The 57,671-nt window shown below is 70.4% G+C and carries 23 protein-coding genes (1 of these 23 running past the window's edge); 9 read left to right on the forward strand and 14 right to left on the reverse strand.

Features of this window, described 5'->3' with window-relative positions; all coding sequences use genetic code 11:
• Positions 1 to 125: 125 nt before the first annotated feature.
• From WA670_RS29715 to WA670_RS29730, 4 genes are all read right to left on the reverse strand, one after another.
• Positions 126 to 341 carry a response regulator transcription factor gene (locus WA670_RS29715; RefSeq protein ID WP_009077456.1) on the reverse strand — a complete coding sequence of 72 codons (216 nt, stop codon included), beginning with the start codon at positions 339 to 341 and terminating at the stop codon, positions 126 to 128.
• A gap of 22 nt (positions 342 to 363) precedes the next feature.
• Entirely contained in the window at positions 364 to 3,258 is a 2,895-nt protein-coding gene (locus WA670_RS29720; protein WP_336159513.1) for an amino acid adenylation domain-containing protein, read from the reverse strand.
• 94 nt (positions 3,259 to 3,352) lie between these two features.
• Entirely contained in the window at positions 3,353 to 9,601 is a 6,249-nt protein-coding gene (locus WA670_RS29725; RefSeq protein ID WP_336159514.1) for an amino acid adenylation domain-containing protein, read from the reverse strand.
• A gap of 49 nt (positions 9,602 to 9,650) precedes the next feature.
• Positions 9,651 to 9,860, reverse strand: a complete 210-nt coding sequence (locus tag WA670_RS29730) for an MbtH family protein (RefSeq protein WP_134730994.1) — start codon at positions 9,858 to 9,860, stop codon at positions 9,651 to 9,653.
• A 152-nt stretch (positions 9,861 to 10,012) separates the two neighbouring features.
• On the opposite strand from WA670_RS29730, the gene WA670_RS29735 reads away from it, so the two are divergent.
• Together WA670_RS29735 and WA670_RS29740 are read left to right on the forward strand one after the other, a co-directional pair.
• Positions 10,013 to 13,117, forward strand: a complete 3,105-nt coding sequence (locus tag WA670_RS29735) for a non-ribosomal peptide synthetase (RefSeq protein WP_238606929.1) — start codon at positions 10,013 to 10,015, stop codon at positions 13,115 to 13,117.
• Positions 13,118 to 13,185: 68 nt separating this feature from the next.
• Positions 13,186 to 13,629, forward strand: coding sequence for a hypothetical protein (locus WA670_RS29740; RefSeq protein ID WP_336159515.1), 444 nt, complete (start codon positions 13,186 to 13,188; stop codon positions 13,627 to 13,629).
• Between the two features lie 114 nt (positions 13,630 to 13,743).
• On the opposite strand, the gene WA670_RS29745 is transcribed toward WA670_RS29740, so the two are convergent.
• The 4 genes from WA670_RS29745 to WA670_RS29760 all read right to left on the reverse strand — a co-directional run bounded on the left by WA670_RS29745 (position 13,744) and on the right by WA670_RS29760 (position 17,433).
• Positions 13,744 to 15,558 carry a non-ribosomal peptide synthetase gene (locus WA670_RS29745; protein WP_336159516.1) on the reverse strand — a complete coding sequence of 605 codons (1,815 nt, stop codon included), beginning with the start codon at positions 15,556 to 15,558 and terminating at the stop codon, positions 13,744 to 13,746.
• Between the two features lie 93 nt (positions 15,559 to 15,651).
• Positions 15,652 to 16,290, reverse strand: coding sequence for a hypothetical protein (locus tag WA670_RS29750; RefSeq protein ID WP_336159517.1), 639 nt, complete (start codon positions 16,288 to 16,290; stop codon positions 15,652 to 15,654).
• Between the two features lie 47 nt (positions 16,291 to 16,337).
• Positions 16,338 to 16,721, reverse strand: coding sequence for a hypothetical protein (locus WA670_RS29755; RefSeq protein WP_336159518.1), 384 nt, complete (start codon positions 16,719 to 16,721; stop codon positions 16,338 to 16,340).
• Positions 16,722 to 16,815: 94 nt separating this feature from the next.
• Complete coding sequence (locus tag WA670_RS29760) at positions 16,816 to 17,433, reverse strand: TetR/AcrR family transcriptional regulator (RefSeq protein ID WP_336159649.1); 618 nt, start codon at positions 17,431 to 17,433, stop codon at positions 16,816 to 16,818.
• 41 nt (positions 17,434 to 17,474) lie between these two features.
• Here WA670_RS29760 and WA670_RS29765 point away from each other — a divergent pair, with 41 nt between their 5' ends.
• The 6 genes from WA670_RS29765 (at position 17,475) to WA670_RS29790 (ending at position 23,850) form a co-directional block, all read left to right on the forward strand.
• Complete coding sequence (locus tag WA670_RS29765) at positions 17,475 to 18,308, forward strand: aldo/keto reductase (protein ID WP_336159519.1); 834 nt, start codon at positions 17,475 to 17,477, stop codon at positions 18,306 to 18,308.
• Positions 18,305 to 18,634, forward strand: coding sequence for a DMT family transporter (locus WA670_RS29770; protein ID WP_336159520.1), 330 nt, complete (start codon positions 18,305 to 18,307; stop codon positions 18,632 to 18,634). Before WA670_RS29765 ends, WA670_RS29770 begins: the two co-directional genes overlap by 4 nt.
• Before the next feature lie 391 nt (positions 18,635 to 19,025).
• The gene (locus tag WA670_RS29775; RefSeq protein ID WP_037813061.1) at positions 19,026 to 19,877 is read left to right on the forward strand and encodes a geranyl diphosphate 2-C-methyltransferase; all 852 of its coding nucleotides are present in this window, start codon (positions 19,026 to 19,028) and stop codon (positions 19,875 to 19,877) included.
• A 19-nt stretch (positions 19,878 to 19,896) separates the two neighbouring features.
• Positions 19,897 to 20,985: a family 2 encapsulin nanocompartment cargo protein terpene cyclase gene (locus WA670_RS29780; RefSeq protein WP_442893140.1), complete on the forward strand. Its 1,089-nt coding sequence runs from the start codon at positions 19,897 to 19,899 to the stop codon at positions 20,983 to 20,985.
• 49 nt (positions 20,986 to 21,034) lie between these two features.
• Positions 21,035 to 22,450 (forward strand): family 2B encapsulin nanocompartment shell protein, encoded by a 1,416-nt coding sequence (locus WA670_RS29785; protein ID WP_336159522.1) that lies wholly within the window; start codon positions 21,035 to 21,037, stop codon positions 22,448 to 22,450.
• 5 nt (positions 22,451 to 22,455) lie between these two features.
• Positions 22,456 to 23,850, forward strand: coding sequence for a family 2B encapsulin nanocompartment shell protein (locus WA670_RS29790; RefSeq protein ID WP_238606939.1), 1,395 nt, complete (start codon positions 22,456 to 22,458; stop codon positions 23,848 to 23,850).
• A 140-nt stretch (positions 23,851 to 23,990) separates the two neighbouring features.
• On the opposite strand, the gene WA670_RS29795 is transcribed toward WA670_RS29790, so the two are convergent.
• Complete coding sequence (locus tag WA670_RS29795; RefSeq protein ID WP_336159523.1) at positions 23,991 to 24,527, reverse strand: snapalysin family zinc-dependent metalloprotease; 537 nt, start codon at positions 24,525 to 24,527, stop codon at positions 23,991 to 23,993.
• A 38-nt stretch (positions 24,528 to 24,565) separates the two neighbouring features.
• Positions 24,566 to 25,261 carry a S1 family peptidase gene (locus WA670_RS29800; RefSeq protein WP_336159524.1) on the reverse strand — a complete coding sequence of 232 codons (696 nt, stop codon included), beginning with the start codon at positions 25,259 to 25,261 and terminating at the stop codon, positions 24,566 to 24,568.
• A gap of 443 nt (positions 25,262 to 25,704) precedes the next feature.
• Between WA670_RS29800 and WA670_RS29805 the strand changes: the two genes are divergently transcribed.
• Positions 25,705 to 26,775: a S1 family peptidase gene (locus tag WA670_RS29805; protein ID WP_336159525.1), complete on the forward strand. Its 1,071-nt coding sequence runs from the start codon at positions 25,705 to 25,707 to the stop codon at positions 26,773 to 26,775.
• A gap of 274 nt (positions 26,776 to 27,049) precedes the next feature.
• Here the strand turns inward: WA670_RS29805 and WA670_RS29810 are convergent, their stop codons facing one another.
• The 4 genes from WA670_RS29810 to WA670_RS29825 all read right to left on the reverse strand — a co-directional run.
• On the reverse strand, positions 27,050 to 27,247 hold the full coding sequence (locus WA670_RS29810; RefSeq protein ID WP_336159526.1) for an MbtH family protein: 198 nt from the start codon (positions 27,245 to 27,247) through the stop codon (positions 27,050 to 27,052).
• A gap of 21 nt (positions 27,248 to 27,268) precedes the next feature.
• On the reverse strand, positions 27,269 to 28,510 hold the full coding sequence (locus WA670_RS29815; RefSeq protein WP_336159527.1) for an MFS transporter: 1,242 nt from the start codon (positions 28,508 to 28,510) through the stop codon (positions 27,269 to 27,271).
• A 780-nt stretch (positions 28,511 to 29,290) separates the two neighbouring features.
• Positions 29,291 to 44,089: a non-ribosomal peptide synthetase gene (locus WA670_RS29820; protein ID WP_336159528.1), complete on the reverse strand. Its 14,799-nt coding sequence runs from the start codon at positions 44,087 to 44,089 to the stop codon at positions 29,291 to 29,293.
• A gap of 9 nt (positions 44,090 to 44,098) precedes the next feature.
• Positions 44,099 to 57,671, reverse strand: partial view of a non-ribosomal peptide synthase/polyketide synthase gene (locus WA670_RS29825; protein ID WP_336159529.1) — the 3' portion only. Its footprint extends 4,796 nt past the window's final position; 13,573 of the gene's 18,369 nt are visible here — the last part of the coding sequence; the start codon falls outside the window, past its right edge; its stop codon occupies positions 44,099 to 44,101.

Consider the following 57,671-nt stretch of genomic DNA (forward strand, 5'->3'; position numbering starts at 1 on the left):
GCGGCTCAGCGGCTCAGCGGCTCAGCGGCTCAGCGGCTCAGCGGCTCAGCGGCTCAGACGAGCCAAGCCCCTCGTCCCCCGCCAAGCAACTCCACCCGCCCGCGCCGAGTCGTCCCAACGCGGTCCTAAATCAGCCCGTTCCGCACCGCGTAAGCCGCCGCGTGGGCGCGGTTTCGTACTCCCAGCCGGGCCATCAGGTCGTACAGCGCGTTCTTCACTGTGTGTTCCGACCAGCCGAGCTCGGCCGCGATCTCGCTGTTGCTGTACCCCTCGGCGACGAGCCGCAGCACCCGCAGCTCGCGTTCGCCGAGCTGCGGCCGGTACGCCGCCTCGCCGTCCACCCGTCCAGTGTAGGAGATCCGCTCATCCCGGCAGCTCCGAACCGCGCGTGCCCGGGGCCGCCGCGACTGTGTGCACGACCTGGACGAACCGGTCGGCCATCGTCTTCGCCGCGTCGTCGGTGAACAGCGCCCGGTCGTAATGCAGCGTCCCGGCCAAGCCGTCGGGATGCTCGCGGACCGTCACCAGCACGTCGAACGGATTCCCGCCCTGTCCGGCCCGCCACGGCTCGGCGCGGATGCCGTCGAGCCGGAGCCGGTCCGCGAGCGAGCCGAGCGACTGGAACGCCACCTGCGCCACCGGATTCCGGCTCAGGTCGCGCGGCGGACGCAGCGCTGCCACGACCTGGTCGAACGGCACGTCCTGATGCCGGAACCCGCCGACCACCGCCTCCCGCACCGCGGCGAGCACCTCCGGATACGCCGGATCGCCGGGAACCCGTACCCGCAAGGCAAGCGTGTTCACGAACAGCCCGATCACGTCTTCCGCCTCGACCGACGGCCGGTTGCCCGCGAAGGTGCCGACGACGAGGTCGTCCCGCCCCGTCACCCGGCGCAAGTCGAGGACGAACGCGGCGAGCAACGCCATGAACCCCGTCGCACCTGCCTCCGTGGCCACGGTTTCGAGCGCGCTGATGATGTGCTGTGGCACGGAAAACTCGACGGTGCCTTCCAGCTGCGCTTGCCGAGCCGGTCGCGGGAGGCTGTCCGGAAGTTCGATCGCCGGCGGCGCACCTGCCAACGCCGACTTCCAGTATTCGAGACCCGTCTGGTCCAGCGCGGCATGAACCGGGGCCAGCTCCGGCAGCGCGGACGCCCGCCCTGCGTAGCATTCGGCGAGGTCGCGCCAGAAGATCTCCATCGAAGTGTCGTCGGCGATGATGTGGTGGATCACCGCGAGCAGCGTGAACCGTCCTTCCTCGCCGCGGACCACCGTGCACCGCAGCAACGGCCCGCGCGCCAGGTCGAACGGCTGGCGAAGCTCCGCGTCGACGACCTCCTCCGCCGAACCGTCCACCACCGTCAACGGAATCTCGCCCTCAGCGGACACCACCAACTCCGGTTCGCCGCGACGGCTCCGGAACGTCGTCCGCAAGGTCTCGTGTCGCTGGACCACTTGCGCCAACGCGCGCCGCAATGCCTCGACGTCCAGCTCTCCAGTGCACCGGTAAGCCTCGTACATAGTGTACATCACGGACGGCCCGGACAGTTGATCCAAAAACCACATCCGTTGCTGCGCCGCCGAAATCTCACTCGGTCCACTATGGACTTCCGCAATGGACGGTGCCCCCGCGACCAATTCCGCCAGCTCCGCGACCGTCGGCGCAGTGAACAGATCCGCGACAGACAACCGCCGCCCCGTGCTGCGCGAGACCCGCGCACAGATCCGGGTAGCAGCCAGCGAACGACCGCCAAGCTCGAGAAACGGATCATGGATACCGACCGGACTCACCCCGAGCACGTCCGCCCAAATCTCGGCAATCGCCGCCTCCGTCTCATTCCGGGGCTCGACATAGACGACCGCCAACGCCGGACGAGTGCCGTCCGGCGCAGGCAGCGCGTTGCGGTCGATCTTGCCGCTCGGCGTGAGCGGGAGCGCGGCCAGCGACGTCCACACCGCCGGAAGCATCGACTCCGGCAGAGTACGAGCCAGATGCGCCCGCAACTCAGACGTCGACGGTGCCGTTCCAGCACGGTAAACGCAATAAGCGACAAGCCGATCCTCGTGCACCGCAGCCACTGCAGCAGCAATCATCGGATGCGCATGCAGCGCAGCCTCGACCTCGCCAAGCTCGATCCGGTTGCCGTGAATCTTGACCTGATGGTCGAACCGGCCCAGATACTCGAACGCCCCGTCCGCCCGCCGCCGCGCGCGGTCGCCGGTGCGGTACAGCCGCTCCCCCGGGGTCTCCGCGAACGGATTGGGCACGAACTTCTCCGCCGTCAACGCCGGACGGTTCAGGTAGCCGCGCGCCAGTTGCACCCCCGCGATGGTCAACTCGCCGTCGAGCAGGTGGACGCGAGTGTTCGCGATCGGGTGACCAATGGTGACCGTCTCGCCCGGCAGGCACCGCGTCGCCGTCACATCGACCGAAGCCTCCGTCGGCCCGTAGAGATTATGCAGCTCAGCGTCGACCAGCCGGTGGAACCGTTCCGCCAGTTCGTCCGGGAGCGCCTCGCCGCTGCACAACACCCGCCGCACCGGCAGCCTCGGCACCGACCCGGCCAGGAACGCGCGCAGCATCGACGGCACGAAGTGCGCCGTGGTGATCCGTTCCGACACAAGAACATCCGCAAGATACTCCGGATCGCGGTGCCCTCCCGGACGAGCCATGACGAGGGTGGCACCGACGGACAGCGTCCAGAAGAACTCCCACACGGACACGTCGAAACCGAATGGCGTCTTCTGCAGCACCCGGTCTCGGGGTGTCAGGCCGTATTCGTCCTGCATCCACCGCAGGCGGTTGACGATCCCGCGATGCTCGATCACCACGCCCTTGGGCTTGCCGGTCGACCCCGATGTATAGATGACGTACGCCGCATTCTCCGGCCGGAGCACGACCTCCACCGGTTCCCGGGACTCGCCGAGCCCGGTGAGATCACCCGGCCCGAAGACGACCTCGGCACCCGAATCCTCGACCATGAACCGCAGCCGGTCCTCGGGGTAGTCCGGGTCCAGGGGCAGATAGGCTGCTCCTGCCTTGAGAATGCCGATTAGCGCGACCACCATCTCGACGCCGCGCTCCAGCCGAACCCCGACCACCGACTCCGGCCCTACGCCACGCGCCCGCAGCAAGCGGGCAGCCTGGTTCGACAGCTCGTCCAGCTCCACATAGGACATTTCCAGGCCGTCGGCGACCACTGCGATCCCACCGGCAGCGACACCCTCGGCCACCATGTCCAGCAATGTCTCGCTCATACGTCCTCACTCACCGCCGCGCGCGGACGGATCGTCACCCGAGCAGCCGGTTGCTGAGCGAAGCGCCGACAACCAGCCATCCACCAGAGCCCGCTCATACGTCCTCATTCACCACCGCACGCGGCCGAATCGTCGCGCGAACAGCCGGTTGCTGTGCAAGCCGTGGATAACCTGCCACCGCAGCGGCCAGGGATTCCACGGTCGGGTGGTCGAAGAGGGCCCGCACCGGGACGTCGGCGTCCAGGGCCGCGCGCAGCCGGACCGAGATCCGGGTTGCGGCGACGGAATGTCCGCCCAGGTCGAAGAAATCGTCCTGGACGCCGATCCCGTCCGTGCCTAGCACCTCCGACCACACCCCGGCGACCAGTTCTTCCACCGGTCCGCGCGGAGCGACGTGCGGGCGTTCGCGCACCGCCGGTTCCGGCGCGGGCAATGCGGCTCGGTCCAGTTTTCCGGCCGGAGTACGCGGCAGTTCCGGCAGCAGTACGAAGCCGCTGGGCACCAGGTAATCCGGCAGCACGCCGGAGAGTCCTTTTCGCACGTCCGCAATGGACAGTGCGGCCTCAGCTACGACGTAGGCGGTCAGTTCCCAGCCATCGGCGGACGGGGTCGGTTGCACGGCGGCATCGCGGATCCGCGGATCCGCCAGCAGCACGGCCTCGACCTCGCCCGGTTCGACTCGGTGGCCGCGGACCTTTACCTGGTCGTCGGCGCGGCCGAGGATCTCCACCGATCCGTCCGGCCGCCGGCGCGCCAGGTCGCCGGTGCGGTAGAGCCGTCCGCCCGGGTGGAGTCCGTGCGGATCCGGTGCGAACCGTTCCGCGGTCAGGCCGGGGCGACCGGCGTAGCCGCGGGCCAGGCCGTCGCCGCCGATCCACACTTCGCCGACCACTCCGAGCGGAACCGGTTCGAGGTCGTCGCCGAGCAGGTAGACGTCCGTGTTCGCGACGGGTTCCCACGAGACGACGCTGTCCCCGTCCAGTTCGGCGACGGTGGACCAGATCGTCGTTTCGGTCGGGCCGTAGAGATTCCACAGCCGCGCCCCGCCCGCGGTGAGCCGTCGTGCCAGGTCGTCCGGCAGCTTCTCGCCGCCGGCGAACACGGTCAGCTCCGCAGGCGGAGTCCAGCCCGCATCGACCAGCAGCCGCAAGCCCGACGGCGTCGCCTGGACAACCGACGGCGCGGTCCGCTCGATCAACGCGGCCTGTCGCTGCGGATCGATGCACTCCTCGGCGGTCGCAACGATCACCTGCCCGCCGACCAGCAGCGGCAAGTACAACTCCAGCGCCGAGATGTCGAACGAAACCGTGGTCAACGCGAGCACCGACGCACCCGGCGCGAGACCAGGCCGTTCCCGCATCGACAGCAGGAAGTTCGCCAGCGCGCCGTGCCCGATCTGGACGCCCTTGGGCTGCCCGGTGGAGCCGGACGTGTAGATGACGTAGGCGAGTTCGCCGCCCTCGGGCCGTGGCGCGGGAACATCCGCCGGGCACGCCGGGCACGCCGCGATCGCCGCCGCGTCGCGGTCGAGCAGCACCGCCGAACAGCCGGTCCCTTCCAGCAACCCCATCAGCGACTCTTCGCTGAGCACCACCTCCACTCCTGAATCGGCCAGTACGTAACCAACCCGCTTCGCCGGATAGCGCGGATCGACCGGCAGGTACGCGCCTCCCGCCCGGTGCACGGCGAGCAACGCGACGAGCAGGTCCGGACCCCGGTCGAGCAGCACCCCGACCAGCGCTCCGCGCCGAACTCCTTGTTCCTTCAGATACCGCGCAAGCTTAGCGACCCGCACCGACAATTCTTGATAAGTGAGCGTCACGTCGCCGCACCGCAGCGCCAAAGCATCCGGGTGCGCCACCGCGGTGGCCTCGAACAGCTCCGGCAGCATCCGACCAGCGGGCTCGGTCCGCGATGGATTCCGCAGCAGCGCAGCCCGATCCGCCGCAGGCAGCCCAGACCGGCGTGGCTCGGAGGTCGGCGCAGCAACGATCCGTTCCAGCACATGCCGATAAAGCCGAGCGAGAAACTCCAGATGCGCAACGGCGACCCGGAAAGTGAATGCCTCCAGCACAAACGCACCGGGCACGGTCGAGACGGACAGGCCGAACTCGTTGGGCGTGCTGTCGGCGACCTCGGCCAGATCGACCTGCGCTTCCGTGAGGACGTGCATGTCCGTGTGGTTGAAGAAAACGTCGACCAGCGGCACCTGCCCGCCCCACGCGGCCTGCATCGCGGGCAGCGGGAAGTGCCGGTGCGACCACATCGCGGTCTCTTCCGCGAAGACCGCGCGAGCCAGCTCCGGCCAGTCGCGCGCGTCCGCCGGCACCGCGAACGGCACGGTGTTCAGGAACATCCCGCGAACCTGATCGCCGCCCGCGCGCTCGAGCCTGCTGTTGGTCACCACGCCGGTATGAAACGGCCGGTCGTGCCCGGAAATCGTTCGCAGCACAGTGAGATGCGCGGCCAGCAGCAAGCTCTTCAGCGGCACCCCGGCCGACGAAGCCACCGCACGCAACCGAGGCGTCAGGTCGTCGAACGGCACCCGCACCGTGCGGTAAATCCCGTCGTCCTCGCCCGCCCATCCCGACGGCACAGCGAACCGCTCAGCCGCGCGCACCCGGCCCGCCCAGAATTCGCGGTCCACAGTGGACTCCAGCGACGCCCGCTCTCGGGCGACTGTGTCCGCGAACCGGACCGGCGGCGGTGCGACCGGCTCCGCCGCGCCGGTCCGGTAGTCCTCGAGCAGCTCGGCGACCAGCGAATTCTGGCTCCAGCCGTCGAGAATCGCGTGTACGTAGCTGAATGACAGCCGCCATTCGCGCTCGGCGAGCCAGTGGACGTGCAGACGCAGCAGCGAAGGGCTGAGCAGGTCGAACCCGCGCGCCCGGTACTCCCGTATCCGCGTGGCCTGCTCCTCGGCGGGCAACGCGCGCAAATCGTCGCAGGTCACGTCCAGGACAGCAGTCTCATGCACCCGCTGCAGCGGAGGAACCGCGGCGAAGTCGATCGAGGTACGCAGGATCTCGTGCCGCGCGACGAGCCGGTCCGCTGCCTGTTGCAAGGCGTCTAGGCGGAACTCCTCGTGCACCGGGTACCCGAGCTGGTTCAGGTAGAGCCCGCGGTCGGCCCCGGCGAGCATCTCGTGCACCATGCCCGCCTGTGCGAGCGACAGCGGATAGGCGTCGGTCACGTCGGCGGGCAACGCCTCGCGCTGACCGGCGGCAAGCTGCGCGAACGGCTCGACCACCTCGATCGCGGCCGCTGGACCGCCGAGCCCGGCAGCGAAGTCGGCCACTCGCTGTCGCCGGAAGAGGTCCGCGACGCTCGCGTCGATTCCCTCCGCGTTCAGCAGCCCCACGGCGCGGATCGCCCGCAGAGAATCGCCGCCCAGCGCGAAGAAGCTGTCCTCCGCACCGACCCGGTCGACGCCAGTCGCCGCCGCGAACGCGCGGGCTACCGCTGCCTCCGCCGGAGTACGCGGCGCGATGTAACCGTGGCTCGTGCGCGCTCCGTCCGGGGCGGGCAAGGCGTTGCGATCGATTTTGCCGCTGGCGGTCAGCGGCAACGCGTCTAGCGCCAGCCACACCGACGGCAGCATCGGTTCCGGCAGCGTGCGCGCCAGATAGGCACGCAATTCGGCCGGGTCGGGAGTGCGTCCGGGCTCGGCGACGAAGTAGCCGACCAGCCGGTCGTCGTGCACCGCGGCCGCCGCCGCGCGCAGGTCGGGATGGGTCAGCAGGGTTGCCTCGACCTCGCCGAGTTCGATCCGGTTTCCGTGGATCTTGACCTGGTGGTCGAGCCGCCCCCGGTACTCGATCCGGCCGTCGGGCAGCCGCCGGGCGAGGTCGCCGGTGCGGTACAGCCGTTCGCCGGGCTGCCGCGCGAACGGGTCCGGGACGAACTTCTCGGCGGTCAGCGACGGCCGGTTCAGATACCCGCGCGCCAGCTGCACCCCGGCGATGACCAGCTCGCCGGGCACGCCGACCGGCACCTCGCGCAACTCGGCGTCCACCACGTACACCCGGGTGTTCGCGATCGCGCGGCCGATCGTGACGGGCTCCCCCGGGAGGCATCGCGTCGCCGTCACATCGACCGAAGCTTCGGTCGGCCCGTAGAGATTATGCAGCTCGGCGTCGATCAGCTGGTGGAATCGTTCCGCCAGTTCGTCCGGGAGCGCCTCGCCGCTGCACAGCACCCGGCGCAGCGACGGCACCGGTCCGGACAGGAACGCCCGCAGCATCGACGGCACGAAGTGGGCGGTCGTGATCCCTTCGGCCATGACCTCGGCGAGATAAGCCGGATCACGGTGACCACCCGGCTGAGCCATCACGAGGGTCGCGCCGACGGAGAGCGTCCAGAAGAACTCCCAGACCGACACGTCGAAACCGAACGGAGTCTTCTGCAGCACCCGATCTTGGGGTGTCAGGCCGTATTCGTCCTGCATCCACCGCAGTCGGTTGACGATCCCGCGATGCTCGATCGCCACACCCTTAGGCTTCCCGGTGGACCCCGAGGTATAGATCACGTACGCCGCATTCTCCGGCTGCACAATGACATTCACCGAGTGCCGGGGTTTGTCGAGAGCAGTGAGATCGCCCGGCTCAATCACCACCTCCGCACCGGAATCCTCGATCATGAACCGCAACCGGTCCTCGGGATAATCCGGATCCAGCGGCAGATACGCCGCCCCAGCCTTGAGAATCCCGACCAGCGCGACCACCATCTCCACGCCGCGCTCCAGCCGAACCCCCACCACCGACTCCGGCCCCACCCCACGCGCCCGCAGCCAATGCGCCGCCTGATTCGACAGTTCATCCAGCTCCGCATAGGACACTTCGCGACCGTCAGCGACCACCGCAACGTCACCGGCAGCGACACCCTCGTCGATGAGCGAAAGCAACGTCCCAGGCGCAACGGGAACGTCCGTTTCGTTCCACCCACCCAATTCGGCCTTCTCGGCAGCGCTCAGCCAAGGCAGCTCCGCCAGCGGCGCACCAGGATTCGCGACGATACCGCGCAGCAACTCGGTGAAATGCCCGCCGATCCGCTCCACAGTGGACCGATCGAACAGCGCGACCGGATACTCCAGCACGGCGTCCAAGGCACCGTCCGGCCGCTCAGTCACCTCCAGGGTCAGATCGAATTTCGCGCTGTGCCAGGGAGAATGAACTTGCTCGCCGCGCAGTCCGACTGCCTCGAATCCGGCGTCGGCGGTGTTCTGCAACACGAGCATGGCTTGGAAGAGCGGATTTCGGGACAGATCGCGGTCCGGCACCAGCTCGTCGGCGAGCCGTTCAAACGGCGCGTCCTGATGGGAATACGCATCGAGCGTGTCCTGACGAACGCCGTCGAGGAAATCCGCGAACGTCACCGAACCGTCCACAGTGGCCCGCAGCACCAGGGTATTCAGGAACAACCCGACCAAATCCTGCGCCTCGGCCCGCGTACGCCCGGCGACCGGCGTGCCGACAGTGACATCTGCCTGTCCCGAATACCGGCTCAGCAGAATCTGATACGCGGCCAGCAGCACCATAAACGTGGTCGCCCGATGCGCCCGGCCGAGCGCGGCGACGGCGGACCCGAGTTCGGCGTCCACGGTGAATCGCAGAATGTCACCGCGCGGATCGTGCACCGGCGGGCGCGGGCGATCCGTCGGGAGGGTGAGCGGCACAACCCCGTCGAGCCGTCGACGCCAGAACTCGACTTGCTCCGTCACTCGCTCACTAGCCGCCTGCTCCCGTTGCCAGGAAGCGAAATCGGCATACTGGACCGGAAGCTGCGGCAAAGTCTCCCCGCGGTACAGCGACTCGAGTTCCCGCGCGACGACGGACGTCGACCACCCGTCGTACGCGATGTGGTGCACGACGAGCAGCAGAACATGCTCGGTCGCGGACTGCCGAAGCACCCGAACCCGCAACGGCCGGTCCCGAGCCAGATCGAACGGCACCGAGGCCGCTTCCCGGGTGACCGTCTCGACGTCCTCCGCCGGGACGTCCTGGACAGTCAGATCGACCCCGGGCTCCCCCACGACTTGTTCTGGCACGCCATCGCGTTCGACGTAGGTGGTGCGCAGGATTTCGTGGCGCTCCACGATCGTCTGCCAGCACGCCCGCAGCCGCTCGACGTCGAGGGGGCCGCGCAGCCGCCACGCCGCGGTCACCACGTACTCGGTGCCGGGGCGGAGCCGGTCCAGCACCCAGACCCGTTGCTGTGCCGGGGAAAGCGGCAGCGGACGGCTGCGATCAGCTCGGACCGCCGGGGCCGAGCCCGGGTCCGGCAATGGGGCCGCGGCCAGGTAGCGCTCCAGCAGCTCGTCGCGCCGGGACTGTTCGGTGGTCATCGCTCCCCCTGCGGGTCGATCGGCGAGGCTGGTCGGCGAACGGGGGCGGCTAGGCCGGAGCGTCCGCCCGCATCCGCTCCCGCAGGCTTTTCGGCCGCATGTCCGTCCACACCTGGTCGATGTGGTCGAGGCACTCCTGCTTGGGCCCGCGCTTCCCCTCGTACCGCCAGCCCGCCGGCAGGTCGCGGCCGACCAGCCAGATCGAGTACTGCTCCTCGTCGTTCAGCACGACGCCGTAGGTGCGTTCGTCCTCGCTCATCCGGGTCCTCCTCGTCCTCGCGCCGGGCACACCCGTCCCGTCGCGAGCCGAGCCTTCCCGCGCGGGCGGCGGCACGACAGAGAAGAACGCGCAGCAACGAGCGCACCGTCCCGGCTCTGGGCCCGCCGGACGGGAACCGCCACCCTGGCGCCATGACCATGCCCGGCGACCTGCCGCTGTCCTTCTCGCAGGAAAGACTGTGGTTCCTCGACGCGTTGCGGCCCGGCGGGACCGAGTACCTCCTCCCGCTGACGCTGCGAGTCCGCGGCAAGCTGGACGTCGCCGCGCTGAGCTGTTCGCTCGACGCGTTCGTCGCCCGCCACGAGGTGCTGCGGACGCGGTACCGCAGCCGCGAAGGAGTGCCGGTCCAGGTGGTCGGGAAGCCGCAGCCGGTGCCGCTGCCGATCGAGGGCGTCACGGAAAGCGAGCTGGACACCGTGGTCGCGGCTGAGCTGGCGGTGCCCTCCGACCTCGCGACCGACCTGCCGCTGCGGGCCCGGCTGCTTCGCCTCGACGCGCGCGAGCACGTTTTGCTGATCGTCGTGCACCACATCGCCTTCGACGGCGCGTCCTGGGATGTCCTCGCCGCTGAACTTGAGGAGCTTTACCGCGCGTTCCACGCCGGCACCCTGCCCGAGCTGCCCGCGTTGCCCGTCCAGTACGCCGATTTCGCGCTCTGGCAACGGGAAGACGCCGAAACCCGGCTCGCGGGCCAGCTCGCCTACTGGCGCGAACGGCTCGCCGGGCTGACCCCGCTGGAGCTCCCGGCGGACCGTCCGCGCGGACCGGTGTGGGACCCGGCGGGAGCGGCGGTCCGGGTCGAGGTCCCCGCCGCGCTCGCGGAGCGGCTCACCGCGCTCGGCCGGTCCCGCCGGGCGACGCCGTTCATGGTCCTGCTGGCCGCCTACCAGGTCTTTCTCGCCCGGCACACCGGCGGGACGGACATCGCCGTCGGCTGTCCGGTCGCCGGGCGCGCCCCGGCCGAGGTCGAGGGGCTGGCCGGATTCTTCGTCAACACCCTCGTGCTGCGGGCCGATCTCGGCGGCGACCCGGCGTTCACGACGTTCCTCGACCAGGTCGCCGGGACCGCGCTGGATGCCTTCGGCAACCAGGACGTCCCCTTCGACTGGCTCGTCGGCGAGTTCGAACCGGACCGCGACCTGTCCCGCAACCCCCTGGTCCAGGCGTTCTTCGGCCTGCACGAGGTGCCGGAGCACCGGTTCCGGCTGCCCGGGCTGGCCGTCGAGGAGTCCGATGTGGACTGGACGGCCGCGTCGTTCGACCTCGGACTGCAATTCGAGCACCGTCCGGACGGCTCGCTGACCGGCACTCTCACCTACCCGACCGCCCTGTTCGAGCCCGCCACCGCGCACCGGATGGCCGCGCGCTTCCAGTGCCTGTTGGAGAGCATCGCCGACCGTCCGGCACAGCGGCTGAGCGAACTGAACCTGACCCCGGCCGCGGAACTCGCCCTGCTCTCCGACTGGGCCTGGACCCCGGGCTACGCGGTGACACCGGGCTGTTTCCCCGACCTGTTCGCCCAGCGAGCAGCCGAAACCCCGGACCGGCTCGCCGTCCACTGCGCCGGCCAGGAACTCACCTACGCCGAGCTCGACGCCGCGGCCAACCGGCTCGCCCGGCACCTGCGTGCGAACGGGCTCGGCCCGGAATCGACCGTCGGCGTCTGCCTCGAACGGAGCGTCGACGCGGTAGTCGCGCTGGTGGGCGTGCTGAAGTCCGGCGCGGCGTATGTCCCGTTCGATCCGGCCAACCCGCCCGACCGGCTCGCCTATCTCGTCGAGGACGCCCGCACCGCCGCCGTCGTCACCGAGGACCGCTACGCCGGGTTGTTCGCCGACACCGGCTGCCCCGTCGTCTCCCTCGATCAAACCGCGGATTCCTCTTCAGACAGTCCTTATTGGACAGTGGAACCGGACCATCTCGCCTACGTCATCTACACTTCCGGCTCGACCGGACGGCCGAAAGGCGTCCAGATCCAGCACGGCTCCTACGCCGAACACGCCCAGGTCATCGCGCGCGAGTACGGGATCACCGCGGCCGATCGGGTGCTCTCGCTCGCGTCGCTGGCCTTCGACGGTTCGCTGGAGCAGATCGGCGGCCCGCTGCTGGCCGGCGCGTCGGTGGTGCTGAGCGATCCGCTGTTCTGGGAACCGGAGGAACTCGCCGACCAGCTCGGCAGGCACCGGATCACCAGCGTCAACCTCACCCCGGCTTACTACCGCGAACTACTCGGCGTGCTCACGCCGCGCGATCCGCGGGTCGCGTGCCTGAAGATGGTGAACGTCGGCGCGGACGTCGTCACCACCGAAGACGCCCGGCGCTGGCGCGAACTGCAGTTGCCCGGGCGTTTCGTGGCCTGTTACGGCCCGACCGAGGCGACGATCTCGAGCACGCTGCAGTGGGCCGACGACGCCGATCTCGACGCGCCGACCCTGCCGATCGGCCGCCCGGTCGCCGCGACCGGTGCGTACGTGCTCGACCCCGCCGGACGCCCGGCTCCGGTCGGCGTCCCCGGCGAACTGCACCTCGGCGGCCTGCGCGTGGCGCGCGGCTACCTGCGCCGTCCCGCGCTGACCGCGGACAAGTTCGTGCCGGACCCGTACTCGACCGGCGCCCGGCTGTACCGCACCGGCGACCTCGCGCGCTTCCGCTCGGACGGGACCATCGAATTCCTCGGCAGGCTCGACCGGCAGGTGAAGATCCGCGGGTTCCGGATCGAACTCGGCGAGATCGAAGCCGTTCTCGACGCCCATCCCGCGGTGCGCGCGGCGGCTGTCGTGGTGAAAGACCTGCCGGAGCGAACCTTGGTCGCGTACGTCGTCGCGGCTTCCGGCGAGCCGGATTTCGCCGCGCTGCGGGCGAGCCTGCGGTCGCAACTGCCGGACTATCTCGTGCCGACGCAGTGGGTCGCGATGGCCGCGCTGCCGCTGACGCCGAGCAAGAAGGTGGACCGCGCTGCGCTGCCAGACCCGTCGGCCGGCGATGCGGTCCGAGCGGAACCGATCGCCGAGCCGTCCTCCGCGGTCGAACACGCGCTCGCCGACATCTGGCGGGAAGTGCTGCGGGTGGAGGAAATCAGCGTCCACGACGATTTCTTCCGCATCGGCGGGCATTCCCTGCTGGCCACCCGGGTGCTCGCGCGGATCCGGAAGAAGCTCGGCGTCCGCGTCTCCCTGCGAGACCTGTTCGCCGCTCGGACGGTCGCCGAACTGGCTGTGGTCATCGAGCAGGCCTGAAATCCATTGCTCCGCGGCGGGTGCCGGGGGAAGGTGTACCCGTGGAGACGGAATCGAGACAGGCATGCGTGGCTTCGCTGCTCGCGTTGGCGAACAGTCCGGCCTATCAGGACAGGATCGACGCCGGTTGGGGCCTGGCCCGCTTCGCTGAGGTCCCGGAGGCGCAACCGGCACTGGTGAACCTCGTGCGGGACGACAACGACACCGCCGTCACCTACGCGACCACGGAAGCCTTGCTCCGGCGCTTCGACGCTCTCGGCCTCCGGTTGGTGGCCACAGCCCTCGCGACAGCCGATCTGGACCACACAGACTGGATCTACCCGACGATCAGCGAGGTTTTGGGAATCAACTCCCGCGATCGCGACAAAGCCGCCGAAATGTGCGAGCCGCTCACGCACAGCAAGGACGAGGAGGTGCGGCGCGGCGCGACACACCTCCTCGAGGAAATCAAGAGCATCAGCCCGGTCCTCATCTCCAGGAGCCATCACCGAGCTCACCCCAGCGCACGCTGAACGTCCACCTCGGACAGAGCCCCACGACGCCGTCGGTGCCTCGAAACCCGTGCGCACCGGCAACTGCTCCCCCAACAACGCAACCACCCGCATCGCCAGGATCGCCATGGCACCTCACCCCAGCGCGCGCTGGACCTCCACATCGGACAGAGCCGCCACATACTCCGCCACCGCCTGATGCACCTCAGCCGCCAACAGCTCCACCGTCGACGCCTCGAACACCGTGCGCACCGGCAACTCCACCGGGAACCGCTCCCCCAGCAACGCGACCACCCGCGTCGCCAGCAGCGAATGCCCGCCCAGGTCGGCGAAGAAATCGTCGTGCACGCCGACCCGTTCGAGGTCCAGCAACTCCCGCCACACCTCGGCGACGGCTTCCTCGACCGGCGTGCGCGGCGCGACGAACTCCGTTGCCGACGCAGACGGCTCCGGCAGCGCCGCGCGGTCCACCTTGCCGTTGGGCGTGATCGGCAGCTCGTCGAGCCAGGACCACAACGAGGGCACCAAATGCGCGGGCAACCGGGCGAGCAGGAACTCCCGCAGTTCGGCCGCCGCGGGGCGCGAAGCCACCACGTGCGCCGCCAGGACCCGGTCGCCGTCGCGTTCGTGCGGCACCACCACGGCCGACCGCACTAGCGGATGTGCCGTCAGCGCCGCTTCCACCTCGCCTGGTTCCACCCGGAAACCCCGGATCTTGACCTGCTGGTCCAGCCGTCCGAAGAAGGCGAACGTCCCGTCCGGCCGGAGCGCGACCTCGTCGCCCGTGCGGTAGAGCCGTCCACCGCCGCCCGCCGGGTCGGGAACGAACCGTTCCGCCGTCAGCGCGGGGCGACGGAAATAGCCGCGCGCGACCCCGGGTCCGCCGAGCAGCAACTCGCCGCGCGCACCGGGCTCGACCGGCGCGCCGTCGGGATCGGTGACGTACGCGTGCGTGTTCGCGATCGGCTTGCCGATGGGAATCGGCCCGGCGGTGTCGGCGACCGTCATCCCGCGGTGCGCGCAAGCGAAAGTCGTGCACTCGGTCGGCCCATAGCCGTTGCTCATCTCGGCGCCGAGTTCTTCGATCACCCGCCGCGCCTGCACCGGCGGCACGACGTCGCCGCCCGCGATGACGTGCCGCACCCCGGCCAACGCGGTGACCCGGTCGTCCACCACGTGCCCGAACAGCCCGGAGCTGAGCCACACCGTGGTGACCCCGAACCGGCGCACCGCCTCCTCGATCGACGCCGCGGTCGGCACGCCCGGCGGCAGCACCGCCAGCGTCGCGCCGGTGGCGAGCGCGCCCCACAGCTCGAACGTCGAGACGTCGAAGCACAACGACGTGAGCAGCAAGAACACTTCTCCCGCACCGAAATCGGCAAAGCCGGAGCCGTGCACCAGCCGGACGACCCCACGATGGGTCACCTGGACGCCCTTCGGCAGACCGGTGGAGCCGGAGGTGTACATCTGGTAGATCAGGTTGTCCGGCACCACATTCGCGTCCGGCGGGGTGTCCGGCCAGCCGCTGAGGTCCGCTTCGTCGGCAAGAACGACTGTCGGCGCGGCCTGGACCCGGTCCGCGAGCGCCCGTTCGGTCACCGCGACGGTCGCGCCGGAGTCGCCGAGCATGAATGCGAGCCGCTCAGGCGGATAGCCCGGGTCGAGCGGGACATAATAGCCGCCCGCCTTGAGGATGCCGAGCATCGCGACCAGCAGCGTCGTCCCGCGCTCCAGGCACAGCGCGACCGGCGTCTCCGGACGGATTCCCCGCGCTCGCAACAGATGCGCGAACCGGTTGGCGCGCCGGTCCAGCTCGCCGTAGCCGAGCCGCTCGTCGCCGTACACCACGGCCGCGGCCTCCGGCGCCGCAGCGGCGTGCCGGGCGAACAGCTCGTGCACGCACAGGTCGGGCAGCGGCACGTCCTCGCCGCGTTCAGGCTGCAGGGTCATGAAGGCGTCCTCCCGCGTCGAACGGTTCCGACTGGAGCATGACCAGCAGCCGGCGCGCGGGCCAGAGACGAACGCGCAGAAATCCCCGCAGGGTCAGCGTTTCAGCGGCCGCCGGACCCCGAGCCACGCGCTCCAGCCGAACAATCCGGCCAGCAGCGCCGCCGACGCCGCCAGCAGCACCAGGTCGACCGGCAACGCGTCCGGGTCCAGCACGTCCGCCCGATGCGGCGCGACGATGCCCGCCCGGTCCTCGACGACGTCGACCTTCTCGCCGGTCTTCATCCGCGACTTCACCGACAGGTCATCGACCAGCAGCGTGCCGTCCGGCCGGTCGACCCGCGCGGTGCAGGCGGTGCCGCCCTTGACGCGATGGCATTCGGAGGACACCGCGATCGCGCGGTACCGATCGCCGGTCGCCGCGACGTAACCGACCGCCGTCACCCCGACGGACACGAGGTAGAAGCCGGTCAGCAGGAAACCGCCCACGAGGAACCAGCCGCGTCCGGAAAACATGAACACCGCCGACGTCGCGAGCGCGGCGAGCAGAACCCCGAAAAGCAAGCCCGCCGCGGCCGCCACCGAACTCGAGCTGACGAACCCCACCGCAGCCCCCGCGCCGAGCACCACCACCGCGAGCCAGCCCCACCCGGCACGCAGAGCGACGACCCGACCGCTCGCCGCAGCTTTTCCCGGGCCGGAATCCCTTGCCGCAGCGGGCTTTCTCGTGGACACGCGGGAATGATGACACGGCGGACCCGCCGCCGTACGCCGATCGCGGATTACCGGCGCGCGTGCTGCCCCTCGGCCGGAGCCCGGAAGAACGACCGCGCCGGCAGCAGCAAGCCCGCCAGCGACAGCACCACGAAGACCACCTGGTGCACGTGGTCCGTCCCCGGCGGCAGCCGGAACACCAGATGCGCCAGCCAGAACACCGGGTAGAACCACAACGCGAACCACGCCCACCGTTCCCCGGCACGGAACGGGAACACCGCGATCAGCCCGCCGAACAACCCGAGCCCGGCGGTGGCGAGCGCGTCGGTGCGGTAGAGCAGCGCGTCTCCGGCGGGCGGCGCGATGGCGACCACGATCCCGAACGCGAGGATTCCCGCGCTGACCACGGCGAGGGCGATCCAGCTGATCCGCATCGGCGAGCCACCGTTCATCCGGCGAATTTACTCCGCTTCCGCCGGTTTCGGCCCGCTCAGCCATAACTAACAAGACACCTGACGCACACCCCGCCCACCGGCTCCGGCCCGCTCAGCCGTCCCCCTCCGGCAGCGCGCAAGCCAGCCGACGCACCGCCTTCTTCACCGCCGCTACCGACATTCCGCGCTCGTGCCGTTGATTCTGGTACAGATCGGGCGCCAGCGGAGCCAGCAGCACGTCCGGCAACGCCTCGTCCTTCAACCCGGCCTCGCGAACCTGCGCCGCCACGAAAACCCGCCAGAACCCGTACGCCCCGGTCTGATACCGCCGGGCCCCGGTCTCCGCGCCCAGCGCCAGCGGCAAATGCCGCTCCAGCAAATCGATCATCGCGTCGTAAAACGCCACCAGCCGTTCCCGCGGCGCGGCGCCCGGTCCGAGCGGCGGCGGTCCGGACAGCATCGCTTCCTGCAGCCGCCGCTCGTGCTCATCGAGCAACGCGACCGCCACCGCGGCGACGCTGTCGTAGCGCCGGTACAGCGTCCCGCGTCCGACCCCGGCCGCCGCGGCCAGGTCGCCCATCGTGATGTCCGGGCCTCTCGTGGCGAACAGCTCCTCGGCCGCGGCGAGGATCCGCTGCCGGTTCGCCGCGGCGTCCGCCCGTTCGGTCACTGGCTTGCTGTTCACCCCGTCACTGTATCTGGACAGCGTGTCCGGATCGAGTACAGTCAGAAGTGGACACAGTGTCCACATAACTGATTGGGGGCAGCTTCATGCACTCGTTCACGCTCGCCGGCCGTACCGTGCGCCGGATCGGCTACGGGACCATGCAGCTCGCGGGGCCGAAAGCCATGGGCGAACCGGCCGATCCGGAGCGCGCCAAGGCCGCCGTCCGTGCCGCCGTCGACGCGGGGATCCGGCTGATCGACACATCCGGCTACTACGGGCCCGAGGTCGCGAACCGCCTGCTCGCCGAGGCGCTGCGGCCCTATCCGGAGGACCTGCTCATCGCCACCAAGGTCGGCGCGCGACGCAGCCCGGACGGCGGGTTCGTCGCCGACGCCGCGCCGGAAGCGGTCAAAGCGGCCGTCCGGGATAACCTCGCACAACTGGGCGTCGAACGGCTTCCGTTGGTGCACGCCAGGTTCATGCCGGACAGCACTGTCCCGTGGGCGGACACCGTCGGGGCGCTCGCCGAACTGCGCGACGAAGGACTGCTCGAACACGTCGGCGTCTCGAACGTCACCCTCGATTTGCTGGACCAGGCGCGCGCGGTCACGCCGATCGCGTCCGTCGAGAACGAGTACCACGTAGGACACGCCGGCGGCCGGGACGTCCTCGACGCGACCACCGCCGCCGGGATCCCGTATCTGGCGTTCCGTCCGCTCGGCAACGGAGCGTTGGCCGGAGGGGGCTCGCCGGTGGCCGAGCACGCCCGGAAGCTCGGCGTTTCGGCGGCGACGCTCGCCCTCGCCTGGCTCCTGGACCTCGCGCCCAACGTCGCCGTCATCCCCGGCACGAGCGACCCCGCCCACCTCGCCGACCTCGTCGCCGCGCAGGAACTCGCCCTGCCGTCCGGCGTTCGCGCCGCGCTCGACGAGGCATGACGATGGGCTGGATCGCCGTTTTCGCGGCCGGGCTGCTCGAAATCGCCTGGGCGCACAGCATCCGCCTGCCCGAGGGCTTCACCAAACTCGTCCCGACGCTCGTCTGCGGGGTGCTCACCGTCCTCGTGCTGTACGTGCTGAACGTCGGCATGAAGACGGTCCCGGTCGGCACGGCGTACGCGGTGTTCGTCGGGATCGGCGCGGTCGGCACCGCGGTCGTCGGCATCTTCTGGCTCCGCGAGCCGGTCAGCGCGGCGCGGATCCTCGCGCTCGCGCTGATCGTCGGCGGGGTCGTCCTGCTCCAGCTGACCTCCCGGACCGCGTGACAGCCGGGCCGGTCCCGCGAGCGACCGGCCCGGCCCCCGGAGTTCCGCGGCCCGGAACCGCTTAGGCCCATCGGGCGTCACCCGTCTGCCGGCATCGTCCACAGGCTGTCGCCATCCGTCATCCGCCCGTGTCCGCGGCGGCATCGAACGTGGCCCGGCGACCGGCGCGCGAACACCCCGCAGGAGCGGTTTCCTAGGCCAGAAGAGGCACGCCGGACCGCTCCCGCCAGCCCGCGAGTGAATTCCCGCGAACCGTCTTGTCCGGGGAAAAGAATCCTCGCTAGCCTCGGACGCAGAGGGAGAAAAGCCGAGCGCCTCGCGCCGAGACGAAGCGCGCCGGCACAGTTCGCCGCGTGACGGCCGGAAATTGCGGTCCAAAAGGGAGTACATGATGACGTCTGTTGCCCGTCCGGTTGCCCGCACCGCGTATCAGCAGTCGGTCGCCGACTACTGGAACGCCGAAAAGGATCCGGTCAACCTGCGCCTCGGCGACGTCGACGGGCTTTACCACCACCACTACGGCATCGGCGACTACGATCCGTCCGTCCTGGACGGACGCGGGGAAAAACGGGACAAGGCGATCATCGCCGAGATGCACCGGCTGGAGACCGCGCAGTCGCAGTTTCTGTTGCAGCACCTGGGAGACATCGATCCCACCGCCCGGCTGCTCGACGCCGGCTGCGGCCGCGGCGGCACGAGCGTGCAGGCGCACCAGCGGTTCGGCTGCCGGGTGGACGGCATCTCCATTTCCGAGCAGCAGGTCGATTTCGCCAATGAACAGGCCCGGCTGCGCGAAATCGACGATTCGGTGCGATTCCATCTCCGGAACATGCTCGACACCGGATTCGAAAGCGGCGATTTCGCCGGGATCTGGAACAACGAAAGCACGATGTACGTCGATCTGCACGAGCTGTTCGCCGAACACGCGCGGCAGCTCGCCCCCGGCGGGCGATTCGTGACCATCACCGGGTGCTACAACGACCTGACCGGCGGGCGTTCGCGCGCGGTAAGCCAGATCGACCAGCATTACATCTGCAATATCCACGCGCGCGGCGACTATTTCAAAGCGCTCGCCGCCAACGGTTTCGTCCCGATCAACGTCGTGGACCTGACCGAGGCGACCATCCCGTACTGGGAGCTGCGCGAGCAGTCGTCCGTCGCGACCGGCATCGAGGGGCCGTTCCTGACCGCCTACCGCGAGGGCAGCTTCCACTACCTGCTCATCGCCGCCGACCGCGTCTGAGCGGGCCGACATGTCCGGAATGGCAGCGGTCCGGCCCCACCCCGCGCTGGCTGGCCCGGCCGGGCTGGGGACCTCGGCGGCGCGGATCGCGGCCCAGTTCGCGCCGCCGCGCGGGACCGATCCGGCCTACGCGGAGCGGGAATGGGGCGACGGCAGCGCGTCGCCGCTGTACTGCCCGGTCGTGCGCCGCGTCGACGAACCGCTCGCCGAGGAGGTGGACCGGCGGCTCGTCGCGTGGGCGCGGGACTGCGGGTTCGAGGGCGAGGGGCTGGACCAGATCGCGCAGGCCACGTTCGGCAGGCTGGTGATGCTCGCCCACCCGGACACCTCCGACCCCGACCGGCTGCTGATCGCCGCGCAGCTCAACGCGGTGTGGTGGGCGGCGGACGACTACTACGCCGACGACAGCTCCCTCGGCGCCTCGCCGACCGAGCTCCCGCCGCGGCTGGCGCTCGTCATGGCCGCGATGGACCCGGTCGCGCCCGCGGGCGAGTTCTCCGAGCCGCTGGAGGAGGCGCTGCGGGCCGATCCGATCCGGGTCGGGTTCCGCTCCGCGGTCGACCATCTCGGCAGGCACGGTTCGCCGGTGCTGGTCCAGCGGGTCTGCTACTCGACCTTCGCGATGTTCGTCAGCTGGGACGCCTACGCCGCGTGGCGCCACACCGGCCGCTATCCGCCGGCCTGGGAGTACCTGGCGTCCCGCCAGCACGACAGCTTCTACACGTCGATGACGCTCGTCGACGCGGTCGGCGGGTACGAACTGCCCGCGCCGTTCTACTACGACCCGCGCGTGCGGGAGGCGATGATGCGCGCGGGCACCGCGACGGTCCTGGTCAACGACCTCCATTCGGTGGCCAAGGACGCGGCCGACGAGAACCCGGTCTGCAACATGGTGCTGCAGATCGCCGCCGACCGGGGCTGCCCGGTCTCCGAGGCGGTCGAGACCACGGTCGCGCTGCACAACCGGATGGTGCGCGAGTTCGAGGAGGGGCACCGCGCCCTGCTCTCGATCCCGTCGCCGGAACTGCAGCGCTTCCTCGCCGGCGTCCGCGACTGGATGGGCGGCGGCTTCGAATGGCACGCCACGAACCCTCGCTACCGATCCTGACCCGCACCCCTGATCCCAGGCTTCGCAACCCAGACAAGGTGGTTTCGCTGTGACTGTCACCGACCCGGTCGACTCCGCGGACGTGGAGGACCAGGAACCCTTGAGCCTAGGCCGCGCGGCGGCGCGGCAGCTGGCCACGACGACGAAGTCCGTGCCGCAGATGCAGGGCATCAGCACGCGGTGGCTGCTGAAGGTGCTGCCGTGGGTCGAGGTGTCCGCGGGCACGTACCGCGTCAACCGGCGGCTGTCCTACACCGTCGGCGACGGCCGGGTCACGTTCGTGACCAGCGGCTCCGAGGTCCGGGTCATCCCGCCGGAGCTCGGGGAGCTCGCGCCGCTGCGCGGATTCGAGGACGAGGAGGCGCTGGCCGAGCTCGCCGGCCGGTTCGAGCAGCGCGAATACCAGCCGGGCGACGTGCTGGCCGAATTCGGCAGCCGCGCCGACCAGGTGTTCCTCGTCGCGCACGGCAAGATCACGAAGGCGGGCGTCGGCGCCTACGGCGACCAGACCGTGCTCGGCACGCTCGTGGACGGCGACTACTTCGGCGAGAACGTGCTCACCACCTCGGACGGGATCTGGGAGTACACCGCCAAGGCGGTCACCGCCGCGACCGTGCTGACGTTGTCGCGCCAGGAATTCGAAGGCGTGCTGAACCGCTCGGACCCGCTGCGCGCGCACCTCGACGCCTTCGTCGCGGGCGGCGGCACGGCCCGTAACGAACACGGCGAGGCCGAGATCGCCCTCGCCGCGGGCCACGACGGCGAACCGCAGCTGCCGGGGACGTTCGTCGACTACGACACCTCCCCGCGCGAGTACGAGCTGAGCGTGGCGCAGACCGTGCTGCGGGTCCACAGCCGGGTCGCCGACCTCTACAGCGAACCGATGAACCAGACCGAGCAGCAGTTGCGGCTCACCGTCGAGGCGCTGCGGGAACGGCAAGAGCACGAACTCGTCAACAACCCCGATTTCGGCCTGCTGAACAACGCCGACTTCGACCAGCGCGTGCCCACCCGCACCGGCCCGCCGACGCCGGACGATTTCGACGAGCTGCTGTCGCTGGTGTGGAAGGACCCCGGGTTCTTCCTCGCGCACCCGAAGACGATCGCCGCGTTCGGGCGGGAATGCAGCAAGGCGGGCATCTACCCCGGTTCGGTCGACCTCGGCGGTCACCAGGTGCCCGCGTGGCGCGGCGTGCCGATCCTGCCGTGCAACAAGATCCCGGTCACCGAGACCCGCACCAGCTCGGTGCTGCTGATGCGGACCGGCGAACAGGCCCAGGGCGTCGTCGGGCTGCACCAGACCGGGCTGCCCGACGAGTACCAGCCGGGCCTCAACGTGCGGTTCATGGGCATCAACGAGCAGGCCATCCTGTCCTACCTGGTCTCGGCCTACTATTCCGCCGCCGTCCTCGTGCCGGACGCGCTCGCCGTGCTGGAAGCCGCCGAAATCGGCCGGGAGGGCTGAGCGCGGTGCCCGTCACGGAACAAACGGACCGACAGGAGCAGCTCTCCCTCGGCGTCAAGGCGGCCCGCACCCTCGCCACGACCACCAAGTCGCTGCCGCAGATGCGCTCGATCACCACGCGGTGGCTACTGTCGCAGCTGCCGTGGGTCGAGGTGCCCGGCGGCAGCTACCGGGTCAACCGGCGGCTCACCTACACCGTCGGCGACGGCAAGGTGAGTTTCTTCCAGACCGGAGCGCAGGTGCAGGTCGTCCCGCTCGAGCTCACCGAGATCGAGCTGCTGCGCGGCTTCGCCGACGAAACCGCCCTCGGGGCGCTGGCGGACGCGTTCGAACAACGCGAGTACGAGGCGGGCAGCACGCTCGTCACCGCCGGGCAGCCGCTGGACCAGCTCGTCCTCGTCGTGCACGGCAAGGTCACCCGGCACGGCGAGGGGCAGTACGGCGCGGAAACCCACCTCGGCACCGCGACCGACGGCGACCACTTCGGCGGCGAACTCCTCTCCGGGGACGACGCCACCTGGGGATTCACCGCCCGCGCCGCCACGAGGGTGGTCGCGCTGGCGCTGCCCGCCGGCTCGTACGCCCGGCTCAACGGCAGGCTCGACTCCCTGCGCGCGCACGTCGCGCAGGCCGTGTCCCAGCCGCGGAAACCGCAGAACCGCAAGGGCGAGGCGAACATCGACCTGTCCGCGGGTCACGACGGCGAACCGGTTCTGGCCGGGACGTACGTCGACTACGAGCCCTCGCCGCGCGAGTACGACCTCGCGGTGGCGCAGACGGTCCTGCGGGTGCACAACCGCGTCACCGATCTGTACAACGACCCGATGAACCAGTTCGAGCAGCAATTGCGGCTCACCGTCGAGGCGCTGCGCGAACGGCAGGAACACGAACTGGTCAACAACCCGGATTTCGGCCTGTTGCACAATGCCGATCTCAAATCCCGGATCACCACGCGCACCGGTCCGCCGACGCCGGGCGATCTGGACGAACTGCTCTGCCGGCGCCGCAAAACGCGCTTGTTCCTCGCACATCCGCGGGCGATAGCGGCGATCGGGCGCGAATGCACGAGGGCGGGCATTTACCCGGAGCCGGTCGTGGTGGACGGAAAACGCGTCACCGCGTGGCGCGGGGTCCCGATCCTGCCGTGCGACAAAATCCCGGTCACCGAGGCAGGCACCACGTCGGTGCTCGCGATGCGCACCGGGGAAGACGACGCGGGCGTCATCGGATTGCGGCCGAAAAATCTCGCCGACGAATACCGGCCGGGGTTGAATGTGCGGTTCATGGGCATCAACGACCGCGCGGTGTCGTCCTATTTGGTCAGTGCGTATCACTCCGTCGCGGTTCTGGTGCCGGACGCGCTGGGGATTCTCGACGATGTCGAGGTGGCGCGCGGCTGAGGTGCGCCGGTGCTCGCCGGAAGCGGGGTGCTTCCGGCGAGCATCGGTGTGTCAGCGGTAAATGTGCTTGCCTGGCAAGCGGACTCGGGCGTGAAGGGGGTCCGTGCTCGTCGCCTGAGCCGCCGCAAACGCTCGCCGGGTCAGCGGTAAATGTGCTTGTCCGGCAACCGAACCGTCGCGAAGCCGTTCGCGAAGTTCGCGTCCACCTGGGCCGACTCCTGGGCGTCGGGCATCGCGTTCTTGCACGTGATCCCCGGGCCGTGGCCGGACATCAGTTCCGAGCAGGGGCCCTCGTAGTGGTCGGGCAGGCCGAGGTTGTGGCCGATTTCGTGGGCGATGATCCTGGTCGGGTCGTTGCCCTCGGCGACCTGCTGGGTGTCGATGTAGATGTCGCCGTTGCCGTGGCCGTCGGTCTGGGTGTAGGAACCGCCGCCGGTGGTTTCGTGCATGATGATGGTCGCGGCGCCGCCGCCGTTGAGGTGCACATTGTGCACGGAGTTGTTCCAGTTCGCCGCGGCCTGGGTGGCCTCGGCCTGGTAGTCGGGCAGACCGCTGGCGTCGTAGTACAGCTCGACCGCGTCCAGCGGCGCGGCCGACGCCGTGCCGGCTCCGGTCAGCGGCAGCACCAAGGCGGCGGCCGCGCCGGCGGCCAGCCGGCCAAAGCGGTGCAGGGTCATGGTTTTTCCTCTCCGCACAAGGGTTTCCTGGACAGGGGTCAGCTTCCGATCTGCTGCTGGATCCACGACATGTACTGGGCGATGCCGGTGTAGAGGGTGGTGGTGGCGCATTCGCCGCCGTTGTCGCCGGGGCCGTGGGTTTCGCCTACCAGCGTCCAGTTCCCGGTGGTGCCGACGATCGCCGGGCCGCCCGAATCGCCGTGGCAGGCCGAATGCGAGTAGTCGCCGGAGATGCAGACGTCGCCCGAACCGCCGCCGCCCTCCGCGCAGGCACTGCTGTCGAGGACCTGAAGGTCGATCTGCTGCAGGGTTTGCGGCGTCTGGCAGTTGGGCCAGCTCGTGCAGCCCCAGCCGAGCAGCCGCGCGCCCGTGCCCGGCGACGGGTTGCTCTGCGCCATCGCGACCGGTGCGGACTGGGCGGGCTGGCTCAGGTGCATCATCGTGAGATCGGTGCCCGGATTGGTGATCACGTTGTCGATCTGGCCGACTTCGCCGGAGTTGATGTCGGTGGAACCGATCCGCGCCTGCGAGGCCTGGCCGCAGTGGTGCGCGGTGATGATCCACTGGGGCGCGACGAGGCTTCCGCCGCAGCCGTTGTCCAGGGACACCATGAACGAGTAGGTTTCGGTGGCGTCGCTGCCTCCGATGATGGCCGGCTGCGCCGCGACCGCCGGTGCGGCCACTCCGAACAAGAGGGCGGCCGCGCCCATCATCGTCAGCAAAATTTTCCGCATCGCTTTCCCTTCCATAGCAGCCAATCCCGCCGATCGCGGGAGTGGAGTTCGGCCGGGATACGGCCGGGGACGACTTCGCGGGCGCCGGGCCCGCGACGGAAACCACAGAGTCCCAGGGCCGCCGGAGTCCGAACACCGTCGAAAGGAGGGATACGACCGGACCTCGAACCGTGCGCGGCGGCACGAACCTCGATTACCGGCATGAACCGAACGCGGAATAAGCTGTTCCGGTTCGGTGTCCGCGCTGTTCAACGAGCCGCTAATGGTTCGGATGCGGCAAGTTCCGTTGAGCGGACGCCGCGACTCACTGACCAGCAAAGCCGAACGGGATTCGCGACTTTCGTGGGTATAAGAGATTGCCAAGCGTCCCTAAACTGCGAATTGCGCACGCATTCGCTGACCGCAGTGCGCCATCGTCCTATTCGCAAGAAACGGAGATGTGCATGATCCCAGCACTCAGTCAAAGACACGGCGGACGCGGCGGTATCGCCTTCGCCGCGGCGGTTCTGGCCGCTGGATCAGTTTTCGCCGCCTCGGGCGTCGCGACCGCCCAGCCCTCGGCGGCCCCGCTGAACGCGAGAGCCGCGACCGCCATGTCCGCCAGCCTCGTGAAATCGCTCGGCGACCGCACCGTCGGCTCGTTCTACGACCAGGCCAGTTCGCGGCTGACAGTCACCGTCACCGACCAGGCCGCCGCCGACCAGGTCCGCGCGGCGGGCGCGACGCCGAAGTTCGTGAAATACCGTGCGTCCCAACTGAAAGCCGTCACCGCGGAACTGGCCCGCACAGCGAGCGTCCCCGGAACCGCGTGGCGTGTCGACCCGCGGACCGGACAGGTGCTCGTCACCGCAGATTCGACGGTCACCGGAGCCAAGCTCTCCCAGGTGACCAACGCCGTCCACCGCTTCGGCGACAAGGCCCGTTTCGCGCAGACGAAGGGCAAACTGCGCCCGCTGATCAGCGGCGGCGACGCGATCTGGGGCCAGGGCCTGCGCTGCTCGCTCGGCTTCAACGTGCACACCTCGAGCGGCCAGGCCGCCATCCTGACCGCCGGACACTGCGGCGTGGCCACCAACGACTGGTGGGCCGACCAGAGCAACTCGCAGCACATCGCCACGACGTCCGCCGCAAACTTCCCGGGCACCGACTACTCGTACGCCACCTACGACGCCGGCGTGGACGCCCCGAGCGCCGTGAACACCGGCCAGCAAATCACCGCAGCGGGCGACGCGACCGTAGGCGAAACCGTCACCCGAAGCGGCTCGACCACCGGCGTACACGACGGCCAGGTCACCGCGCTCGACGCCACGGTGAACTACCAGGAAGGCAGCGTGAGCGGCCTGATCGACACCACAGTCTGCGCAGAACCCGGCGACAGCGGCGGCTCGCTGTTCGACGGAGCCACCGCACTGGGCCTCACCTCAGGCGGCAGCGGAGACTGCAACTCCGGCGGAGAAACCTTCTTCCAGCCAGTCCCCGCAGCACTGAGCGCCTACGGATTGGTTCTTCCGTAAGGCTAACTCCCCTTTTCAGGTACGTGAGGGGAACCCTGAAGGAATCTGATTCCCTCAGGGTTCCCCTCACGTACCGCAACCGATGCACCCACCGAAGCAAGGCACCCACAGCCCCGCAACCCCGATACACAGCCAAAAACACGGCGCGGGGGTGCTTGTCAAGGCATCTTTCCCGCCTTGACAAGCACCCCCGCGCCGTAGTCACAATCAAGCTGAGGGGTGGTGGGCCCCACAGAGGGCGCAATGTCGCCGCCAGGCGACGAGCCGCCCGAGATTACTCAGCCGCCATCCTCTCCCGAAGAGAACGAGGCCGCATATCCGTCCACACCTCGTCCACATGCCGCATGCACTCCTCCCGGCTCCCCTTCATCCCATCCCCCCGCCACCCAGCCGGAACCTCCTTGTCCGCAGGCCACAACGAATACTGCTCCTCGTCGTTAACCAAAACCTGAAACACATCCTCGTCATCCATCACATCGTCCTTTCCTGACATTCACTGACCAGAAGACTCTTCAAGCTCACGAACCCGAGGCGCAGCAGGCAACCCCCGCAAAGTCCGACTGAATGTCGTCACCAAAGTGACCACCGCAATAGACCCAGTACAAGTCAACACAGCAGCCACCGCAGGCAACGCCTCCACCAACCACCCGCCCAACGCAGGCCCGGCAGCAGCAGCCAACCCACCAGTCACCCCGAGAACTCCCCCGAGCCGCCCGCGCAACCCGTCCGGAGTGGACAGCAACTGATAAGTAGCAATAGCAGTATTAGCCGCAGGAGGCAAAAACGCAACAGCCGCGAACAACGCCCCCATCACATATCCATTATGGACGAACACGGCAAGCGGCGTCAGCACAGTCAACGCCCAAAACACCCCAGTGACCAACCCGTAAGCACTAACCCACCGATGCAGATAAGGCGCGGCCAACGACCCGAGAATCCCCCCAGCCCCCAACATCGCCGCCATCACGCCAATCTCCCCCGACGGCACCCCCCGCTCATTGGCCAGCACAATAATTACCAAATAATAAGCGGAAAAGAACAGATTCAAACTGACCACGCACAACACCGTCGCCCGCAACGGCGGCCGAGTCCACACCCACCGAATCCCCTCGACGATCTCCCGCCCCAGATGCCTGGCCGGAGCGTCGTCGGCCCGCTCGGGTCCCCTTGGCAACCGCACGAACAACAACGACACAAACGCAAAGACATGCGCGACCACGTCGAAGAGGAACGGCACCGCCCGCCCCACCGCGAAGAGAAAGCCACCAAGCGCAGTCCCGGACAACTGCCCCGCACTAGTCCGCGCAGCATTCATCGCCACCGCCGAAGGAACCTGCTCCTCCACCACCAGCCGCGGCAAACTGGCTTCCTCCGCCGGCTCGAACAAGGCCCGGCTCAACCCCATCACGACGGCCACCGCGACAAGCATCCACACCTCGGCAACGCCCGAATACAACGCGAGCACCAACCCGCCCGCCGCGACCGCCTGCGCCGCTTCGCACCCGAGCATGATCCGCTTGCGAGGCCACCGATCCACCAACGCCCCCGCAGGCAACCCGGCGACCAGCTGACTGATCGCGACCGCCCCGAGCACCAGCCCCGACTGCGCCGCCGACCCGGTGAGCGCGAGCACCAGCAGCGGAAATGCGATGGTGGTCGTGCTGAACCCGGCCTCGGAGACGACCTGGCCGGTCCAGAGAAGCCGATAGTCGCGATTGCCCGCTATCCCGCTCATGCTCCGCCTCCCGAAGCTCCCTGTGGACGAACCGCGCTCGCGCCCGCTGCAACGGAGGGCTCCCGCCGCGGCCAGCCGTCGTGCCCGGCTATTCGGCTCATCCCTCGGCCCTCCCGACAATCAGCGACAACAGCGGGCACGGCAGACCGAGCCTCGCAACAGTCCTCGGGGACAAGCCCGCTCGTGCCCCGGCGATCAGCGCGCACCACACCCGCGGAACCGGCCCGGCAAGGGCGCGTGCTTGGAGACCCGCTCACGACCCGCCACCCCGGCAATCCGCCGCAATGGCCCGCAAGACACCCACCGAACCGGACGCTGCGAGCCATCCCGCGGAATCCGCGCGGCAACGTCCCCTGCCCGGACAGCCGCTCACCCCGCACCGCCCCGGCGACCTGCCGCGACAGTCAGCAAAACGCCCGCGGAACCGGCCTGGCAGCGGCCCATCCCCGGAGAGCCGACCATGCCGCAAGACCCGGCAATCCGGCGCAACAGTCCGCACCGCTCCCGCGGAACTGGCGCGGCAACAGCCCTCGTGGGCAAGCCCGCTCATGCCCCGCCGATCAGCACACACCACACCCACGGAACCGGCGCGGCAACAGCCCTCGTGGGCAAGCCCGCTCAGCGCCCGGCAACCAGCGCGCACCACACCCGCGAAACCGGCCCGGCGATAGCCCCTGTCCGGACATCCGCGCGTGCCGCACCACCCCGGCAACCCCGCAGCAACAGCCCGCAACACACCCACGGAATCCGCGCGGCAACAGCCCCTGCCCGGCAACCCGCTCATGCCTCCCCACCCCGGCAATCCCCCGCAATAGCCCGCAACGCCTCCGCGAACCCCGCCGCCACTCCGGTCACCGTCTCCCGCGCATGCTGGTCCGGCTGGTAGTACCAGGAAAACTCCAACTGCCCCTCCCGCACCCCGCCGACGACCTCCAGTGCGTGCGGCGACCGGTTCGCCGGGTCCTGGTCTCGGCCGAGCGGCGGGAGTGAGCGCCGGAACAGTCCGTCGCCCGGGGCGGTGTTCTCGCCTTGGCCCAGATAGTTGAAGGCGACCCGCGGCGTGCTCCGGCCCAGGTCGGGGAAACGGAAGCACCGTAAGACCCCATGCCCGAAGCCATTTCCTGGCACGGCGCGCAGCTGGCGCCGGACGGACTTGACCTGGGTTCGCCAGGTTGCGGCCGGGTCGACTGTCAGGGCGACCGGGAATACGGTCGTGAACCAGCCGACCGTCCGGGTCAGGTCGACGTCGTCCAGGATCTCCTCCCGGCCATGGCCTTCCAGGTCGATCGCTACCGCCGGGTCGCCGGTCCAGCGGGTGAGCGTCCAGGCCAGAGCGGTCAGCAGGACATCGTTGATCCGCGTTCGGTAGGCACCGGGCGCGAGGTGCAACAGGGCATCGGTGTCACGTTCGCCGACGCGGATCGACACCGATTCCTGGGGCTCCGGAGTTGCGCCCACCCGGTCGACGGGGATCTCGCAGCCGGGCAGGTCGCGGGCCCAGTGCGGGCGTTCGGCGTCCAGTGCACCGGATTCCGCGAACTCCCGCAGGCGGTGTGCCCAGGCCCGGAAGGACGTCGTCTTCGCGCCCAGATCGGGCTTTTCCCCGGCTTCGATCTGCCGGTATGCCCGTTCCAGATCCTCCAGCAGGATCCCCCACGAGACCGCGTCGACCACGAGGTGGTGTGCAACCAGGAAGAGGCACGGGTTCTCAGCGGAATCCGACAGGAGAGCACGCAGGTGCGGAGGCTGGGCCAGGTCGAAGCTCGCCTGCGCGTCGTCGGCAGCCCGCTCCAGGTCCACAGTGGACACTCGGCGCAGGACGGAGCCGGAGTTGACTGGGTCGTTGTGCTGGATCCAGCCCTCGGCGGTCCGCTCGAAGCGCAGACGGAGCGCATCATGGTGAGCTACCAGCGCATCGACGGCCTGGCGCAGCACTTCCTCGTCGACCGGACCGTTCAGCTCGATCAGCACGGATTGGTTGAAGTGCGCGGGGTTGACCGGCGAAGCATCCAGGAACCACCGCTGGATCGGGGTCAGCGGAACGGCCCCGACCACGGCCTCGCGATCGTCCTCGGCCGAATCGGCGGGCTGGACCACTCGTGCCAACTCGGCGACCGTTTGATGCGTGAACAGGTCCTTCGAGCGCATCGCCAGCCCAGCCTGCCGGGCGCGGTGCACGACTTGGATGCTGAGCAGGGAGTCCCCGCCGAGTTCGAAGAAGTTGTCCGCGGTGCCGACCTGCGGAATCCCCAGCACCTCGGCCCACACGTTCGCCAGCAGTCCTTCCGAATCAGTGCTCGGGGCGACGTACTCGGCGGTCTGCAGGGCCGACAGGTCCGGCGCGGGCAGGGCAGCGCGGTCGATTTTCCCGTTGGGGCTCACGGGGACCGAGTCGAGCGGCACGAACACCGAGGGGATCAGGTAGTCCGGCAGCGTCTCGCCCAGGAAGGAGCGCAGTTCGGCGGTTTCGCCCACCACATAGGCGACCAAACGCTTGTGCCCGTGAGCTTCCCGAGCCACAACGACGGCCTCGTGCACCGCCGGGTGCCGGCGCAAGGCGGACTCGATTTCGCCGAGTTCCACCCGGAAGCCGCGGATCTTGACCTGGTCGTCCACCCGCCCGGCGAACTCCAGGTCGCCCGACGCGGTCAGCCGGACCACGTCGCCGGTGCGGTACATCCGCGAGCCGGGCGGGCCGTACGGGTCGGCGACGAACCGGTCGGCGGTCAGGCCGGGGCGGGACAGGTAGCCGCGCGCCAGGCCGATGCTGCGGACGTACAGCTCGCCCGCCGACCCGATCGGCACCTCGCGCAAGCCCGCGTCCAGCACGTGCACTTCGGTGTTTCGGATCGGTTTGCCGATCGGCAATGTCCCGCCCGGCGACAGCGGTTCGCTCCACGAGGTCACGACGGTGGTCTCGGTCGGTCCGTAGGCGTTGATCATCCGTCGTCCCCGCGCCCAGCGGGAGACCAGCTCATCCGGGCAGACATCCCCGCCGACGACGATGGTCCGCAGGTCCGGCAGCGCCGCCTCGGGCACGGTCGCCAGCGCGACGGGCGGGAACTGCGCATGCGTGATCCGGTACTCCGCCAGCACTTCGGCCAGTTGCGTGCCGAGCAGCGGGCCCTCCGGCGGCACGACGAGCGCGGCGCCGGCGGGCAGGGTCATGCAGAGTTCCGAGACCGACGCGTCGAAGCTGGGCGAGTTGAACGCCAGCACCCGGTCGCCCGGCCGGATCCGGAAATGCTCGATCTCGGCGGCGGCGAAGGACGCCAGGCCCTTGTTCGGGACAACGACGCCCTTGGGCCGCCCGGTCGAACCCGAGGTGTAGATGACATACGCCGGTTGGTCGGGGTCGACGGGGACATCGAGGTTCGTGTCCGCGTACCGCCCGGCGTCGAGTTCGCCGTCCACGACGAAGACCGGGTCGGCGTCGCGCAGCATGAACTCGATGCGTTCGGCGGGATAGCCCGGGTCGACCGGCAGGAACGCGGCCCCGGTCTTCGCCACCGCCAGTTCCGCGAGGATGAGCGCAGTCGAGCGCGGCAGCCGGACGGCGACGATCCCTTCCGGCGCGGCGCCCCGGTCGACGAGCAGCCTCGCCAGCTGGTTCGCCCGCGCGTTCAGCTCGGCGAAGGTGATTTCTCCGGCAGCCGAAAGCAAAGCCGGTGCGTCGGGCGTCCGCGCGACTTGGGCTTCGAACAGTTGCGCCACCGACGCCGGCGGGACGGCCACGGCGGTGTCGTTCCAGGCCCGCAACTGGTCCAACTCGGCTCGCGGCAGCAGCGGCAAGCCGGACATCGGCTGGTCCGGCAGCGCGGCGAGAACGGTCAGCGCGGTCAGCAACCGGTCGGCGAGCCGCTCGATCGTCGCGGCGTCGAACAGGCCGGTGGCGTAGTTGATCGCGGCGTGCAGCGACCCGCCGTCCTCCTCGAATTGCACGAGCAGGTCGAAGGTCGCGGTCGTCGCGGGCAGGGCGACTTCCTCGGCGATCAGCGCGCCGCCGCCCGGCCGGTCGCCGGTGTTCTGCAGCACGACCATCGCCTGGAACAGCGGGGTCCGGCTCGGGTCGCGGACCGGCTGAGCCGCGTCCACCACGCGTTCGAACGGCACGTCCTGGTGGGCGAACGCGTCGAGCACTGTGTCGCGGACGCTGCCGAGGAACTCCCGGAACGACCCGCGTGAGTCCACTGTGGACCGCAGGACCAGCGTGTTGACGAAGAACCCGATCAGGCGTTCCAGTTCGGCCCGCTCGCGTCCGGCGGTCACCGTGCCGACCGCGACGTCCTCCTGTCCGCACCACCGCGCCAGCACGACCTGGAAGGCCGCGACGAGCGTCATGAACAGGGTGCCGTGCTGTGCGCCGGCGAGTTCGCGCAGGTTCGCGGCGACCTCGGCGGGGATGTCGAAGCCGAACCACTCCCCTTCATTCCTGCGGACCGCGGGGCGCGGCCGGTCGGTGGGCAGTTCGAGCGGGGCGAGCCCGGCGAGGCGGTCCCGCCAGTGGTCCAGCTGCTCGTCCAGGTCGGGGCTGTCGAGGAAGTCCCGTTGCCAGGCAGCGAAATCCGCGTACTGTACCGGCAGCTCGGGCAGCTGCGGCTCCTCGTCACGGAGGTAGGCGGAGTAGCAGGTCTTCAGTTCGGCGGCCAGGATTCCGGCGGACCAGCCGTCGGTGACGATGTGGTGCACCACCAGCAGCAGAACGTGATCGCCGGATTCCTCCCGGAACAACCGGGCGCGCAGCAGCGGGCCGGTACGCAGGTCGAACGGCCGGAGTGCTTCGCGCACCAAGGTTTCCTCGGAGAAGTCCGCCACCGGGAGGTCGATCGGTGCGGGTTCGTGGACGATCTGCACGGCGTGACCGTCGATCGCGTCGAAGGTGGTGCGGAGCGATTCGTGCCGGGCGACAACCGTGTTCAGCGCCTTTCGCAAGGCTGCGATGTCGAGTTCGCCGCGCAAGCGCAAAGCGGTGGGAGAAATGTATTCCAGACCGCCGGGTTCGAATTCGTCCAGGAACCACAAGCGTTGCTGAGCGAACGACAACGGCAGCGCACCGTCCCGCGCCACCACCGGGATCGCCTCCGCGGCAGCCTGCTCAACCGGGAGTTCGGCGGCGAACTGGCTGAGCGTCGGCGCGGAGAACAGCATCCGCGGCGACACCTCGACCCCGAACTCCGCACGCACCCGCGACGTGATCCGCATGCTGAGGATCGAATCGCCGCCCAGTTCGAAGAAACTGTCGTCGGCGCCCACGCGGTCGATTCCCAAGACGTCGGCCCAGATCGCGGCGAGCCGCTGCTCCGCGGCAGTGCGCGGCGCGACGTACTCGGCGGTTCCGGTACGGCCGGGGGCGGGCAGCGCACGCCGGTCGAGCTTCCCGTTCCGGTTGAGCGGGAGCGCGTCCAGCGGCACGAACGCCGACGGGACCAGGTGCTCCGGCAGCCGTTCGCGTGTCCATTCGCGCAAGCCCTGCGCTTCGCCCACCACGTACGCGACGAGGCGGCCTTCGCGGGCGATGACGGTGACGTCGGCGATCGCCGGATGCCGTCGCAGGACGGTCTCGATCTCGCCCGGTTCGACGCGGAACCCGCGGATCTTGACCTGGTCGTCGACGCGGCCGAGGTAGTCGAGCGAGCCGTCGGCGGTCCAGCGGACTTGGTCGCCGGTGCGGTACATCCGCTCCCCCGGCGGGCCGAACGGATCCGCGACGAACCGGTCCGCGGTCAGGCCCGGCCGGCCGAGGTAGCCGCGCGCGAGCTGCGGTCCGGCGAGGAACAGCTCGCCGGGCAGGCCGGGCGGCACGGGTTCGCCGGTGTCGCCGAGGACGTACGCGCGGAAGTTGACTAGCGGACGGCCGATCAGCGGCTGGTCGCCGGTCACCGGCGCGTGGATCGAGTCGACGGTCGCTTCCGTGGGCCCGTAGTAGTTGTGCCCGGTGACGTCCGCGGCGGCCAGCTGCCGCCACAGCGTTTCGGTGGCTGCCTCGCCGCCGGTGATCACCGTGCGGGGACGGACCTCGCCGGTCGCCAGCCCGGCGTCCAGCAGCTGCTGGAGGTAGGCCGGGGTGAGGTCGAGCAGGTTGAGCCCGTGCGCGCGGACGGCCCGCACCAGGGCGCGCGGATCGAGCCGGGTGTCGTCGTCCAGCACGTGCAGCTCATGGCCGTCGAACATCGCCAGCAGCGGTTCCCACGACGCGTCGAAGGCCAGCGACGCCGTGAGCGCCACCCGCTCCCGCCCGCGGTCGAGGAAGACTGCGCGGTGCGCGACCAGCAGGTTCACCAGCGCGCGGTGCTCAACGACGACGCCCTTCGGCTTGCCGGTCGAGCCCGAGGTGTAGATGACGTAGGCGGCGGTGTCCGCGTCCGGCCGCTTCGAGCGGGGCGCTGGCGGCGCGTAGCTCTCGTCGGGCCGGCCCAGGACGACCACTGGGCGCGCGTCGTCGAGCAGGAAGCGGACGCGTTCCTCCGGCAGGTCCGCGTCGATCGGCAAATACACCGCGCCTGCCTTGAAAATCGCCAGGACCGCGATGACGGCTTCGGCCGACCGCGGCAGCATGACAGCCACCACGCGCTCCGGTCCGGCACCCCGCTCGATCAGCTCCTCCGCCAGCCGCGTGGCGCGGGCGTCGACCTCCGCGTAGTCCAGGACGGTGTCGTGGAAGACCAGCGCGGTCTCGTGCGGCATTCGCGCGACGGTCGCGTCGAACACGTCCAACACTGTCTCCGCAGAAAGGTCGGCGATGTCGCCGTGTCCCAGAGCCAGCACCTGGTTGCGCTCGTCGGCGGTGAGCGGCGAGAGCGAGCCGACGCGCCGCTCCGGGTCGGCGGCGATCGCGCGCACCAGCTGCGCGAGGTGGCCAGCGAGCCGGTGCGCCGTCGCAGCGTCGAACAGCTTCGGGTCGTAGGAGAGTTCGAGCCCGAGCCGGTCGTGGAGATAGGCGGTGAGGTTCAGCGGATAGCTCGTGGTGTCCAGCGATTCGACGTCCAGCACGCGGACGCCGTCCTGACCGCTGTCTTCGATCGGGTAGTTCTCGAAGACCACCACACTGTCGAACAACGCCGCACCCGCCGGCACCCCGGTGAACGTCTGCAGCTGCGAGAGTGCCAGGAAGTCGTACCGGCGCGCGTCCGCCTGCTCGGCCTGGATCGCGCGCAGCCATTCGGCGGCCGACTGTCCATTCCGGACTTCCACCCGGGTCGGGACGGTGTTGATGAACATCCCGATCATCGCTTCGACGCCGGGGAGCTCGGGCGGTCGCCCGGAAACCGTGGTGCCGAACAAGACGTCCGGCTCGCCGCTGTAGCGCGCGAGCAGCAGCGCCCACGCCCCCTGCACGACCGAGTTCACCGTCAGCGCGGCGGTTTTCGCCATCTCGCGCAGTGCCGCGGACTCCCCCTCGGACAGCTCGACCAGCACCGTCGCACCGGATTCCGCTCGGTGCGCCTCGGCGGGACGACGGTCGTACGGAAGTGGCGTCGGCGCGGCGAAACCGTCGAGCATGTCGCGCCAGTGCTCCTCCGCCTCGGCCCGGTCCTGTCCGGCAAGCCAGGCGAGGTAGTCACGGAACGGCCGCCGCGGGGTCAGTTTCGCTGGCGTGCCTTGGACGATCGCCGTGTACTGCTCGCACACCTCGCCGAAGACCTGGGCGGTGCTCCAGCCGTCCAGCAGGACGTGGTGCGAGGTCCAGAGCAACTGCACCTCGTCGTCCGCGACGCGGGCGATCTCCAGACGCATCAACGGCGGGGTCGTCAGATCCATCCCCGCGGCCAGATCGGCTTCGAGCAGTTTCGCCAGCTCAGCCTGCTGGTCTTCGGGCGCGAGGCCGCGCCAGTCGTGTTGGCCGACCGGCACCTGGACCCCGCGATGGACGCGCTGCACCGGCTCGTCGACGCCGTCCCACGCCGTGCTGCTGCGCAGGATCGGTGTCCGGTCCACCACGCGCTGCCACGCCTCGGCCAGCGCACGCGGGTCGCGGACGCCGCCCAGCCGCAGCCGGAACTGGTCGAAGTACGCGCTCGACCCGGTGTCGACCAGGCTGTGGAAGACCATGCCCGCCTGCAGCGCGGTCAGCGGGTAGATGTCCTCGACCTCGCGGCCGTCCCCGGCCAGCCGGTCCACCGTCGCCTGGTCGAGCCGGGCGAGCGGGAAGTCCGACGGCGTGCGGCCGCCCGCTCCGGCGCAGTGCGCGATGATTTCCCGCAGCGCTTCGACGGTCGCTTCGGCCAGACCGCGAACGGTCGCCTCCTCGTGCACCTCGGCGGAGTATTCCCAGGTCAGGTGCAGTTCGCCGGATTCGACTACGCCGACGACGTCCAGCAGGTACGGGCGGATGCTGTCCGGAGCGGAATCGTGGCCGAGGCTTTCCCCGCGGCCTCGGTAGAGCCCGTCCTCGGCGGTTCCGACGTCCCAGCGGCCGTGGTAGTTGAAGGAGATCTGCGGTGTCGGGTCGTTCCGCAGCGGCGACTCGGTCAGGTAGCGCAGTGCCTCGTAGCCGACGCCCTTGTTCGGGATGGCGCGCAGTTGTTCCTTGACCGACTTGAGGATCGCGTCCCAGCCCTCGCCCGGCACGGTCAGCGCGACCGGGTACTGCGCGGTGAACCAGCCGATCGTCCTGGACAGATCGAGCGGCACGGTGAGGTCTTCCCGGCCGTGGCCTTCCATCTCAAGCACTACCTGCGACCGGCCGGTCCAGCGCGCCAGCACGCGGGCGAGGGCGCTGAGCAGGACGTCGTTGACCTCGGTCCGGTACGCGCCGGGCACGTCTTGCAGCAGCGCGGAAGTTTCGGCCCGGCCCAGGGAAACCGACACCGATCGCGCCGACTCCGCGGTGTTGCGGCCGGAGCGGTCGACCGGCAGTCCGGTCTCGACGCCGCGCAGCACGCTCCCCCAGTACTCGGCCTCGCCGTCGAGCCCGCCGGAGCGGACGTGGTCGGCGAGCGTCCTCGCCCAGTGGGTGAACGAGCTGCCCGCCGTTTCCAGCGATTCGCCTTGGTAGGCGTGTTCGAGGTCGTCCAGCAGGACGCGCCAGGACACGCCGTCCATGACGAGATGGTGCGCGGTAAGGAACAGTTGCGGCGAGCGGTCGCGGAAGGTGAACAGGACCACGCGCCACACCGGGCCGTTCGCAAGGTCCAAAGAGGTCTGGGCGCGTTCTGCCTCCGCGTGCATCGCGGCCTCGACGTCGTCTACTTCAGACAGATCGGCGTGCCGCAGAATGTCCGCCGGTTCGGTGGCAGCCGGTTCTTGCTGCCAGGTTTCGTCCACTTCGGAGAACCGCATCCGCAACGCAGCATGACGAGCGGTGGCTTCAGCGATCGCGGCGGTCAGCCGTGGAACGTCTACTGAGGACAGTACAAGGTGGACGGACATGGTCAGCCGCCATGGCTCGTCCAGATGCGCGAAGAGCCACGACTGGATCGGGCCGAGCGGTGCGGGTCCGGTCTGTTCCGGCGCTGGAGCGACCGGTCCGCCGGTGGTGACGACGCGGCCCAGCTCAGCGATTGTCTGGTGCTGGAAAAGATCCTTCGAGGACATCGTCAGCCCGGCCTGACGAGCGCGCGACACGACCTGGATGCTGAGGATCGAGTCGCCGCCGAGACCGAAGAAGTTGTCCTCGACGCCGACCTCGTCCACCCCGAGCACCGCCGACCAGACCTCGGCGAGCACGATCTCGATCTCGGTACGCGGGGCCACGTAACGGTTTTCGACCCGCGCACCAGGAGCGGGCAGCGCGCGGTGGTCGAGCTTCCCGTTCGCGTTGAGCGGCAGTTCGTCCAGCGCGACGAACACCGCCGGGATCATGTGCGCGGGCAGCGACCGGGCGAGGAATTCGCGCAGCACCGTGGTTCCCGGCACGGTCCCGGTCAGGTACGCGACCAGCCGCCGGGCGTCGCCGGTCCCGTGCGCGACAGCCACCGCGCCGGTCACGTCCGGATGCGCCGACAGCGCCGCCTCGACCTCGCCCAGTTCGATCCGGAACCCGCGGATCTTGACCTGGTGATCCGCCCGGCCCCGGTAGGCGAGTTCGCCGTCCGGGGTCCAGCACAGCAGGTCGCCGGTGCGGTACATCCGGGTGCCCGGCTCGCCGAACGGGTCGGCGACGAAGCGGGACGCGGTGAGGCCCGGCCGGTTCAGGTAGCCGCGCGCCAGGCCCGCGCCCGCGACGTACAGCTCGCCGGTGACGCCGGGCGGAACCGGTTCGAGGCAGGCGTCGAGGACGTAGGCGCGCAGGTCCGGAATCGGCACGCCGACGGTCGCGCGGTCGTCGAGCACCCGGTACGTGACGTGCACGGTGGTCTCGGTGATGCCGTACATGTTGACCAGCTGCGGTCCGTCCTGATGCCGCCGTCGCCATTCCTCCAGGCGCACCGGATCCAGGGCCTCGCCGCCGAAAATCACGTACCGCAGGCTCAACGGCGCGGACGGCAGCGAGCCGAGCCGGTAGAACGCCGACGGCGTCTGGTTGAGCACGGTCACCTGCTGTTCGGCCAGCAGCGTCAGGAATTCCTCCGGCGACCGGACCGTCTCGGACGGGACCACCACGAGGCGCCCGCCGTGCAGCAGGGCTCCCCAGAGTTCCCAGACCGAGAAGTCGAAGGCGTAGGAGTGGAAGAGCGTCCAGACGTCCTGGTCGCCGAAGCCGAACCAGCGATCGGTCGAGGAGAACAGCCGGGTCACGTTCGCGTGCGGGACGAGCACGCCCTTGGGCATGCCGGTAGATCCCGAGGTGTAGATGACGTACGCCGTGTTCTCCGGGCGGACCCGCACGCCGGGATCGGTGTCCGGCTGGTCGTCCGCGGCAACCGTGTCGACGACGCACACCGGCTGCGCGTCGGCGAGCATCGCCTCGATCCGCGCGGACGGGTAGTCCGGGTCGATCGGCAGGTATCCCGCGCCGGACTTCAGCACGGCGAGGACCGCGACGACCAGGTCCGCCGACCGCGGCAGCCGAAGCGCCACCAGGCGTTCCGGTCCGGCTCCCTCGCCGATGAGCCGGTGTGCCAGGCGGTTCGCTCGCCGGTCCAGTTCGCGGTAGGTCAGCTCCACGCCTTCGCAGGTCACCGCCACGGCGTGCGGCGTGCGGGCGGCTTGCGCGGCGAACAGCCGGTGCAGCGTCGGCTCCGGGGGCGCGACAGCGACCGGGTTCCAGTCGCGCAGGACGCGGTCGCGCTCGGCGGCGGTGATCCACGGCAGACGGCCGAGCGGCTGCGCGGGGGTGGCCGCGATTCCGGCCAGCAGGATCCGCAGCCAGCCGCTCAGCCGCTGGACGGTCGCCGCGTCGAACAGGTCGGTGTTGTAGTTGACGACCGCGTCGAGCCGCCCGGCGGTCTGCTGGAAGTGGATCGCCAGGTCGAAGCCCGCGGTCACGATCGGCGGCGCGACCTCATCGACGGCGAGCCCGGGCAGCGCGGGCCGGGCGTCCGGGGTGTTGTGCAGCACGACCATGACCTGGCACAACGGGGTGCGGCTGGGGTCGCGTTCGGGCTGGACGTCGTCCACGACGCGGTCGAACGGGACGTCCTGGTGCGCGAAGGCGTCGAGCACGGTGTCGCGGACTTCGCCGAGGAACGCGTCGAAACCGCGGTTCAAGTCCACTGTGGACCGCAAGACGAGGGTGTTGGCGAAGAAGCCGATCAGGCCTTCCAGCTCGGTGCGTTCCCGGCCGGACACGACGGTGCCGACCGCGATGTCGTCCTGTCCGGACCAGCGCGCGAACAGCAGCTGGCAGGCGGCGAGCAGGGTCATGAAGAGCGTGCTGCCCTGCTGCCGGGACAGCTCGGCGAGCCGCGCGGTGGTGCCGACCGGGACGCTGAACTCGTGCAGCGCGCCGTTCTTCGTGCGGACCGCCGGGCGGGGCCGGTCGGTCGGCAGTTCCAGCGGCTCCAGCCCGGCGAGGCGGTGCCGCCAGTAGCTGAGCTGGCCGTCGAAGTCGGTGCGGTTTCGTTGCCAGACCGCGTAATCGGCGTACTGCACGGGCAGCGGCGGCAGCCCGGGCTCGTCGCCGCGGGTGAACGCCGCGTAGAAGGCGGCGAGTTCGCTCAGAAGCACGCCCGAGGACCAGCCGTCGGTGACGATGTGGTGCAGCACCAGGGTCAGGACGTGGTCGTCGGGGCCGAGCCGGGTGAGCGCGGCGCGCAGCAGCGGGCCGGTGTGCAGGTCGACTGGGCCGGTCGCGGCCGCCAGTGCGGTGTCGAGATCGCCGTCGACCGCCTGGAGATCGACCGCGTACGGCGGGTGGACGATCTGCTTGCCCTGGCCGTCGACTGTCGCGAAGGTCGTGCGCAGGGATTCGTGCCGGGCCACCAGCGCGGTGAGCGACTGGTTCAACGCTTGCACGTCCAGGTCGCCGCGCAGCCGCAGCGCGGTTGGCGAGACGTACTCGGTGCTGCCGGGGTCGAATTCGTCCAGGAACCAGAGTCGTTGCTGAGCAAAGGAAAGCGGGGCTTCGAACGGGCCCTCGCCACGCGGGATCAGCGGGATCGCTTCCTGCGGCGCGGACGCGGCGGGCAGGTGGGCGGCCAGCAGCGCCGGGGTCGGGGCGGTGAAGACCAGCCGGGCGGGCACGTCCGCACCCAGTTCAGCGCGCAATTGCGCGACCACGCGGATGCCGAGCAGCGAATCGCCGCCGAGCGCGAAGAAATCGTCTTCGACACCGACTCGCTCCAGGCCGAGCACTTCGGCCCAGACGTCGGTCACGAGCCGTTCACGGTCGTCGCGCGGCGCGATGTACTGCGCTGAAGCGGAAATCTCCGGTTCCGGGAGCACCCGGCGGTCCAGTTTGCCGTGCCGGGTCAGCGGAAGCAGGTCGAGGTGAACGAACGCCGACGGCACCAGGTGCGCGGGCAACGTCTGAGTCAGCGCGGCGCGAAGCTCGCCGGGCTCGGCATCGCCGACGAGGTACGCGACGAGCCTGCCGTCCCGCGCGTCGACGGCGGCATCGAGCACTTTCGGCTGAGCGCGCAGTGCGGTCTCGACTTCGCCGGGCTCGATCCGGAAACCGCGGACTTTGACCTGGTCGTCGGTCCGGCCGAGGTGCTCCAGCCGGCCGTCGGCAGTCCAGCGGGCGCGGTCGCCGGTCCGGTAGAGGCGGGTTCCGGGCGCGCCGAAGGGATTCGGCACGAACCGATCCGCGGTCAAGCCCGGCCGGCCGAGGTAACCGCGCGCGAGCTGGGCGCCGGCGAGGCAGAGTTCGCCCGGAACCCCGGCAGGGACGAGCCGGAGCTGTTCGTCCAGAACGTACGCGCCGACATTCCCCAGCGGACGGCCGATCGACGGACGGTCCCCGGTCACCGGTGCCCATGTCGCGTCCACAGTGGACTCGGTCGGGCCGTAGTAGTTCCCGGCGGCCACCCCGGATCCGGCGAGTTCGTGCCACAGGCTCTCGCCGATGGCCTCGCCGCCGACCATCAGGAACCGCGGCCGCTGGTCGCCGTCGAGCAGTCCGGCGGGCAGCAGTTGCCGCAGGTAGGACGGGGTCACGTCGAGGAAGCCGATGCGTTCCTCGCGGACGTAGCGGACGAGCGCAGCCGGGTCGAGGCGGGTTTCGTCGCTGATCAGGTGCAGTTCGTGGCCGTCGGCCAGCAGCAGCGGCCCTTCCCACGACGTGTCGAACGACAGCGACGCGGTGAGCGCCACGCGCAATCGTTCGCGGCCGAACGCGGCCCGGTGGTTGGCCAGGAGGTTCGCCAAAGCCGCGTGCTCGACCACGACGCCCTTCGGCGTGCCGGTCGAACCGGACGTGTGGATCACGTAGGCGGCGTCCGCCGGTTTCGGCGCGGCCGGGCGCGGGCCGTCGGTGAAGCCGCCGATGCGGTCCAGCACCACCACCGGCAGGGTGTCGGCCAGCAGCGTCTCGATCCGCTCGGCGGGCAGCCTGGGATCGATCGACTGGTGCGCCGCCCCGGCTTTGAGCACGGCGAACAGCGCGATGATCGCATCGGCGGAGCGCGGGAGCAGCACGGCGACCACCTGGTCCGGCCCCGCGCCCCGGCCGGCGAGCTCGGCGGCGAGGACGTCGCTGCGGGCGGCAAGTTCGGCGAAGCTCAGCCGGACGTCGCCGCAGACCAGCGCGGTCGCGGTCGGCTGCGTCTTCGCCTGGTGGTCGAGGAGGTCGACGATCGTGCCGTCCGGGACGTCGAGCACCGGGCCGCGCCAGCCGAGCAGCTGGGCTTCTTCGGTCTCGGTGGTCAGCGGCAGGTCGGCGATCCGGCGGCCCGGGTCGGCGGCGATCCCGGCCAGCAGCCGCAGCAGGTGCGCGATCAGCCGGTCGACCGTCCCGACCTCGAACAGTTCGGTGCTGTACTCCACGAGCCCGGCGAGGCGGCCGCCCGACTCCTCGAACTCGACGGTGAGGTCGAAGTTGGCCGAATCCCGCCCGACCCCGGCCGGTTCGGCGGCCAGGTCCGGGAACACCGGCCCGGTCCCGGTCGCGGGGTGGAGCAGCACCATGACGTCGAACAACGGGTTGCGGCCGGGGTCCCGGCCCGCGTGCACTGCGTCGACCACTTCCTCGAACGGGACGTCGTCGTGGGCGAAGGCGTCGAGGACGGTCTGCCGGGCCGCGGCCAGGTGGTCGGCGAAGGAAGCCGACCGGTCCACTTCGGACCGCAGCACGACGGTATTGACAAAGAACCCGACCACCCGCTCCAGCTCCGGGCGGTCCCGGCCGGAAACGACGGTGCCGAGCGCGATGTCCTCCTGGCCGGTGTAGCGCGCGAAGAGCGCCTGGCAAGCTGCGAGCAGCACGGTGAACAGCGTGGTTTCCGACGTGCGCGCCAGTTCCGCGAGCCCGCGCGCCACGTCGGCGGGGACGGCGAACTCACGAACCGCACCCGCGGTGCTGCGGGCCGCCGGACGCGGCCGGTCCGTCGGCAGGTCGAGCGGGGTCACGCCGGTCAGCTGCCGGGTCCAGTGCTCCAGCCCGGCCGCGCGGGTCGGGCGATTGTGCTGCCACCGCGCGAAATCCGCGTACTGCAACGGCTGCGGCGGCAGGTCCGCGCGCTCGCCGTCCCGGTAGAGGAGGCCGAGTTCTTCGGTCAGCACGCCCATCGACGCGCCGTCGGTGGCGATGTGGTGCACGCACACCAGCAGCACGTGCTCCGCCAGCCCGAGCCGCACGAGCACCGCGCGCAGCAACGGTCCGTGCGCGAGGTCGAAGGGTCGCGAGTACTCCGCTTTCAGGACAGCGTCGAGGTCTTCCGGCGCAGCATCCACCACGGGCAGCGCCACCTCGTACGGCGGCTGAATGAGCTGCCGGGGTTCGCCGCCGACCTCCTCGAAAGTCGTGCGCAGCGGTTCGTGCCGGGCGACCAGCAGCCGCAACGCCGTCGCCAACGCCTCGACATCCAGCTCACCAGTCAGGCGCAAGGCGAACGCGCTGTTGTATTCGGGATCGTCCGGGCGCAGCTGGCTGAAGAACCACAGCCTGCGTTGCGCGGACGACAGGGGCACCGGGCCGGAACGGTCGGCGGCCGCCGGGATCTCCGGTGCGCGGCCGGCCGCTCCGGCCATCCGGCGGCGCAGCGCTTCCTGCAGGTGGGCGGGCAGCGCCGCGATGCGGTCCTCACGGGACGAGGTCATGGGGAGTCCTCACGATTCCAGTTCTGCGGCAAGCCGTTCCAGCTCGCTCAGCACGAGGTCTTCGACGGTTTCGGCCAGCGCCGCGACGGTGCGCGCGGCCATCACGTCGGCCGGGGTGAGCCGGACGTCGAAGAGCGCGCTGGCTTGGGCGGAAATCTGCAGGCTGCGCAGCGAATCCCCGCCGAGGGAGAAGAAATTGTCCTGCGTGCCGACGCGGTCCGCGCCGAGCACCTCGGCCCAGATCCCGGCGAGCGCGCGCTCGGTCTCGGTCGCCGGTTCGACGTGCCCGGCTTCCGCCGCCCGAGGGGCGGGCAGCGCACGCCGGTCGAGTTTTCCGTTGGCGCTCACCGGAAGCCGGTCGAGCGCGACGAACACCGACGGCACCAGGTAGTCCGGCAGCGACCGGGCAAGGAACTCCCGGAGCGCTTCTTCTCCGGCCGCCGACACGACGTACGCGACCAGCCGCTTCGCGCCCGGCTGGTCCTCCCGGACGAGCACCGCGGCCTGCGCGACGTCCGGATGCCGGGCCAGCGCGGCCTCGACCTCGCCCGGTTCGACCCGGAATCCGCGCAGTTTGACCTGGTCGTCGCGGCGGCCGAGGAATTCCAGGGCGCCGTCGGGCCGCCAGCGGACGACGTCGCCGGTGCGGTACATCCGCTCCCCCGGCGGGCCTTCCGGGTCGGCGACGAACCGGTCCGCGGTCAGCCCCGGCCGGTCCCGGTAGCCCCGGGCCAGGCCCGCGCCGGCCAGGCACAGTTCGCCGGGCACGCCGGGCGGCACCGGGCGCAGGTCCGCGTCGAGCACCCGGACGCGGGCGCCGTCGAGCGGACGGCCGATCGGGATCCGGTCCGGCGGCGGCGCGTCCATCGGATAGGCGGTGGCGAACACGGTCGTCTCGGTCGGGCCGTAGCCGTCGACGACCCGCAGCCCGGGACACGCGGCCAGCACCCGCCGCACCGCTTCGGCCGGGACGACGTCGCCGCCGGTCCAGACCTCGCGCAGGCCGGCGAAGCATTCCGGCGTTTCCTGGGCGAGGATCCGGAACAGCCCCGCGGTGACCCAGACCGAGGTCAGGCCGTGCTCGCGGACGAGCCCGCGCAGCAGCGGCGCGTCGAGGCCGGTGTCCGGGCTGGTGACGACCCAGCCGCCGGTGAGCAGCGGCACCCACAGCTCGTAGGTCGAGGCGTCGAACGCGAGCGGCGAGTGCAGCAGGATCCGTTCGTGCGCGCCGCCGCGGAACCGGTGGTCGGCGGCCAGCGCCGCGATGTCGCGGTGGCGCACCACCACGCCCTTCGGCACCCCGGAGGAGCCGGACGTGTACATCACGCAGGCCGCCTGATCCGGGTCGACGGCGAGCTCCGGGTCGCTGTCCGGCTCATCGTCCACAGAGGACAGCAGCACGGTCTGGCCGAGCGGATGTTCTTCCGCGGCAACGATGAACCGGACGCCGTCGAGCAGCATCCGTTGCCGCTCGAGCGGAGCGCGCGCGTCGATCGGCAGGTACGCGCCGCCCGCCTTGACCACGGCCAGTTCGGCGATCACCGCGTCCGCGTGGTCCACGGCGAGCCCGACCGGTTCTTCTGGCCGCAGCCCGAGCCCGGCCAGCCGGTTCGCGAGGCGGTTGGCCCGCCGGTTCAGCTCGGCATACGTGACCGGTTCGCCGTCGAGGACGGCCGCGAGCGCGTTCGGCCGGAGACGGACCTGCTCGGCGAACAAGTCCGGCAGCGACCGGGGTTCGGGCGGGCCGCAGGTCGCGGTTCGTTCGGCGAGGAGCTGGGTTTCGGCCGCGGTCATGATCGGGACAGAGCCGAGCGTCCGGTCGCCGTCCGCGGTCAGGCCGCTGAGGATTTCCAGCAGCCGAGCAGCCAGGCTGGTCACCGTCGCGGGGTCGAAGAGCGCCGGGTCGTAGCCGACGTCCACCGTCAGCTCCGAACCGGGCGAGGCGACGACGGTGATCGGGAAGTTCGTCGTCTCCCGCGCGGAGAGGTCGCGCACGGTCAGGCCGTGGCCCGCCGCCGCGCCGGTGATCGGGTAGTTCTCGAACACCACGAGGCTGTCGCACAGGTTCACCCCGCCGGGCAGGCCCGCCCAGCCCTGGACGCGCGCCAGCGGGACGTGCCCGTGCCCGCGTGCTTCGGCCTGCGCCGCCTGCAGCCGGGCGAGCCAGTCCGCGACGGGAACACTCCGGTCCACCGCGACCCGCACCGGCAGGGTGTTGATGAAGATGCCGGGAATGTCGTCCACCCCGGGCACTTCGGCCGGGCGGCCGGATGAGGTGGCACCGAACACGACGTCGTTCTGTCCACTGTAGACCGACAGCAGCAGCGCCCACGCTCCCTGCAGCACGACGTTGTGCGTGAGGCCGTGGCGTTTGACGAAGGCGTCCAGCCGGGCGGTGGCGGCGCGGTCCAGGTGGACGGGCAGCCACTCGGCCGAGCACGGGGCGTGGCCGGACGGCGGGGTCCGGTCGGTCGGCAGCTGCGTCGGGCCTTCGATCCCGGCGAGCGCGGTGCGCCAGAACTCTTCGGACGCGGCCTGGTCGTGCTCGCCCAGCCAGGCGAGGTAGTCGCGGAACGGCGGACGGGACGGCAGCGGCTGTCCGGCGTAGGCGGTGCAGACGTCCGAGAGCACCTGGAAGACGCTCCAGCCGTCGAGGAGGACGTGGTGGAACGTCCACAGCACCAGGACTTCTGTGTCGGACAGCCGGGCGAGCGCGATGCGGGCCAGCGGCGCGACGGCCAGGTCCAGGCCCTCGGCCCGGTCTTCGGCGAGCAGCCGCGCCAGCTCCGCGTCGTGGGTGTCCAGCTCGGTCCAGTCGAGGTGCCGGACCGGCAGTTCGGCTTCGCGGTGCACGACCTGGACCGGCTCGTCCACCCCGGTCCAGACGAACGACGTCCGCAGGACCGGCGTGCGGTCGACGACCTGCTGCCACGCCTCGCCGAGCCGCTGCGGATCGGTGACACCTTCGAGGACGAAGGTCGCCTGCTCGAAGTACATGCCCTGCGCGGTCTGGGACAGTCCGTGGAAGACCATTCCGCCCTGCATCGGCGTCAGCGGATAGATGTCCTCGACCGCCCGGCCCGCGACGAGCCGGTCCACCCCTGCCTGGTCGAGCGCGGCGAGCGGGAAATCCGACGGGGTGCGTCCGCCCGCGTCCGGCTCGGCACAGTGCGCGATGATTTCCCGCAGCGCCGTCAGCATCTGCTCGGCCAGGGCTTCGACGGTGTCTCCGGCGGTGGCGTGCGACCAGGTCAGTTCCAGCACGCCTGCTTCGACCCGGCCGACGACGTCGAGCACGTGGGTGCGAGGTGCTTCCGGGTCGACGTCGGCGTCCAGGCTGCCGACGCGGAACAGCCCGCCTTCGGCCGCGCTGAATTGGCCGAGGTAGTTGAAGCTCACCTGCGGGTCGATCGCCGGGGCCGTGCCGGTCAGGTAGCGCAGTGCGCCGTAACCGATGCCTCGCCGCGGGATCGCGCGCAGCTGCTCCTTGACCGACTTCAGCGCGGGACCCCATTCGTCCGGGACGTCCAGCGCGACCGGGAACATGCTGGTGAACCAGCCGACCGTCCGGGACAGGTCGACCCCCTCGAACAGGTCTTCGCGGCCGTGGCCCTCCAGGTCGATCACCGGGATTTCGCCGGTCCAGTCCCGCAGGACGCGGCCCAGCGCGGTCAACAGCACGTCGTTGACCTGCGTCCGGTAGACCTCGGGGACGTCCTGCAGCAGCGCCCGGGTTTCCTCGGCGGTGAGGCGGACGGTGACCTCGCGGGTGTCGGCGATGATGCCCGGGGCACCCGGCGCGACCGGCGGGAGAGACTGCCAGTGGGCAAGTTCGTCGTCGAAACCGCCTGCCTCGGCGTGTTCGGCGAGCCGACGGGCCCAGGCGAGGAACGACGTCGTCTTCGGTTCCAGCTCTTCGCCTCGATAGGCGGTTTCCAGGTCCTCCAGGAGAATCCGCCACGAGACGCCGTCGATGACCAGGTGGTGCGCGGCCAGCAGCAGCCGTCGTCCGTCGAGGACCGCGTTCAGCAGCGGGCCGTGTCGGACGTCGAAGACGGGCTCGCCGACGAGCAGGTCCGCCGGGCCGGGCGGGTCGCTGTGCTGAGTTTGGCCGAACCGCAGGCGCAGGGCGTCGTGGTGGGCCCAGACCGTGGCGAGCGCCCGGCGCAGCGCGGGCTCATCGACGTCCTCGGCGAATTCCAGGACGACCCGCTGATCGAACCGCTCCGGCTGGGTCTCGAAGTACCAGCGCTGGATCGGCGTGAGCGGCGCTTCGCCGACGACCGGTCCTTGCTCGGCCTTCGGCCCGCGGTCGCCGCCGGCGTGCGCGGCGAGCGCGGCCAGCGTCGGATGCCGGAACACCTCGTGCGGTAAAAGGATCAGCCCGGCGCGGCGGGCCCGGGAGACGACCTGGATGCTGAGGATCGAATCGCCGCCGAGTTCGAAGAAGTTCGTCTCGGCCCCGACGTCCTCGACGCCGAGCACCTCCGACCAGATCCTGGCCAGGACCCGTTCGGCCTCACTCGCCGGGGCGGTGCGGACGCCGGTCGCGGCGAAGTCCGGGGCGGGCAGGGCATTCCGGTCGAGTTTTCCGTTGTGGTTCAAGGGAAAACGGTCCAGCCGAACGAACGCGGCCGGGACCATATAGTCCGGCAAGGTCCGGCCGAGGAATGCGGGCAGGTCGTCCGCTTCGCCGAGGTAGTAGGCGACGAGCCGCTTGACGCCGTGGTCCTCGCGAGCGAGCACGGCGGCCTGCGAGATGCCGGGGTGCGCGGCGAGCGCGGCCTCGACCTCGCCGGGTTCGATCCGGAAGCCGCGGATCTTGACCTGCTCGTCCACGCGGCCGGCGAAGTCCAGTTCGCCCCGCGCGGTCCAGCGGACGAGGTCGCCGGTGCGGTACATCCGCTCCCCCGGCGGCCCGAATGGGTCGGGCAGGAACCGTTCGGCGGTCAGGCCGGGAGCGCCGTAGTATCCGCGCGCCAGGCCCGCGCCGGCGAGGTGGAGTTCGCCGAGCGCGCCCGGCGGCACCGGCCGCAGATCCGGGCCGAGGACGTAGGCGCGGGTGTTGTCCAGCGGTTTCCCGATCGGCACCACATCCGGCACCGGGCCGAGGACCGGATGCGCCAGAGCGAACGTCGTGGTCTCGGTCGGGCCGTAGACGTCCACGACGGTCGTGTCCGGGCAGGTTTCCCGCACGCGCCGCACGGCAGCCGACGGGACCGCGTCGCCACCGGCCCAGACCTCTTTCAGGCCGCGGAAGATCTCCGGGGCTTCCCGGGCCACGAGCCGGAACAGACCGGTGGTGAGGAAGGCGGCCTCGACCCGGTGCTCGGCGAACAAGCGGCCGATGGTGTCCAGATCGAGGTCTCCGGGCGGGGCGACGACGACCGTGCCGCCGTTGAGCAGCGGCACCCAGAGTTCGTAGGTCGAGGCGTCGAAAGCCTGCGACGCGTGCAGCAGGACCCGGCGGTGCTCAGCGAAACGCCGGTCGGCCGCGAGCGCCACGATGTCGCGGCGGGTGGGTGCGACGCCCTTCGGCTTTCCGGTCGACCCCGAGGTGTACATGACGTACGCCAGGTTCGCCGGGTCTGCCTTCGGGAGCTTTACCGCCGCAGTGCGCTCGCCGGGCACGACTGTGGGTCCACTGTGGACCTTAGCTGCGGTATCACGCCATTTGTCGTCGGTGACCAGGATCTGCACGCCGGACAGGAGGGTTTTGAGCCGGGGTTCGGGCGCGCGGGTGTCGAGCGGCAGGTAGGCCGCACCGGCTTTGACGATCGCCAGCTCGGCGACGATCAGCCCGGGCGAACGGTCCATCAGCACGCCGACGAGCGTTTCCGGACCCGCACCCAGCGAAACCAGGTAGCGGGCGAGGCGGTCGGACTGCCGGTCCAGCTCCGCGTACGTCAGGCGGACCCCGTCGCCCGCCACCGCGACCGCTTCCGGTGCTTGCCGGACCTGCTCGGCGAACAATTCGGTCAGGTCGTCGTCCGGGAGCGGCTGGGCAGTGTCGTTCCAGTCGTGGAGCACCTGCTGCCGTTCGGCCGTCGTGAGCAGTTCGATGTCTTCCAGCGATCCCGGGCCCGCGCTGAAGGCGTCGAGGACGGCGAGGAGCTGCCGGGTGATCCGCTCGGCGGTCTCGGGGTCGAACAGGTCGTGGTCGTAGCCGACGTCGAGGGTCAGCTGCTCGCCCGGCGACGCGACGATGCTGATCGGATAGTTCGTCGTCTCGGCCGCGTCGACGTCGCGCAGCCGCAGCCCGGGCGTCGAAGCCTGGTCGATCGGGTAGTTCTCGAAGACCACGATGCTGTCGAAAAGGCTTCCGCCGCACCCACTCCACGCCTGCAGCTTCGTCAGCGGAAGGTGGCCGTAACGACGGGATTCGACTTGTGCGGCCTGCAACTCAGCCAGCCACTCGGTCACGTCGGCCCCGGTCACGGTGGTCCGCACGGGCAGGGTGTTGATGAAGATGCCGGTGATGTCGTCCGCGCCGGGCAGGTCGACCGGACGCCCGGAAACCGTGGTGCCGAAGCAGACGTCGCGCTCGCCGCTGAGCCGCGCCAGCACCAGCGCCCACGCGCCCTGCAGAACGGTATTGAGCGTGAGACCGGCCCGGCGCGCGAAGTCACGCAGCCGTCCCGAGTTTTCGACCGGCACGCGCAGCCATTCCGACGACCGGCTCGTGTGCGCCTGCGCGGGAGCCCGGTCGTACGGTAGCCGGGCGGGAGCGACGAGGCTGCCGAGTTCGCGCCGCCAGTGCTCCTCGGCGGCCGCGTCGTCCTGGCGATCCAGCCAGGCGACGTAGTCGCGGAAGGGCGGTCGCTCGGGCAGCTCCGCACCGGAGTACGCGGCGAAGACGTCGGACAGCACGCCGAAGACGCTCCAGCCGTCGAGCAGGACGTGGTGGACCGTCCACAGCACGCGGACCTCGGTGTCCGACAACCGTGCGAAAGCCAGTCGCAGCAACGGCATTTCGGTGAAATCGAGCCCTTGGGCCCGGTCGGCCGCCAACAAGTCCTGCCACGCCTGATCGCGTTCTTCCGGCGTGCGGCCCCGCCAGTCGTGCCGGGCGATCGGGACTGGGACCTGCCGCTGGACGACCTGGACCGGTTCGGGCACGCCCTCCCAGGCGATCCGCGTCCGCAGCACCGGCGTCCGTTCGACCACCCGCTGCCACGCCCGTTCCAGCGCGACCAGGTCCTCGACGCCGTCCAGCACGAAACCGACCTGCTGGAAGTAGACCCGCTCGCCGGGCTGGGACAGCGCGTGGAACACCATCCCGGACTGCATGGGTGTCAGCGGGTAGACGTCCTCGATCTCGCGGCCGTCGCCGACTAGCTCGTCCACAGTGGATTGGTCGAGGGCGGCGAGCGGGAAGTCCGACGGCGTCCGGCCGCCCGCGCCCGGCTCGGCGCAGTGCCGGATGATTTCGCGCAGCGCGCTCGTCATCGCGGCGGCGAGCGTGTCCACAGTGGATTCTTCGTGGATGCCTTCGGCGTAGTACCAGGTCAATTCCAGTTCATCGGATTCGACACGGCCGACGACGTCGAGCAGGTGCGCGCGAGCCGAGCGCGGACTTTCGTCGGATTCGAGACGGCCGGAGCCGAACTGGCCGAGGTAGTTGAAGCTCACCTGCGGGTCGATTTCCGGCGCGGTGCCGGTCAGGTAGCGCACTGCACCGTAACCGATCCCCCGGCGCGGCACCGCGCGCAACTGTTCCTTGACGGACTTGAGCGCCTTGCCCCAGTCGTCCGGCACGTCCAGCGCCACGGGGAAGACCGTGGTGAACCAGCCGACCGTCCGGGACAGGTCGACGGCCTCGAACAGGTCCTCGCGGCCGTGACCCTCCAGGTCGAGCACCGCGGTCCCGCCGGTCCAGTCGCGCAGGACGCGGCCGAGGGCGGTGAGCAGCACGTCGTTGACCTGCGTGCGATACGTCTTCGGGACGTCTCGCAGCAGCGCCCCGGTCTCCGCGGCGGACAGCCGGACGGTCACGGAGCGCAGGGAAGCGTTGGTCGCGTCGCCTCGGCCGTCGACCGGCACCGTGGTCCGGCCGGAAACGCCGCGCCAGTAGCCGAGTTCGTCGTCGAACCCGCCCTGGGCAGCGTGCTCCGACAGGCGGATCGCCCAGTCGCGGAAGGACGTCGTGCGCGAGCCGAGGTCGATTTGTTTGCCTTCCCGGGCTTGGTCGTAGGCGCGCTCGAAGTCCTCGAGGAGCACGCGCCACGAGACGCCGTCGACCACGAGGTGGTGCACGGACAGCCGGTCCTGCTCGAACCGGACCAGCGGTGCCTCGGCGCCGACCGGGCCGTTCTCCTGGAGCCAGTGCGTTTCGCCGCGGGCGAAGCGCATCCGGAGCGCGTCGTGGTGGGTCAGCAGGGCCTCGACGGCCGCGTTCGCCGCGGCCGGATCGAGCGTTCCCAAGTGGACGAACTGGTGGAAGTGGTCCGGATCGGCGGTTTGCGTCGCGAAGAACCAGCGCTGGATCGGCGTGAGCGGCACCGGGCCGTGGACTGGGCCGCGCTCGACCGCCGTCGTCGCGGTGCGGGCCGCCGCGGCGAGCGCGGCCGGGGTCCGGTGGGCGAACAGGTCGCCGGGCTGCAGTTCCAGTCCGGCCCGGCGGGCGCGGGAGACGACCTGCATGCTGAGGATCGAATCGCCGCCGAGCTCGAAGAAGTCGTCGGTCGCTCCGACGCGTTCGACGCTGAGCACGTCGGCCCAGATCTCGGCGATGGCGCGTTCGCGCTCGGTCCGCGGCGCGACGTGGTCGCGCGCGCCGAACTCGGGGGTCGGGAGCGCCTGGCGGTCGAGCTTCCCGTTGACGTTCACCGGGAATCGCTCCAGCCGGACGAACGCGGCGGGCACCATGTAGTCCGGCAGCGTCCGGCCGAGGAATTCCGCCAGACCGTCGGTCTCGCCGACGATGTAGGCGACCAGCCGCTTCACGCCGCCGTCCTCGCGGGCCAGCACGGCGGCCTGCTCGACGCCGGGATGCTCGCCGAGCGCGGCCTCGATTTCGCTCGGTTCGACCCGGAACCCGCGGATCTTGACCTGCTCGTCGGCCCGGCCGACGAACTCGAGCGCGCCTTCGCCGTTCCAGCGCACGAGGTCGCCGGTGCGGTACATCCGCTCCCCCGGCGGGCCGAACGGATCCGCGACGAACCGGTCCGCGGTCAGCCCGGACCGCCCGAGGTAACCGCGCGCCAGGCCCGCGCCGGCGATGTGCAGTTCGCCGGGCGCGCCGGGCGGGACGAGCCGGAGGTCGTCGTCCAGGACGTACACGCGGGTGTGGTCCAGCGGTCCGCCGATCGGGACGACGTCCGGGACCTCGCCGGGCAGCGGGTGCACGGTCGCGAACGTCGTGGTCTCGGTGGGGCCGTAGACGTCGGCGACCAGGGTGTCCGGGCAGGCCGCCTGGACCCGGCGCAGCGCGGCCGCGGGCACGGCGTCGCCGCCAGTCCAGACTTCCCGGACGCCCGCGAAGACCTCCGGCGATTCCTGCGCGACCAGGCGGAACAGGCCGGTGGTGAGGAACGCGCCGGTCACGCCGTGCATGGTGAGCGAGCGGCCGAGCGTCTCGACGTCCACGTCTCCCGGCGGGGCCAGCACGACCGTGCCGCCGTTGAGCAGCGGCACCCACAGCTCGTAGGTCGCGGCGTCGAAGGCCTGTTGCGAGTGCAGCAGAATCCGGTCGTGGCGGGCGAAGCGCTGGTCGAGCGTGAGCGCCACGACGTCGCAATGCCGCGCCGAAACGCCCTTCGGACGGCCGGTCGAACCGGACGTGTAGATGACGTAGGCGAGCTGTTCGGGATCGACCCGGACAGCTGGCGGTGTATCGGGGGCGCTGCTCTCGCCGGTGAGGATGGTGCCGGTGTGGACTTCCTCGGCGGTCGCCAGCCACGCCGCGTCGGCCAGGACGACGGTTGCCTCGGCCTCGTGCAGGAGCAGGCGCAGCCGGTCGGCCGGGGCGCGCAGGTCCAGCGGCAGGTAAGCGCCACCGGCCTTGACGATCGCGAGTTCCGCGACGACGAGTTCCGGCGAGCGGTTCATCAGGACGGCAACCCGGTCCTCGGCCTGCACTCCGGCGGCGATCAGCCGGTGGGCCAGCCGGTTCGCGCGGACGTCGAGTTCGCGATAGGTGATCTGCTCGTCGTCCGTCACGAGCGCGACGGCGTCCGGAGTCCGCCGGACCTGGGCCTCGAACAGCTCCGGCACCGCTTTGGCCGGGAGCGGGCGGGCCGTCTCGTTCCGCTCGGCGAGCAGGTGCTTGATCTCGGTCTCGGAGAGCATCGGCACCCGGGACACCGGCTCGTGCGGGGCCGCGACCATGCCCCGGACCAGTGCTTCGAGGTGCGCCGCGAGCCGCGCCGCCGCCGGGTCGCCGATCCGCTCCGGGTCGTGCGTGAGAATGAGCGACAGCTTCCGTCCGGGGTAGGCGACGACGCCCAGCGGGTAGCTGGTCCGCTCGGCCGCGCGGACGTCGCGCAGCTCGGAGACCTCGTCGATCGGGTAGTTCTCGAAGACGACGATGCTGTCGAACAGGCTCCCGCCGCCGCTCCACGCTTGCAGTTTCGTCAGGCCGACGTGCCCGAAGCGGCGCGATTCCGCTTGTGCCGCTTGGAGATCGCGCAGCCAGTCCGTGACCGCGCAGGTGCCGTCGAGCCGGACGCGCACTGGCAGCGTATTGATGAAGATGCCGGGGATGTCGTCCGCGCCGGGCAATTCCGCTGGACGGCCGGACACCGTCGCGCCGAAGCACACCTCGGCTTCGCCGCTGTAGCGTGCCAGCAACGCGGCCCACGCGCCTTGGACGACGGTGTTGACCGTCAGCCGATTCCGCCGCGCGAAGGCGTACACGGCGGCAGACGTCTCGTCGTCCAGTTCCACCGGGATCCGGCCGGTCGAACTGGACGTGTGCGTGCGGGCGGCGGGGCGTTCGAGCGGCAACGGAGTCGGTGCGACCCCGGCGAGTTCGGCCCGCCAGTGTGCCTCGGCGCGCTCGTCGTCCTGCGCGGCGAGCCAGGCCGCGTTGTCGCGGAAAGGCGGCCGGACGGGCGGTTCTTCGCCGCGCAGCAGGGCGACGACGTCGGAGAGAATGCCGAAGACGCTCCAGCCGTCGAGGAGGACGTGGTGGAAGGTCCAGAGCACCCGCACCCGGGTGGCGGATTCCTTCGCGATCACCAGGCGGGCCAGCGGGGCGCGGGCGAGATCGAATCCCTCCGCAAGGTCCTGCTCCAAAAGCTGCTTCAGCGCTTCCTCGGCATCCACAGTGGACCAGTCCAGATAGGACACTGGCAGTTCGACCTTACGGTGCACGATCTGCAGCGGCTGGGGAACGCCGTCCCACACGATCCGGCTGCGCAGGATCGGGGTTCGCTCGACAATCCTGCGCCAAGCCTCGCCGAGCAGTTGCGGATCGGGCACATCGTCCACAGTGAACGAAACCTGTTCAAAGTAGACGCGGTCGCCGGGCTGGGCGAGGTCGTGGAACACCATCCCCGCCTGCATCGGCGTCAGCGGGTAAATGTCCTCGACGTCCCTCCCGTCGCCGACCAGTGCGTCCACTGTGGATTGCTCGACTGCGGCCAGCGGGAAGTCCGACGGCGTCCGCCCGCCCGCTTTCGGCTCCGCGCAATGCCGGACAATCTCGCGCAGCGCTTCGGCCATCGCCGCCGCCAGCCGGTCCACAGTGGATTCCTCGTGGACGCCTTCGGCGTAATGCCAAGCCAGCTCCAGCTCGCCGCTCTCGACACGACCGACCACCTCCAGCAGGTGCGGACGGACGGTGTCGGGCGAGACGTCCAGCGCGAGTTCCCGGTGCAGGGTCAGGCCGCCGGGCAGGTCGAACTGGCCGAGATAGTTGAAGCTCACCTGCGGTTCGATCACCGGCGCGGACCCGGCGAGATATCGCAGCGCGCCGTAGCCGATCCCCCGGCGCGGCACCGCGCGCAGCTGCTCCTTGACCGCCTTGAGCGCCGCGCCCCAGCCGTCCGGAACGTCCAGCGCCACCGGGAAGATGCTGGTGAACCAGCCGACCGTCCGCGACAGGTCGACCCCGTCGAACAGCTCCTCGCGGCCGTGGCCTTCGAGGTCGATCACCGGCCGGTGCCCGGTCCAGTCCCCCAGCACCCGGCCCAGCGCGGCCAGCAGCACGTCGTTGACCTGCGTCCGGTACGCCTGCGGCACCTCGCGCAGCAATGCGCGCGTCTCGTCGGCGGTGAGCCGGGCGGTGACGACGCGGGCGCGGCCGAAGGTGTTCTCCGCCGGGCCGTCGACCGGGAGCGGGGCCGGCGTGGGCAACTCCCACCAGTGCGCGAGTTCGTCGTCGAAGCCGCCCGCTGCCGCGTGCTCGGCCAACCTGCTCGCCCACTCGCGGTAGGACGTCGTCCGCGGGCCGAGGTCGATCGGTTCCTCGCGCACGGCCTGCTGGTAGGCGCGGTCGAGGTCTTCGAGCAGCAACCGCCACGACACGCCGTCGACCACCAGGTGGTGCGCGGCCAGGTGCAGGGTCCGCGGCTCGCCGGTCAGCGACCAGCGCAGCAGCGTGTGCCCTTCGCCGACCGGGGCGTTGTGCTGGTGCCAGGCCTCGCGGTCGTGGCTGAACCGCATCCGCAGCGCGTCGTGCCGTTCGGACAACGCGGCCAGCGCGCGGATCAGCGCGGTCAAGTCGACGTCGGCGGGCAGTTCGACGGCGATCGTCTGGTCGAAGCGGTCCGCGTCCAGGCCGAAGAACCAGTGCTGGATCGGGGTGAGGACGACGTCGCCGCTTTCCGGCCCGCGTTCCGGGATCGCCGCGGCTTCGCTGACGGCCGGGGCGAGCGCGGCGATGGTCTGGTGGCGGAAGAGGTCGGCGGTGGTGACGCTGAGGCCCGCTTGCCGGGCCCGGGAACTCACCTGGATGCTCAGGATCGAATCGCCGCCGAGGGCGAAGAAGTTGTCGTCCACGCCGACGCGGTCGAGGCCGAGCACGTCCGCCCAGATCCCGGCGAGCACGGCCTCCCGTTCGGTGCGCGGGGCCACCGTCCGCTCGCTGGCGACCTGCGGCTCCGGCAGCGCGCGACGGTCGACCTTGTCGTTCGCGGTGAGCGGCAGCTCGGCCAGCGGGACGAGCACTGACGGCACCATGTATTCCGGCAGCGTGCGCGCGACGGCCCGGCGGAGTGCTTCGGTATCGATGTTCGCCGGGACCACGTAGCCGACCAGTTGCTTGCGTCCGCCGGTCGCCCGGATCGTCACGAACGCCTGCGCCACGCCTTCTTCGGCGGCCAGGGCGCGTTCGATCTCGGCCGGTTCGACCCGGAAGCCGCGGATCTTGACCTGGTCGTCCACGCGGCCGAGGAACTCAAGCGTCCCGTCGGTGCGCCATCGGCCCAGGTCGCCGGTCCGGTACATCCTGGACCCGGGCTCGCCGAACGGGTCGGCGACGAACCGCTCCGCGGTCAGACCCGGCTGCCCGAAGTACCCGCGCGCGAGCCCGGCGCCAGCGATGCAGACCTCACCAGCCGCGCCGCGCGGCAGCAGGCGGAACCGGTCGTCGACGACGTGGATCCGGACGTCCCGCAGCGGCGTTCCGATCGGGATC

It is taken from the genome of Amycolatopsis sp. VC5-11 (assembly GCF_037034185.1).
GTDB lineage: Bacteria > Actinomycetota > Actinomycetes > Mycobacteriales > Pseudonocardiaceae > Amycolatopsis > Amycolatopsis nivea.

Coding starts and splice junctions, on each gene's coding strand:
- WA670_RS29720 (WP_336159513.1), bottom strand. CDS start 3,258: ATGAGCGAGACATTGCTGGACATGGTGGCCGAGGGTGTCGCTGCCGGT.
- WA670_RS29725 (WP_336159514.1), bottom strand. CDS start 9,601: ATGACCACCGAACAGTCCCGGCGCGACGAGCTGCTGGAGCGCTACCTG.
- WA670_RS29730 (WP_134730994.1), bottom strand. CDS start 9,860: ATGAGCGAGGACGAACGCACCTACGGCGTCGTGCTGAACGACGAGGAG.
- WA670_RS29735 (WP_238606929.1), top strand. CDS start 10,013: ATGACCATGCCCGGCGACCTGCCGCTGTCCTTCTCGCAGGAAAGACTG.
- WA670_RS29745 (WP_336159516.1), bottom strand. CDS start 15,558: ATGACCCTGCAGCCTGAACGCGGCGAGGACGTGCCGCTGCCCGACCTG.
- WA670_RS29755 (WP_336159518.1), bottom strand. CDS start 16,721: ATGAACGGTGGCTCGCCGATGCGGATCAGCTGGATCGCCCTCGCCGTG.
- WA670_RS29765 (WP_336159519.1), top strand. CDS start 17,475: ATGCACTCGTTCACGCTCGCCGGCCGTACCGTGCGCCGGATCGGCTAC.
- WA670_RS29770 (WP_336159520.1), top strand. CDS start 18,305: ATGACGATGGGCTGGATCGCCGTTTTCGCGGCCGGGCTGCTCGAAATC.
- WA670_RS29775 (WP_037813061.1), top strand. CDS start 19,026: ATGACGTCTGTTGCCCGTCCGGTTGCCCGCACCGCGTATCAGCAGTCG.
- WA670_RS29780 (WP_442893140.1), top strand. CDS start 19,897: ATGGCAGCGGTCCGGCCCCACCCCGCGCTGGCTGGCCCGGCCGGGCTG.
- WA670_RS29795 (WP_336159523.1), bottom strand. CDS start 24,527: ATGACCCTGCACCGCTTTGGCCGGCTGGCCGCCGGCGCGGCCGCCGCC.
- WA670_RS29800 (WP_336159524.1), bottom strand. CDS start 25,261: ATGCGGAAAATTTTGCTGACGATGATGGGCGCGGCCGCCCTCTTGTTC.
- WA670_RS29805 (WP_336159525.1), top strand. CDS start 25,705: ATGATCCCAGCACTCAGTCAAAGACACGGCGGACGCGGCGGTATCGCC.
- WA670_RS29810 (WP_336159526.1), bottom strand. CDS start 27,247: ATGGATGACGAGGATGTGTTTCAGGTTTTGGTTAACGACGAGGAGCAG.
- WA670_RS29815 (WP_336159527.1), bottom strand. CDS start 28,510: ATGAGCGGGATAGCGGGCAATCGCGACTATCGGCTTCTCTGGACCGGC.
- WA670_RS29820 (WP_336159528.1), bottom strand. CDS start 44,089: ATGACCTCGTCCCGTGAGGACCGCATCGCGGCGCTGCCCGCCCACCTG.